This window comes from Sphingomonas sp. J315 (assembly GCF_024666595.1).
Lineage (GTDB): Bacteria > Pseudomonadota > Alphaproteobacteria > Sphingomonadales > Sphingomonadaceae > Sphingomonas.
The window spans coordinates 1,293,106-1,349,851 of the sequence record NZ_CP088296.1 but is presented as its reverse complement, the minus strand read 5'-3'; the positions used below and the strand labels follow the sequence as shown (position 1 = coordinate 1,349,851).

The following is a 56,746-nucleotide window of genomic DNA, read 5'->3' as shown; positions in this document are numbered from 1 at the left end:
AGCGCGCAGTTTCGGGTTTGAGGTCGGGGTTGCCGCCGAACAGCGTCATCACCGAAAGCACAGTTCCGTCCGTATCACGCAGTGGCGAGTATGAAATCTGTAATGGGTCGCGTAGTTCGCGGATCGCTGGTGCCCGAAACGAGGTGCCGTAGCTGGCTCGCACCGTGAGGCCAACGGCCGGCTCCCATACCATCCCCACCTTGGGATTGGTGGTCTCGCCAAAGTCGCTGTAGCGCTCGTGACGCAACGCCGCCGACAGCAGCAGACGCTTGAGGCCGGCGCGCGCATTGCCCTCGCCAAACAGGGGCACTGCGAGTTCGGCGAAACCTGCCGTCACTGAGCGGTTCGCATCAGTATGATTGAACGGCCGAGGCGCGGGATCGGAGGTGAAGTTTTCGCCGTCACGCTCGAACCGGTCGCGTCGATAGGTCGCGCCGACGGCAAGCCGGACACGGCCACCCGGCAACTCCAACAAGGTGCCGTCGCCCTTGATCGTCGCTGAGGTGACTTCGCTGTCGAGCCGTGTCGCGGTCCAGCCTTGGCCGATAAAGTCGAGCACCGCCTTGGAGTTCACAGCACCATCACCAAACGGATTGAAGAATCCGTGCGTTGCCGTGCTGAACGTGGTTCCAGGGTCGTCGGATCGGGTGCCGAGTGCTTCAGCGAGATAATAGGAGTTAACATAGTCGCTGCCGCGCAACCTGCTCCGCTCTATTGAATGTGAGCTATAGGCCTCGATCTGCCAGTCGGCGAACGCATCGACGGTGACCCCTCCTGCCGCATTCCACGCCTCGATCCGCCCCTGTTGCTGGATTGGGCCCAACTCGCGCAGGAACGAATAGCCCACCAGCGTGAACGGCATGCCCGTGGGACTGACGAAATAGGGGTTGCTTGGCAGCACCTGCATCACCGATGTGCTTGCCTGCCCATTATATTCGAAATCGCGGCGGCCATAGCGTCCTTCGGCGAACAGCCTCACCCCTGGCGTGATTTCCTGCTCGATGGTTGCATAAGCGCTATGCCGTTCCTGGCGGGGTAAGGTATCGGACTGCTCACGGAAGTTCTCTAGGTTGGCGCCGGGCAGGAAGTCGCCAGGGGTGAGATTCTGACCATTTTGTTCCGGCGGCACCGCGTAGAGGGGAACGAGCGCGCCACTAGTGCTGAAACCGAGTATCGTGCCCGGATTGGACAGGAACGAACGCCAGTCAGAGCCACCGAGCGGGCGCAGGTCGGCCGACCGCGTATAATCGCGCTCCCTCGCCCGCAGCCGTTCGCGCAGCGAATACTCATAGGCGATCAACGCATGGCCACCGCCCCAGGCAGTGCCGAGCACCTGGCCAACCTGGACTTCCGAAGCGCCGCCTTGCGTTGGAACACCCGAATAGAACCGGGTCTCGCCGCCTTTGAAGCTCTTGCGCAAGATGACGTTGATCACTCCGCCGACCGCATCCGAGCCGTAGATCGCGGATGCCCCGTCGGCGAGCACCTCGATCCGCTCGACAGCCGCCAGCGGGATCATCGAGATGTCGGTGAACTCGGCTTGGCCGCCAGCACCCGCCACGCGGCGTCCATTGATGAGCGTGAGTGTCGCATCGCTACCAAGTCCGCGCAGATTGGCGCCGCTGCCCAGCCCTTCGTTGAGCGTGGTGCGATCCGAACTGGTCAGGCTGGTGTCCTCGGTGCTCGTGCCGCCGAAATTCTGTGGGAGCGCAGCGACCGCGGCACCGACCGTCGACTGGCCGGCCCGCTCGATTTCATCGCGCGAGACCGTCACCAGCGGCGAACTGCCGCCGCCCGCACCGCGAATGTTCGTCCCCGTCAGCACAATCGTCTCCGTCTCGTTTTCGGGTGCTGGGTCGGGCGATGGCGTCCGTTGTTGGGCTCGCCGCGGCGGCCGTGGGGTTGGTGTGCGCTCAGCGCGTGACTGGCGTGACGTTGCTTCGATCAGGACAAAGGCTTTGCCCGCTCGACGCACGCGAATGCCGGTATCGGCGAGAAGCAAGGCGAGCGCTCGGTCGGCGCTGTGCCGCCCTTGTAATCCTTTCGACGTGCGGTTTGCGACGAGCGCACTCGAATAGAGCAGCTGACGACGCGTCGTCTCGGCATAAGCGGCAAGCGCGCGGTCGAGCGAACCGGCCGCAATGTTGAATTCGATTGCCGTCTCGCGCGCGGCTGCCTCCGCCGGGCTGGTGAAGATCGCGGCCGCTGTAGCCGCCAGCACCCATCGCCTTGAAAGCGTATATCGGTCGTCCACTTTGATCACATCCCGCTCCCCGCTCGGCGCCGGTGTTTCCGGCGATCCGTCGCGCCGGATATCCCGGCGTCGATGGGGAAACGGGGCTGGAGGGGGGGGGACCCTAACTACGGGCTCAACTTTTTTTCGCGTCACCTGCCGGCCGCGGTTCGAGAATGATGTCGGTGTCTTGCGTGCGGACGCTAAGATCGAAGATCGTCGTCACCGCGGCGACGAAACTCTCGCTGTCGCCGATCTCGAAATTGCCATCGACGCGCCGAGCGCCGAGCGCCTGGCTGCCAAGCACGATACGACGCGCCGAGTAGCGATTGACCTCGCTAACCGCGCTGGCAAGCGGCGTCTGCCGAAAGAGCAGCTTGCCGCGGGTCCACGCCGTTGCCGCTGCCGGATCGGTCATCCCGGGCACGATCGGCTTTCCCGGGCGTGCCACGGCCGCTCCGCCGGAGCGGGTGAGCTTCACTTCTGCCGATCCAGTGCTGTTCACCGCGACTTGGCCTTCGATCAGAACGACCCTGAGCGCATCGTCCGAACGGCGGGTCGAGAAGCTGGTGCCGAGCGCCCGCACCGACTGTGTGCCGGCTTCGACGATAAAGGGTCGGGCAGGGTCACGCTTGACCGCGAACAAAGCCTCGCCGCGCTCGAGTTCGACCACGCGTTGACCGTCGCTGAAGCTCACGCGGATCCGGCTGTCGGTGTTGAGCTGCACCTGTGTCCCATCGGCAAGCGCGAACGCGAGCCGTTCGCCGCGCACCGTCTCATGCACTTCGGCCTGACCGAACGTCCACCAAGCCGCTACGCCGGTCACCGCCACCGGTATCGCAGTCAGGCCGGCGACTAGTAGCCGGCGGCGGACGAGCCCTGCCAAGAAGCCTCGCTGCTGAGGGCGCTCGAGCGCCTCATCCACCGCCGTGGCGATCGTGGGGTCGGATTCCAGACGATGCGCCTCGCGCCAAACGCGTTCGACACGGGCATAGGCCGCGGCGTTCGCGGGGTCGCGCCGCCACGCATAAAAACGATCGAGCTCGTCGGTTGTAACTGAACGCGCGTTGAGCCGGGCCAGCCAGCGCGCGGCCGCCTCACCCTCTGCTTCGCTGCCGCGATTCATGGCGCCTTGCCTTTCAGTCACGCAGCCTGGCCGCGCATATTGCCAACGCCTTACTCATTCGCCACTCAACAGTCTTGACCGAGATGCCGAGATGGCTCGCGATCTCATCATAGGTGAGCCCGCTGAACCGACTCAAGACGAACACGTGACGAAAGCGCGGCGGCAAGGCGAGCACTGCTTGCTTGAGTTCGAGCTGATAGTGCTGGTCGGGCGCTTGGGTTCCGAGCTCGGCTTCGCCGGCTTCATCGAGGGGTATCGACAGACCGCCGCGTACCACCCGCCGGCGCAACTGGTCGCGTGCGAGATTGATCGCAATCTGGAGCAGTAGCGCGCGCGGATGGCCACGTTCCTCGACATCGCCGTAGCGCGCCGCGCGCAGATAGGTTTCCTGGACAAGATCATCGACGTCGAGAGCGCTCGCTTTGAACCGCAGCGCCAGGATTTTGCCCAACCAGCCGGCATGGCGCCGATAGAGTTGCTCCGATGGCCGCGGTTCGCGTCGCTCGTGGACCGTGATCTTCACTATTGTCTTCGGACCGGTGTCCGGCATCGCTTCGTTCCTTCCCCGGATGGGAAGGGGCGGGGAGGGAAGAACCAGCCCGGTCGGAAGCCCTGCACAGGACAAGCCCGGCGGCGCCATCAGCACCACCGCATCGGCAACGGGCAGCCGACGGCGCGTCGCCGTGGGATGCGATGTTGCGTCACGCACAGGGGTTTCCACGCCCCTGCCGCCGGTTCTTCGGCGGCGCGCCCATGCTGGAACATCATGGACTCGCGCGCAAGGGGCGGGGAATGGAGGGGCCGGGTGTTGGAAACCTCTGTGCGAGAGGCCCGCTATTTGCATTCGTCCCATGCCCTGCCGCTTGGGCGGCACCCCGGGCTTAAGGACGGATCCTATTTCACGGCACCCGGCAGACGTGTTGGTAGGAAAAGGTCGGGCCGAGGGCAACGCGTGGGCGGCCCGCCATGACGATCGCGGCGCGGCCAATCGAAAGCACTCACGCTCCGCTCTGATTCTATCCGCACGCCGCATCGCCGGTTCCAATGACATCGCCGCTGAACGTGCGCCGCTGCTCGATCCGGTGCAAATGCGGATGTGCTGGCGGCACAGTCTCCATCAATGATCGCGAATCGTTGCCGGACAGAGCTGTGAACACAGGCGTCGTGTGGGGTGGAAAGCGCCTTGCGTAACGATTGGTCCGCAAGGAACTGAGTGATTCTCGGCAAAATCTTGCGGACTATCTGCAAAAATATTGCGGAGGGTTGCGCCTGATCGAGTCGCGCCGCGGCAATTGCGGACACCCGCTCGTGCTTCTGGTCCCTTTGCCCTCGGGGGACATGGAGGCCAATGCGATGACCTTCTCGAGCGAGTGGCGTGAGCCCGACCCCTATCGTTACGTGCGCGATCTCGATCGTGCCGGCTTTGCCTGGGAGCTGCTTCGGCGCAATTCGCGCTATCGCAGCGAGGCGGCGGATGCTTCAGGCGTCAGCGTGCCGGCTGCAGGATATCTGCGGATCGAAGCCCCACCGGGCCACGGACCGAGCTGGGGCTTAAGCTTTCGCGCTTCCGGCTGAACAGCCTGCCTCGATCGCTCCGCTGTTCTGGCTGCCCGGACTCCATGACGCGGTGGTGAGCGTCGATGCAATCCCCGCCGATGCAAGGGATCCCTATGCGCTCGACATCCGCTGCACTGGTGTCGAAGCGCTGCTTCTCGGGTGCGAGAGAGGAGGCGAGGAATTGCTGTTACGTCAGGGCGGGCGGTCGATCCGCCTGCATGTGCGAAGCGGTACATTGAGCGAGGGGCCGGTCCGGTTGCGCTATGCGCTCGCGGGGTTTGCGCGGCTGGAGCCGCAACTCCTTACCCTGCGACGTCTTGCCGGCCTATGGCGGCTCGGTCGCATGCCTGCCGAGCTGTTCTCGGTCGAGCGCCGCGCGGAGCGGTGGATCATGCTGTTGCGGACGCATGACGGGCTCACCCAAGGCGCAAGCCAGCGCGAGATCGCTGCGGCCCTGTTCGGGATCGAGACTGTGGACCGCGATTGGCGCGGTCGCAGCGACTATCTGCGTCTGCGTGTCCAGCGGCTGACGGCAACAACACGCGCGTTGATCGCGGGAGGCTATAGGAATCTATTGCGAGGTTCCGGCGCGTAATAGAATTGGCTGCCGGACACCGGGCGCCGATCCCATTATCGGCCGAACGGCTTGCATCGACAGGCAAACCTGCGAATCTGATTTCAGCATGCGTACTGAGCTGAACCACCTTCCCGACCGCAAGAAGCGTGAACTCGAGCATGTCGTGCGCGTGCTCTTCGAGGAATTTGAGGACGCGCTCGCCGGGCGCAACGCGCCGCACCGCAAAGCGGGGCGCCTTCTCAAGGTGATCCTGTTCGGCTCCTATGCCCGCGGCGACTGGGTCGAGGACCCGGTCGGCGGATATTTCTCCGATTACGATCTGCTGGTCGTCGTCAACCACGACGAGCTTGCCGAGGTCGCCGATTACTGGACGGCGGCCGAGGACCGTCTCGTGCGCGACTATGTCGTGACCAAGCGGCTGGCGACGCAGGCGAGTTTCATCGTTCACAGCCTCACCGACGTGAATAAGCAGCTCAAGCACGGGCGCTATTTCTTCATCGACATCGTGCGCGACGGGATCGCGCTCTACGAAGCGCCCGATCATCCGTTCGCAACGCCAGAGCCACTAACGAAAGAAGCTGCTCGGACAGAGGCGCAGGGCTATTTCGACAAGTGGTTTCCGAGTGCGGAGGCGTTCCTACGCGGGGCGCAGTTCTATTCGAACGATGGCTCCCCGAATGAGGCCGCGTTCAACCTTCACCAGGCGGCCGAGCGCTTCTACCACTGCTTCCTCTTGGTTCAGCGCCTCTACAGCCCAAAGTCACACAAGCTGAATTTCCTGCGCAATCTGTGTGAGGAACTCGACGGCAGCCTCGCGTCCGCATGGCCGCGCGATAGCCGATTCAATCAGCGTTGCTTCGAGCTACTGCGGCGAGCCTATGTCGATGCGCGCTATTCGCCGCACTACAAGATCACGCCCGAGGAACTCGGTTGGCTGATCGAGCGGGTAGGGATTCTCCGAGACCTTATCCAAGAGGCCTGTGAAGCTTGTTTGAAATCTCGTTGAACGTCTGGAGCTGGGCCGCAAGCGGCCGATCCGCTATCGGCTTCTAGAAGGCGATAACGGACTATCGATCAGCATGGCCGATAGATCACCCCGTCAAATCCGTCGTCGGGAAAGGGGAGAACAAACCCACTGGTTAAAAGACGAAATCTTCCTCGCTCACGTTGCCGCTGTCGCTTCTCCGGCGAAGATGCGCTTCACGATCCTATCGGCAATAGGGACGCTTCGGTAGATCGCAGGAAGCAGCAATTCAGTTCGGCACGGGCGGCTTGTCGGGCCGGCCCTGTTCATCGCCATCGGCGACGATAGGGGCCGAGAGCGCCTCCTCCCAATCGCCTCGAATCCACATCGAGTGCAGCTCGAACCCGACGGTGCCGGCTTGATCGGGATCGCCGTAGACCGCCGTTTCGACATATGGGATGCCAACGTCGAAGTCGTCGTTCGAGCCCGATCCGTAGCGATGATCATAGCACGCTAGCAGGACGCCGATCGACAGCAGCTTGGACGACAGCGGCGACACGAACAGTTTGCAGCCTCCCATCGTGCTAAGCGCCCGCTTGTATTGATCCATCGCGGTGTAGATCTGCTTGTACGCCTCGAACGGGTTATACTCGCTGGCGAGCAGGATGTTGGCTGGCTCGATCAGGAAGTCGTCGAACAGCGTCTCGCGATGTTCGCCCACCACCTCATCGCCGCGCCGGGGCTTCTTGGTCGGAAATGGGATGACCGGACAGATTTCGTCCGGATCAAGCAACTCCTGAATCAGGCTGAGGCGATCTTTCTGCCCCTCGCCCAGGACTGGGAACCAGACACGTGGCCAATTCTGCGTCGTCTGCTCCTCAAGATGCCCCGAGAAGCCGCGGACAAACGATACATTGTCGCGGAGGCTGCCCTTTGCGGCGCCAACATCAGCCGACACACTCTCGGCGATCGTTACGTGGAGGTTGACGCTCGCGCCGCCGGCCTTGGCAACCTTGTCCAGCCTGTGCAGCAGAACGCTTACCGCTGTCATCGCGACCATGCGCGGCATGGCGCTGATGTCGACCACGATGTCGTCGAACTCCAACGGATCACCTGCACCTTGTAGGGCCGTCTGCGTATTCAGCGGCGTAACCGCCGCCCCCGATGGCCCGCCGATCTCGATCGGGACAACTTTCACCCGATCCTCGCCAAACAGTTCGAGGAGACCCTCGTGGTTCTCCGTCGTCTTCGCGGACCGCACGGCGCTGTCGCCTAAGCCGTTGTCGAACGCCAGCTGCCACACCCGGATGTCGGCGCCGAGCGCGTGCAAGCGACGCGCGGCCGCTAGCGTCCGGACGTCGAACCCGCGCCCGAGGATTAGCAGCAACCTGCGTCCACCGCCGTTCAGCCGGTCGCTCCAAAATGGCTCAAAGTCGGCATCGGCCGTCAGTGAGTAGGGATCCCAGCGCATCGCCACGACTCGGTCAGACAAGGGTTGCCTCCTCCACGACCGCAACCGCGTTTGCGCCCTTCTCCTGCCAGAAGAGCAAATCCCGCAGCGTCTGGGCGCGCCACCCCCCATAGCCCAGCGGCAGCCCGAAATGCACGCACAGCAGACGGTTCAGATAGAAGACCACGTACTCGCGATTGTTGTTGCGGTGGTCGAGCCGCGGCACCAGCAGGTTGTGCGCCACTAGAGACGTCATCACGTCACGCAGCCGCAGGAAATGCGCGATTTCGTCCTCATCGCTGTCGATCAGGATTTTGCGGTCCGCCATCGTGATCGCAATCCCGGTCACGCCGGGCGCGTACGGAGCGCTGGGTCGAAACGTCTGTTGGCGACAGAACTGTCCGATCGCCTCGAGCAGCCGTCGCGCCTCGATCCCGCGGGGGAGGCGACGGATGATGTCCTCCCAACGCTCCTGCGCCACGCCGCGTACGAGCGCATCCTGGCGCTCGGCCGATAGGGGCACCAGCTGATCGCGGCGGAAGCGGATCTTGGCCGAAATCTCCTCGAACAGCGCGCCCGCCACCTCGAGGTACTGATCGACATTCGAAGTTGAGACCACACTCAGTACCTCACGGCCGAAGTAGATCGGTGCCTTCACCTCGGTTCGCAGGAAGTGCTCCGCCGCCCGGTCGGTGCCGCTGCCCGAGCGGTCGTCGAACTCATCCACGGTCAGCGCGTCGAAGTCGAACGCCGACTGCGCCTTGCGCAGGTCGCGAATGACCAAGATCTGCAGCAGCCGCCATTGGATGGCGCGCTCCATAGCGTTGCCCGGCATGCCGCGCGTTGCCTCGAGCCATGCCGAGTAGCGGTTGCCCGCACCGCCGGCTCGGATGATCTCGGCCTCGATCTCGGCGCTGCGCATGACCAGCGCTTCCTCGAGCGACGACACGTCATCTGTCTCGCCTATCAGGGGGAAGAGCTCACGGCCTTGGAAGCCATCAGCGCGCGCGGCCCGCAAGTTGGCGATTGATTCGACGAACCTGGTGTAGGGCTTGATCTTTGAACCGGACCAGCGGTCCTCGAGCTGGATCACGGTATCGTAGTCGCGCTTCTTGAGCGCCCCTTCCGACAGCAAATCCTTGTGCGTCAGCGCCTCCAGCCGCTCAGCGATCCACACGCCGCACTGCTCGCGGGCGTTGGTCACGAATTCGATCAGGCTGCCGCGCTGCGCAGGCGCGAGCGTTTGCAGCTCGTCCATCAGCAGCACACGCTTCGCCTCGATCACGCCTTTGGCGCTACTGATGCGAGATTGAGCGAACCATTTGAGGCCGTCGAGGCGCGAATGGCCGCCGTCGATTGGCGTGGGGGCATCCAGCTCGTCGAGTCGATTGTAGAAGCCGCGCTCGATGCGCGAAGCCCACTCGAACAGCTCGCGGCCGTTCGCCCGCCCCGGGATCGTCGCGTCGGAATCTGGCTGCCACTCGAAGGTGAATTCGTCCAGGTTATCGGGGAACCGCCGCTCGGCGCGCTCCACCACCGACCGCAGAGTCGCCACCACAATTCGCGAGTTGAGCAGCTCACGGAACAGCGTATTGCCACGATCGAAGGCAGCCAGCTCTTTGTACTCGGTGGTGAACACCACCATCGCTCCGAGCAACTGGGGGCCATCGGCCCCCAACGCGCCCACGTCGCGGAGTGCGTCACGCGTCGCCTTAACCTGCTGATTGGTCTCGGCGATCGCATGGGTAAGCTTCAAGGGGCGCGGCGTAAGGATGCGCAGGAAGGTGGTCTTGCCCCCGCCTGGCGCGCTGCGCAGGAAGACAAGGCCGCCCCAAGGGTCGTCGAACGACTGGATTACGTCGAGCGCGCCCGCGCCGAACAGGCGCACGAACTCATCGTCGCTGGTCGAGCGCTGGGAAGCGCGAATGCGAAAAGGGTTTCTCACGGCTACTGAAGCTTCCGGTGACGGCTGACGCGCGGGAAGAGGCCGAGCACGCGCTGATCCTCCTCTGCCCAGAGCAGGTACACCGAGTTGTTCGGCGTGTTGTGAGCGAGTACCAAGGGCAACCGACATCCGGCGAAGCCAAACTGCTTGCTCGCCTTTCCGACTTTCGAGTGCTCGTCGTCGGCGTCGTCGTCGAAATACCGCTCGTCCCCGACCAAGCTCAGGATGGCCTTGTCGCGTTCATCGTCGAGCGGCGTCGACGTGCCCAGCTTATGGATGACGTGGAACGCGATCGTGCCCTTCCCGAAGGCGAGACTCGGCAATAGCTCCTCGATGTGATCGATCGCCTGATCGGCTGCGACGTAGAGCACGATGATGATCTTCACGCCCTCGTCGGCGATCGCGTCGCCCAAATTCCCCGCGGTCATGAGATTGGCGACGATCTTCGCGATCTTACCCGTCCAGCCTCCCTTGCCGTCTTCGCGGATGAAGCTGGTGCCGCTACCGGTGAAGTCGTCGAGCAGCACCACGTAGCGGAAGCGCGCCTCCTCCGCCGTGGCGTCGCGTCCCAGAATCTTGCCGAGATGCTTGCCCAGGTCCTCGACCATCCCGCCGGTCTTCGCATCCGACACGTCGTAGGCATGGAATACTTGCTCGTTCGACATTTCCTGTGGGTTGGCCCGCCGGAACCAGTCGGTGCGCGCGCCGTCACTCAGCCCTAGCACCAGCGTCTGGCGTAGTCGCTTACGATACTCCGTCTCGCGCACGATCGCCTTCACGCGGCAAGGATGGACGCCGAGCGCCTGCGCTGTGTCGGAGATCAGGATCGGGCGGACCACCGTAGGGAAGGTCAGCTCGACCAGATGGTTCATCTCGTTATTGGAGATGAACAGCAGGCGGCGACGGACGAAGTCATAGGCGGCGCGCCGGTTAGCGCCGGGGTCGAACTGGCCGAGCCATAAGGCGAGACTCTCGATGAACCGCCGGCCGGGCGAGAACTGCTGGTACTCATCATATTTGTAGCTCGCGAAGCTCTCGAGATAGGCGCGCTCCGCCGCCTTCTCATCGTCAGACCAATCCATGATCTTCGCGAGAAGGCTCTCCGCCAGATCCTTCCTCACGCCTAGTTTGCCTCCCTGCCGACCCTCCCCCGAGGTCGTGCGACATATGGGCGGGAAGTGCTGCCGCCGCCACAGGAAAATTGGGTCCGATTGGAACGTACCGAGGGCTAGCGGCGGCCGATCTCCCCCCACGGCGGCGATCACCTTCGCCAGCCGTTCAGCGCCGGCAGGAGTCTCGTCCCACGCACTGCGCACCGAGCGCTCAAGCTTCGCCCAGGCCGCATCCGTGCGGCGCGCGGCGGGCAATGCGGGCAGCGGTTCGGCGTCACCCGACCGGAGCCGCTCGCCCAGCACCGTGCAGATCCGCACGACACTGTCACTGAAGGTTGCATACTCGCCCCGGCAAATCCGTGACACCTGGCTGGCATCGACGCCTGCCCTCTCGCCCAGCGCCGCATAGGACAGGCCGAGCCGTCCGCGCGCGGCCTGCATGCGGCGAACCAATTCAGTCCTTTCCTTCCGAGTCGGCTTCATGTAGATTTGCATGACTGATATCGTGCAAATTTACAAGGAGGCGACATGGCTGACGACGAACAGGAGATCCGGTTCTACCGAGCCAGCGAGAAGCCCTACGGCGCCTTCAGCAACCTCTACCGGCGTGAGATCGAGTTCGAGGGCGACGTCTTCCCGACCAGCGAGCACGCTTACCAGGCGGGCAAGGCTCGCAAGCCCGAGGTCAAGGCGTGGCTGATGGCAGCACCGTCGCCGGCGCTGCTCGCGATGGCCGCCCATGGCCTATATTATTGGGATGTGAGCCCGGGCTGGTCGCAGACCAAGTTCGACCGGATGCGCGGCGTGCTCTACGCCAAGTTCACCCAGCATGAGGACCTGCGCAAGCTGCTGCTCTCGACCGGCTCGGCGCGCCTCATCGAGACCGCCACGGTCGATAATGAGGTCAATCGCTTGTGGGGCGAGGTCAACGGACAGGGCCGTAACATGCTCGGCACGATGCTGATGGAACTGCGCGACAGGCTGAGGGCCGAGCGCACCGACGATGTGGTGAAGCGAGCCGCCTGACAGCGGCGATCAACCGGCCAGGACCGACCTGGCGTAATCCGCACCGCGCTCGCGGAAGATGCCGCGTGCTCCGACGTAAGCACAATTCTCTGCAGCAAGCCGCTGGCCCGCCTCTATGCCGCGCACGAAGTCGCACATCGACAGGTCGGCGGTGGCCGCGTGTCGATGTGTCAGCAGCCAGTCGATCAGACCGACACTGACCATGTCTCCCGCGCCGCAGGTATCGCGCACATGCGGCGCCGGTTGCGACCGGCACCAAAACCGCTCGGCACCGCGCCGCACCTCGAGACCCGCGTCGCCATGCGTGACGATCATCACGACCGCATCGGTCAATTGTACACGACCGGCAAGCGCCGCCAGCCGATCGGCCGAGAACTTGAGCACCGCCGTCACCGCGACGGCGCGCCTGAACAGCTCCTCGTCGCCGACTTCGGACGGCTCGAAATAGATGACCGAGCCGGATTCGGCCGCAGCCTCCATAGCATCGACGATCGCCGTCGAGAGGCGGTCGGCGTAGAAGACCGAGCAGTTTGTGATCACCGGGAGCGCCCGCTCTACGTCTTCGCCGTTGATCGGCGCGTAACGCGGGAGGTCGATATCCGTCTCGGGGCATCTGAAAGCGAAGGTGTGGACCCCAGGCGCATGCAGATGCTGCGCGAGAATGGGCGATCTAACGCCGCCGTGCATGTGGATGTAGCGGGTCTCGGCACCGGCGTGATGGAAGGCCCCGACCAGACGGACTCCGACCTCGTCCTCGCCGAGTCTGAGGACAGGGGCGACATTGCGCTGGAGCATCGCGAGCGAGATGAGCACGTTCCCGCACGAGCCGCCGAGATCCTCGGCCGACACCGCCCGCGAACCGGCATATACGCGGTCGAGCACCGTGAAGCCGGTTCCCACGACGTCTACTTCGCTCATCGAGCTCTCCGAACCACAAGCCGAATCATTTCGTTCCTGTTTTGTACACACTTCTTCAACATCGGTCGAGGTCCAGCGACCCCAAATCAATCGACATCACTCCCCCGTCCACGCGCGCCGAGCGCAGAATCCGGGAAAGCGCGTCCGGACCGCGCAACCTTGAGCCGAACAACGTCCAAGTGCCCAGATGGCTGCCACAGACGCTGTCGACGCTTACGCCATGCGGCCCCGAGAGTAGCTCGCGATCGTTACCTAATGGCGAACCGCTGTCGCCTACACCCAGGACGGAAGCGCCCGGCCGGCCGGCGCGCCCGGCGAGCGCCTCGACCACCTTGAGCTTGGTCGTGCCGCGCGGCACGACGTCGAAGCTGTGATGCGAGCTCAGCACCCGCACGCTGCCGTTGGCCACTTGGGGGCATATAGCGAGCCGCTGGGCGAAGCTCGCGACGTCGACGACGTCCGAGTGGTTCACGGTCACCTGCACCTCGCGCACCTTGAGCGCGACGCCGTCGAGAAGCAGCCCGGAGTTTGCGATCCACCTCGCAACGCTCGCGACGTGCTCATCGGGCATAGGCCGGTCCTCGCTGATGTCGACGTCGAGGGGGCGGACATGTGCGCCGTTATAGTATCCCATAAGTACGAGCTGGTGGATTCTCTCCGGCAAGGCCTCGCGCAGCTTCTCACCCGCCGAACCGCCCCTCCCGGTCGCGAATCCAACCTGAACGCCATCATCCACGAGTCTGACCAGTTCGTCCATCACCTCCTTCGACGGCGGCCCAAGCCTCGCCTCTGTCGGCTGGTTCGGAACCACGGTCCCGTCATAGTCAAGTGCAAGCCCGACGAAGCTGGCGTCGCCCAGCTCGCGCAAGCGATCCCTGCCTATGGCGCACAGCGACACCTCGCCGTCATCGACCGGATCATGGAGCAGCCTCGCCGTTGCCTTGTGACGAACGGCTGGAGTCAGGTTCGTAACCAGGTCCTGTAGGGCGTCGTCGTCATAGATCGCCTCGGCAAAGTCACCCCGGCCGGGCCTGCCGGGATCGACACCCGCGATGCCGCCGAGATGACCAACGATGGCTAGGCCCCGGACGATACCCACAGCGTTGGCGAGTCGTCCGCCGTGACCGACGGCCAGTCCGCCACCGCGTACCTCCAGCGGCAGGGCGCTCCGGATGGGCTGCCAGACGGCCTCGCTCTCGCAGGTCGTCAGCGCCAGCGTGAACATCGTTGTAGGGTGCCGCGCCGCCCATACATGTCGACCGTGCGCGAAGTTGCGGAAATCGGTGCGTTGCACCGGAGCTATGCCGGTCTCCCACATGGAGGTCTCGATCAGTGTGGCGACCGCGGCGACCTGCGGATCATGCACGATCACCATCGTGTCGCCTGGCTGGAAGCTGGCGACCTCGTCGACGCCGTTGGCGACCGCCGATCGGGAGAGGTTCAAATAGATGGCGGCCAACTCCGCGCCGTGCGGTCGTTCCGTTGTCAAGTCGCTTGCGAGCAGCAGCCCAGTGACCATCGAGATCATCGAATGGGTAGCGAGGAAGCCGTCTTTGGGGTCGGCCACTGGCAGCACGAAGACTTGAGCGCGGGAATGAGCGGCGGCGGCGATTGCCGTCGCGCCGTCGGCGCGCGTCGTCACCAAGTGCGTCGCGTCCGCCGACGCAACCGCGCCCTGGAACGCTGCCGAAATGTCGGGATTGTTGGCACCGGCGCTGAAGAGCCAGACGTCGATCCCGTCCCACTCGGCCATCGATAGTGCGAGTTGCATGGGCGTCATGACAAGCGTCTGCCCGAGCCCAAGAGTTGTGCGGCAGCGGGCGAAATACTCTGCCACCACCATCGAGCCGCCAGATCCGATCGCGATCGCTAGCCGGCCGCGTCCGCTGGCGATTGCTTCCGCGATATCGCGCGCGCCGCGGTCGCCCACCAGCGAAATGGTTTCCGCTAGGCGACTCAGCTTCTCGGAGAAAATTGACATGACGGCGGACAACTAAACGAAAGGCAGCTTTTGGGAACGCTGAGATTGAAATTGTGCGGCCATAGGGCGCGGAGCGGTCCGTCCCGGCTGCCGCAGGATCTTGCCGTGAGGGAACAGGCCGCTTTGGGTAACCCGCCGGTGCCTAGACGGGTAAGCCAAATCCGAAACTGCGTTCGTGGACGTGCGGTGAGCCGACATCGGTCGCGATAGCGGGCAACATGACGCTGGCGATCTCTGGTCTAGTCCAGAATTTCCAGGCCGCGTTCGAAGCGCCGGTCTTTTGTCGCGAAGCGCTGATGTGGTGCCTGCTTATCGTCGCCCGAGTTGGCAAGGCCAGAGGCAGCGCCGATCTGTCAGGGTTCCTCTTCCACTGGACCGGAATCTACGGCCTGACCGAGGCGCATATCCTGAACGAACTCGGACTCGCGCCCTGACTATGAAGAGCCCGTTTCCACCCAGTAGCGGACGCAGGCCAGCAACTGAACGAACGACTGCTTTCAGGACCGCCCGCAGGCGGGCTGAACGTCCGGAATTGGGGCGCATTGCCGACCAACAGGTTTCGCTGGGAGCCGCCTAGCGGCTAATCGGCCGTTTGCTCTGTCAGCGTTCAGTCTGAAACTGGACAAAGCCGATATCGCGCTGCGGATAGACCGAGTTCCCCGTACCATGGGCGAGGGCCTCAAGAGGCTTCGTCAACCGCTTGAACGTCCTGTGTTGATCTACGTGGCTCGGATTGCTGCTGTCGGCGATTGATGCAACGATGAACGTGTTTTCGGAGATCGAGTCATGGCGGACGGCAAACCAAGATATTCGCCATATCATCACCCGGCGGGCGGCTGGGGCGCCGCAGCTGCAACAGCGAAGGTGCTGATCGAGCAGAGCGTCGTCACCAAGGGTTCGCGCGCGCTGCTGTCGATGAATCAGCCCGGCGGCTTCAAATGCCCCAGCTGCGCTTTCCCGGACGCTGATTGCACGAAGAAGCTCGAATTCTGTGAGAACGGCGTCAAGGCACTCGCGCACGAGGCGACCAAGTTCCGCGTGACGCGGGACTTCTTTGCACAGCACACGGTCACCGCGTTGAACGAACAGTCGGATTACTGGCTGGAGATGCAGGGCCGCCTGACCGAGCCGATGCGCTACGACGCCGCCAGCGACAAATATGTGCCGACAAGCTGGGAAGGTGCCTTCACCACGATCAGCCGTCATCTGCGCGCGCTGGACAGCCCCAATGAGGCGGAATTCTACACTTCCGGCCGCACGCCCAACGAAGCGGCGTTCCTCTATTCGATCTTCGTCCGCGAGTTCGGGACCAACAACTTCCCCGATTGCTCGAACATGTGCCACGAGCCCACCAGCCGCGGCCTTCCGCCCTCGATCGGTATCGGCAAGGGCACCGTGGTGCTGGACGATTTCGAGCATGCCGAGGCGATCTTCGTCATCGGGCAAAATCCCGGAACCAATTCGCCCCGGATGATGACTAACCTGGTCGAGGCGCGGAAGCGCGGCGTGCCGATCGTCGCGGTCAACCCCATGCCCGAACGCTCCCTGATCCGCTTCACCGAACCGCAGGACGTGGTGCAGATGGCGACGTTCGGCTCGACGCCGATCGCCAGCGAGTTCGTCCATATCCGCATCGGCGGCGACCTCGCGCTCATCAAGGGCATGATGAAGGCGATCTTCGAGCGCGACGCCGCGGGCGAAAACGTGCTCGACCACGACTTTCTGCGCGACCACACCGCCGGGATCGAAGCGATCCGCGCCGAGATCGAGGGGATCGAATGGGCGGATATTGTCCACGTTTCCGGCATCGACGAGGCACAGATCCGGCGCTGCGCTGAAATCTATGTGCGATCGAACGCGACGATCATCTGCTACGGCATGGGCATTACCCAACATCAGCAGGGTTCGCGGTTGGTTCAGCAGATCGCCAACCTCCTTCTGCTGCGCGGCAATTTCGGCAAGCCGGGCGCCGGCATCGCGCCGATCCGCGGCCATTCCAACGTGCAGGGCGACCGCACCGTCGGCATCGACGAGAAACCGTCGCAGGCCTATCTCGACCGCGTCCGCGACGTGTTCGGGTTCGAGCCGCCGCGCGCGCACGGCCACCATGCCGTCGAGGCGGTGGAGGCGATGGAGAATGGCAGCGCGAAGGTGTTCATCGGGATGGGTGGCAATTTCGTCCGCGCGATCCCCGACACCGATCGCTCCTATGCTGCGATGCGCAAGCTGAACCTGACCGTCGCGATCACCACCAAGCTCAATCGCGGGCATCTGATCCACGGCAAAGAGGCGCTGTTGCTGCCCGTGGTCGCGCGTTCGGAGCGGATCGAGACGGCGGCGGGCGAACAGTTCGTCACGATCGAGGATGCGATGTCCAACGTCACCGCATCGCGCGGCGTGCTGACCCCCGCCAGCGCCGACCTCATGCCCGAGGTCGAGATCGTCTGCCGCATGGCGATGGCCACCCTGCCCGAAAGCAAGGTGTCCTGGGCGCGCTATATCGAGGACTATGGCCTGATCCGCGACAAGATCGCCGAGGTCTATCCCGCGATCTATACCGAGTTCTCCGCGCGGATCGCGAACCCCACGGGCTTCCACCTCGACGTGCCGCCGCGCCGCCGCGTGTGGAACACGCCAAACGGCAAGGCCAACTTCCTGCCGCTCCCCGGACTGGAGGTGAACGACATCGTCGACGATCCTGCGATGCTGCGGCTGGCGACGGTGCGCTCTCACGATCAGTTCAACACCACCATCTACAGCTATAATGATCGCTATCGCGGCGTGTACAATGACCGAATGGTCCTGTTCATGAACGCCGAGGATCGCGCCGAACGCGGGCTGGCGGCGGGCGCGACCGTCGCGGTGGAAACGATCGCGCGCGACGGCGTGGAGCGCCGGGTCGGAGGCCTGACCGTGATCGACTATCCGATGGCTCGCGGAGCAGTTGCGGGCTATTATCCTGAACTCAACCCACTGCTGCCATTGGATTATTACGACCGGACTAGCGGCACCCCCGCCGCCAAATCGATCCCGGTCAGGGTGCTGGCGGGATGACCGTGAAGGGGAGGGGGCATGCAGTGGAACCGCACGAACAGGGGAGCGGAGATCCGCGCGGGATGACCGGGCAGACCTGGGAGCGCGTTCCGATCGATGCCCAGAGTATCGCGGCCCCGCTGTCGAGTTCGGCGGTGTTCCTGGTGGTCGAGGTGGCAGCTGGCGAGGCCGCGCTGGCCAAGGTGCGCGGTCAGCTCGCGGCGATTGACGACCTGATCAAGACGGTCGGATTCCGCGATCTTTCCGGGCGTTTGTCCTGCATCGTCGGTATCGGCCACAACCTGTGGAAGCGGCTCGGCGCCTCATCGCTGCCCGCCGAGCTCCATCCGTTCAAGCCGGTGCAAGGCCCGGTGCATGCGGCGCCAGCGACCCCGGGCGACATCCTGTTCCACATCCGCGCCGAACGGGCTGATCTGTGCTTTGAGTTCGAACGGCTGCTGCTCGCGGCGCTGGGCGATGCCGTACGCGTCGTCGATGAGGTATCGGGATTCCGCTATTTCGACGCGCGCGATCTGCTCGGCTTCGTCGACGGCACCGCCAACCCCGCCGGCCACGATATCCCGACCGCCGCATTGGTCGGGGAAGAAGATCCCGATTTCGCGGGGGGCAGCTATGTCGTCGTGCAGAAATATCTGCACGACCTTGCCGCATGGAATGCGGTGCCGACGGGCGAGCAGGAAGCGATCGTCGGCCGTACCAAGATCGACAATGTCGAGATCGACGATGACGACGCCCCGCGCAAGTCGCACAAGTCGCTCGCGACGATCGAGGACGAGAATGGCGAGGAGCTCGACATCCTGCGCGACAACATGCCGTTCGGCAGCCCCGGGCGCGGTGAGTTCGGCACCTATTTCATCGGCTACTCCCAGCGCCTGTGGGTGATCGAGAAGATGCTGGAACGAATGTTCGTCGGCGATCCGCCGGGTAGCTACGACCGCCTGCTCGATTTCTCGACGGCGAAGACGGGCACCGTGTTCTTCGCGCCGTCGCGCCGCGTGCTGACCGGGCTATGCGGCGGCTAGGCAACTGCCCGGCGCTGCATCAGTCGCCACCGGCCAGCAAGTCCAGGTCTTCGCGCGCGTTGATATTCAGTGGCGGCGCGCGGTCCAGCAGGGTCGCGCCGATGGTGTGCGCCCAGCACCGGATCGAAAGATTGGTGGCTTGGTCTAGATAGGCGTCGAGCTGGTCAGCCAGCGCGCTCGGCCAGCACCCCAGCACGGGGAGGGACGACAAATAAACAGGCGCCGGCGCGGCAAGCAGGGCGGTAAGCAAGTCTTTGCTGATGCGCGGCGTATCACAGGGCGCCGTCAGCACTTTTGCGAAGCCATTGTCCGCGGCGTAACGGAGTGCCGCGTTGATGCCGCCAAGGGGGCCTAAAGAAGAGTGGGGCCGGTCCGGCACGTTGATCAGGCCCGAATAAGCCCGTCCGCAGACGATCGCGCCATCGACCTCTCGCGACAATGCGAGGGCAACATGATCGATCAGCGTGCGTCCATCGAGCACCGCCATCGCCTTGTCGCTCCCAAAGCGTGAGGCCTGGCCTCCGGCAAGGATCGCGCCGAGGATCATGCGCGGACCGCCAGCAGGGCGTCGGGGCGGACCAGCACGTACAGCGCCAGGCCCGCTTGCTGTGCCCGTTGGAGCGCGAGATCGGTCGGTGCGGAGATCGTCGCCAGCAGCGGACAACCGGAGATCGCGGCCTTCTCGACCAGCTCGTATGAGCAGCGCGATGACAACAGCGCAAACCCGCCATCCCATTCCGCGCCCTCGCGCAGCATCGCTCCGATGAGCTTGTCGAAGGCATTGTGTCGGCCGACATCCTCCCGCACCGCGAGGATCGTGCCGTCGGACGCGCACCGCGCCGCTGCGTGGACGCTTCCCGTGGCCCGGTTGAGCGGCTGATGCCCATCGAGCAGCGCCGCTGCCGTGAAGATCGCATCGGACGATCCGTTCCAGCGCTGTGCGATCTGCGGCAGTGGCCGCATCACCTGTTCGATATTCTCGATTCCGCAAAGGCCACAGGACGAATCCGTCGTGCGGTGGCGTACCCGTTCGAAGACGCGATCGGACAAGTGTGCGGCAAGCGACGCGCGGACGATGAAACCGGCTTCGACCGGATGGATTTCCACATCGTCAATATCGCCGGCGCGATCGATCAGGCGCTCGCTCAGCGCGAAGCCTCGGGCTAGGTCTTCCAGATCCGCCGGCGTCGCCATGAGGGTGGCATAGCCGATACCGTTGAATTCGAGCGCGACCGGCACTTCGCGGGCGAGCGGACGATCCACCGCCTCACGCTTGCCGGTCGGATCGACGCGTTCGAACCGCCAAGCATGTGTGGTCACTTCCATATAGTCCTGCTCCCCACAGTTTCGGTTCCTGCAACGCAAGACCAGAAGCCTAGCGGTTGCGAGCAAGGCGAGCAAAAACCGAGCAATGGCTTTTGGTACTTTGGACGGTTGTCCTAAAGAGCCACTTCGGCATCGCACCGCTTCAATCAACGACCCCGTTTAGCATTTCCAGCACTACGGATGGTTTCCTGAACGACCGCGACTAGGCGCATAACGGCGCCAACGATTGAAATAGGGCGATCAATCTGGAGCGATTGATCGCCCTTATCATCGAGCAATCAGCGAGCACGCAAACCGGAGAGTTGCCTGCTCATGCCTGCGCCTCCAGAACGATCCAGCCATTGTCGATCTGACGACCCAGCATGCGAACCACACGCTCGATCTGTCGATCCGCACTCCAACGTCGGCGAATGTCGAAATAGGCACGGCACGCCTGCCTGCATGCTGCTACTTCATCCGCGTTTCCTTCCAGCATCGCGCGAGGAATGCCGCCCCCTTCGCCAAGATGGCCCTGCGGATCGAGCAGGATACGTCCTTCAAATTTCAGGAAATCACGGATAGCGGCCGTCGTTTGGCGCGGATTGGATGGGCGATCGTCCGTGAACCAGCCTTCCCTGCGTAACTGACGAATCAAATAGCTTCGTCGCTGCTCATCTCGATCGAAATGTTCGAAGAGAAAATGTATCCAGCGCGACCGATGGCGAATTTGAGAATCGCACCGGCTGCCGACCATCAGGCATTCGGTACCGTCGCGCTCGATAGCGACCGACACGTTGACGCCGATCGTGTCGAGCAGCGCGCGAAACCGCTCTGTGTATCCAACTACGTCCTCGTCGCGCACAAAGTGCTCGAGTTCGTCGAGCATGTTGGGGATGGACGGGGCGTGGCGCATATCGGGCCCTTCGGAACGATGGCCATGCAGCGCAGGAATCGGCTCGCCGCTGGCGGCGACATGAAGAGGGAGCGGCCCCATGATCAACACTCCCCCGCGAAGGCGACCGGCGCATAGATGCCGACCACCGGCCCTAACAGCAGCGTGTTGAGCGCCCAAAGATAGATGGGACCCTCCGGCCGCGCATACCGCCGAGCACCGTTCACCACCTGAGAATGGAGCGCGACATATTCCCACGCGCTGCCGGTCTCGATCTTGCCAGGTCCGGAATAAGGTCTGGCGTAAACCACCTCACGCGAAATCAAACGCGGGCTGTCGGGCAAACGGGAGTCCGCAACAGGACGTTGGTGCTCGAGGCAATACAGACCCGCCACCAGTTCGTAGGGGCGCTCCTCCTTGTAGACCGCAACCTCTCCGGGTTGGAGCAGAACCGCACCAGCTTCGAGTACGGGAACCACCCCGTATCCTCGTTCAATGTTGCTGATGATACGAAGCCTTGTCCCAAGTGCGGTGAGTTCCGCCTCGATACTCTCGGATCGAGTACTCTTCTCGGTTTGCGCCGGAATCAGGGTCGTCATGTGGAACCTCCTTCACCAGAAGGCTGCCGTTGACACCATGTCGAACAGCGAACCGCCGTCTGATGCACACAGAGGCTATCATCGATGACACGGCGGACGAGGATGAATACGGGCGTTTACAGCCGGGCTGAACTGGCGGCAGTCTTCCAGCTTGAACCGTCTGGCTCAAAGGGCCGCAACGAGGCGCAAAGCTGTCGCGTGCAATCTGAAGCCTTACTTCGCGGTCATTGCCGCTTCCAATACCCAGCGCCGGTTCGCATGTAGCTTGCATTCTGAGATGGCGCCGGTTTGCTCGGGATCGGGCTTGTCGCCCGCATATGCTCGGAGATCGATCCGGCACTTGGCTGAATGCCACGGCAGCTGCTTACGATTTTCCTCCCAGCGCGCCGCGCAAACGCTGCACCTGATCGTTGAGGGCGATCATCTCCTCAACCTTCAATCCGGAGTTTTCGAGCAGCGCATCGGTGAGGCACGAGGCCTCGCGGCGCAGGGCCTTGCCCTTGGCGGTGAGGAACACCTGCACCTGGCGTTCGTCGTTCGGGTTGCGCTGACGCGAGACGAAGCCTGCGGCCTCGAGCCGCTTCATCAGCGGCGTGATCGTGCTTGGCTCGAGCGCCAGCCGGTCGGCAATCGCCGAGATCGTCTGGCCGTCCTTCTCCCACAAGGTGCTCAGCACCAGATATTGGGGGTAGGTCACGCCGAGCGAATCGAGCATCGGCTTGTAGAGCCGGTTGATCGCGATCGTCGTCGAATAGAGCGAAAAACAGAGCTGCGCGTCGAGCGGCAGCGGTTCGCTGGTGGTCTGGGTCATCAAATCCTCACTTCCGAATCAATCTCTTATCACAAAAATACATATCGCGATAATTTTCTGCTGGACAAGGCCGCGATGTGAAGAGTAGTAAACATTTATCGCGATAAATAATATCGCAGCAAATTAAGGAAGGAGACTGATCATGACCAAGTCGAACAAGCTTCTCGCTGCCGCTGCCTCGCTCGCTCTGGGTGCGGCTCCCGCCATCGCCCAGGACAAGGCCGGTGAGCCGGTCAAGTCGGTGGTTCTCGTCCATGGCGGCTTCGTCGATGGCTCGGGCTGGATGGACGTCTACAAGATCCTCAAGAAGGACGGCTACAAGGTGACCATCGTCCAGAACCCGACCCTCTCGCTCGAGGATGACGTCGCGGTCACCAAGCGTGCGATCGCCGCCGCCGAGGGCAAGGTGATCCTGGTCGGCCACAGCTATGGCGGGGTGGTCGTCTCCGAAGCGGGCACCGACCCCAAGGTCGCCGGCGTCGTCTACATCGCCGCCTTCGCGCCGGACAAAGGCGAGTCGGTGTCGAGCCTGATCGCCAACCCCGTGCCGGGTGCGCCTGTGCCGCCGATCCTGCCGCCCAAGGACGGCTTCCTGTTCCTCGACAAGGTCAGGTTCGCGGCCTCATTCGCCGCCGATGTCCGCCCCGATCTCGCGGCGTTCATGGCGGACTCGCAGGTTCCCTGGGGCGTCGCCGCGCTGGACGGCAAGGTGACCACCCCCGCATGGCGGGTGAAGCCGAGCTGGTATCTGGTGGCGAGCGAGGACAAGATGATCCCGCCCGCGGCACAGCGCCAGATGGCTGCCCGCGCCGGCGCCAAGGTCGAGGAGGTCGCGGCCAGCCACGCGCTCTATGTCTCGAAACCGGCCGCCGTCGCCGCCATAATCGAGAAGGCGGCGAAGGGCTCTGAATAGACCGTCATCTGATCATATGTACTGGCGTCGGCTCCCGGGGGCCGGCGCCAGTTGCATTAAAGGACCGCTTTCGGATCTCGTAAACCATTAATTCTATGGTGAAAGTGGGGGGCGCATTTCAGCTGGGCGGGTAATCCTCAACACTATGCCCGTTCGAGCGGCCCGATCTCGCGCAAGGCACCATCCGCTATGCGTTGGTAATGCTCCGCCAGCATCTGATGCGTCCGGCGGGCGCAGCTATCATTCGCTGCCTCCGCCATGGCCCGCTCCTGCTTCGCACGGGCCGCATAATATTCGGCGTCTTGCCGGGGCATTTCTCGTCCCTCCGTTTCCAAAATCCCCGCTCGAAACGAGAATAGGAAATCGACTCGTTGAGGTTCAAGAGGGCGCGCGTTTGTGGGGGACGGCGGCAATCGCACTTGTGGCGTCAACCGAGGATCCGAGAGGCCGGAGGCAAGGCGCGTCTCGGCTTTGGCCAAGGGATCCTTGATACTTGGCCAATGAATGCCCGGGCACCGGCACGAGGGTACTTCGGATCGCCAGTCCCCCTCATGTGAAGGGCGGAGCTACGATCCTAGCCGGCCAACTCCTTCAACGCTGTCTCCGCGTCGACGAGCTTCACCGGATCGATTGTGAGCCGCTCGACCACCAGCTTGCGGCCCTGGACATAGTCCTTGGTCGCGTTGACGCAGTCGAGGGCGATGACGTGGCCGTCCTTCAGGTAGATGACCGAGAAGCTGCGCGTTGCCGGATCGCCGCGCACCACGCTGGCGTCATGGCCGGTCGAAAGGCCGACGGTCTGGAGCTTCAAGTCGTACTGGTTCGACCAGAACCACGGCACCGCATCATAATGCGCCTCGACCCCGGCGATGGTCTTGGCGGCGACGGTCGCCTGGTCGTTGGCGTTCTGGACCGATTCCAGCCGCACTGGCATGTCGTCGGCATAATGATTGGCGTGGAGCGCGCAGTCGCCGATTGCGAGGACATCGGGCAGCGAGGTGCGGCAATGTCCGTCCACCGCGACGCCGTTGCCGCCCTCGGCCCCGGCATCGATCAGCGGCTGAACCGCCGGGATGATGCCGATGCCGACGATCACCATTTCCGCCGGGATCACTTCGCCGTCCTTGAGGTGCACACCGGTCGCCTTGCCGTCAACGGTCTCGATGCAGTCGACCGCGACGCCCAGCCGCACGTCAACGCCATGTGCGCGATGCTCGCCCTCGAAGAAGCGCGACAGCGGTTCGCCCGCGACGCGCGCCAGCACCCGGTCGAGCGCTTCGAGCAGCACGACCTTCTTGCCAGCCTTGGCAAGCACCGCCGCAGCCTCAAGCCCGATATAGCCGCCGCCGATCACGACCGCCTGGGTCACGTCGGGCAGTTCGGCGACCATCCGGTCGGCATCGGCGCGGGTGCGGACCGTGTGGACGCCCATGGCGTCGCCGCCGCCACAGCCGAGCCGGCGCGGCGAGCCGCCCGCCGCCCAGATCAGATGGCCATAGCCGATCGTCGCGCCATCAGCGGTGGTGACGCTGTGGCCCTCGGGGTCGATGCTGGCGACGCGGCGGCCGAGCAGCATTTCGACCTTGCGCTCTTCCCAGAAGGCAGCGGGGCGGATCAGGATGCGCTCGAACGCCTTCTCGCCCGAGAAATACTCCTTCGACAGCGGCGGGCGCTCATAGGGCAGCTCGGGCTCGTCGCCGATGACCGCGATGCTCCCCTCGAACTTGGCCTGGCGCAGCGCGATCGCCGCCTGCGCGCCGCCATGTCCGGCCCCCACGATCACCACATCATAGCCGATCGTCATCTGTCCTGTTCCCAAGCTTGAGTTGGTGGCGCGCGAGGAAGCGTCGCGACCGTCGCGGCGGGTTCGGACCCTGCTGGAGCGCGCAGCGGCGGCGCCGTCACTGGCGATACCCTGACCGTCCCAACAGGCCTGGCCTTTGCCGTTGCGGCCTGACCTCATCCATTGCCACTACGCGCACATTGATTTGCCATACGGCCTTGTTGGCCAGGTTGACCAATATCTTGTCCACATCGGCCGAAGCATCAGCCTTATGCTGAATACGCCGTTTCGCGGTCCCTGGCTTTCGAGCTGCGGCCGGGCGGGATAGATTCGATGCGGACCATGAAGGTGAGGTGCATGAATTTCATAGCGCAGTTGCGAGCCTCGCTGAACGGCGCGCCGGCTCATAACCTGTTTGAATATCGCCGGCGCGATTACCCACGCGGCGAGATCAACGCGCTTGCCGAACGGACGATCTCGCTCCTCGATGCGGCGCAGGTTCCGCACGATGCTCGAATCGGTGTCGTCGTGCGCAATCGGCCGCTTCACGCGGCGGCAATGCTCGGACTCATTGCCTATGGGAGGGCACTGACCACCATCTACGCAATCCAGTCGCCCGAAGCGATGGCGGCAGAAGTCGAGGAAACGCGGTTCGGCGCGGTAATCGCGGACATGCGGGACTGGACACCGGCGCTCGAAGCGGCGGTTCGTGCAACGGGCGCCGCCGCGATCCTGCTCGACCACGATGCGATCGCGATCGAGGCGGCGGCGGGTTTTGAACGGATGGAACCCGGGCCCCGTCCCTTGATCGAAGGGGAACGCGGGATCGAGATCCTGTCGAGCGGCACGACCGGGAAGCCGAAACGTATCCTGTTTCCCTTCCGCATGCTGACGCGTGCCGTGGAGAGTGTCGCCGCAGCGCGGACGGGCATCGATCCCGAGCCGGATATTCTGACCTGGCCCTATGGCGGCATTGGCGGGATGTGCAATCTGGTGGCCGGGGTCATGCTCGAACGTCACACGACCTTGCTCGACAAGTTCAACGTGCCCGAGTGGATCGAGGCGGTTCGCAAGCATCGCCCCAAATTCCTGAGCGGCCCGCCGACGGTTGCGCGAATGGCGCTCGACGCGGGCGTGACGCGGGAGGACATGGCGAGCGTTCAATATTTCTTTGGCGGCGGCGCGGCCTTTTCGCCCGAGCTTCAGGATGAGTTCGAAGCCGCCTATGACGTCAAGGTCATCTGGGCTTATGGCGCGACCGAGTTTTGCGGGACGATCATCAGCTGGACCCCGGCGCTCTATGAAGCCTATCGCGACACCAAGCGCGGCGCGATTGGAAAGGCGCTCCCCGGCATCGAACTGCGTGTCACCGATCCCGAGACGGGCGAACCCGTGGCTGCCGGCGAGGTCGGATATCTCGAAGCGATCGTGCCGGTGGTGAAGGAGGGCTGGATCCGCACCACCGACCTGGTGACGATCGATGTGGATGGCTTCGTCTTTCACCGCGGACGCGGTGACGGTGCGATCGTCCGGGGCGGGTTCAAGGTGCTGCCTGAAAAGATCGTTTCGGCATTGCAGGAGCATCCTTCGGTCCTCGACGCGGCCGTTGTCGGCCTGCCCGACGCGCGGCTGGGCGAGGTTCCTGTCGCAGCGGTCGAGCTACGCGACGGCGCACCGCGCGTCGGCGAGGAAGCGCTGCGCGACTACGCCAAGAAGATGCTGGTCGTGCACCATGTGCCGGCCCGCATCCTCATCCTTGACCAGCTGCCGCGCACGACGTCGCTCAAGGCCGATCTGGGTGCGATCCGGCGCTTGTTCGCCGAAACTGAGCCGGCCTGAACCCCGCCTCCCATCGGTAATGAAAAGGGGAGCCGGTCGAAACCGGCTCCCCTTTTCTGTTCGACGCCTATCCCTTCAGAAGTCGAACCGGACCTCGAAGCCATAGGTGCGTGGCGCACCGACAAACCCTGCGGTGTAGCCAAGGCCCGTATTGGCCAGCTCGGTGCCGCTCGCGATATATTCGGCGTTCAGCAGATTCTTCGCCCATAGGCTGGCGCTGATGCGGCTGCCGCCGATATCGCGCAGGTCGACCCGCGCATTCACCAGCGTATAGTCACGCATGATCGACGTCGGCGACACGCGCTGTTGCGCCGCGACCCAGTTATTGTCGGACATGTTGGTCTTTGTCTGATGGTAGAGATCGACCCGCGGCGCGAGCTCTCCGGCATTGCCAAGCGGTATACGCAGCCCGAAATTGGCGCCGATCGTCCATTCCGGCGTTCCGGCAAATTGTGAGCCGGAAAGATCGACGCCGTTGGCAATCCAGCTGCGATAGGCTGCATCGACATGGGCGATGTTGACGCCGAAATCGATGAAATCGACCGGTTGAAGCTGCAGCTCGACCTCGAAGCCCTTGATCGTCGCTTCCGCCGCATTGACGATCGTCTGGGTGAAGACCCCGTTGATGAGCGACCCCTGGTTGCGCTGGATGTTGCGATAGTCCTGGGTATAGGCGGCGATGTTCAACCGTCCCTTGCCGTTACCCATGCGGAAATCGGTTTTCACGCCGATTTCATAGTCGGTCACGTCCTCGGGCAGGAACGGCGTGAACTGGGCCGGCGTCGTCGCGGAAATGTTGAAGCCACCCGTGCGGTAGCCGGTACGATGGGCGAGATAGACCAGCACACCGCGGGCGATCTTATAGTCCGCGGTGAGCGAATAGGTGAACTTGTCATAGCTCTTCGAATAGGAGGTCATGCACGGGTTCAGCGGCACGCCGGCGCCGTCGACCAGGCGGCAGCTGCCATTGCTGACGATGTTGCGCGTGGTGAGCTGGCGAAGATCATGGGTCTGGCGTCCACCTGCGGTGAATGAAAGCCCGGGCGCGAAGGCCGGGCGCCAGGTGAACTGGGCAAAGGCCGAATAGCTCTGATTGCGGACCGGGTCAGCGAAGGTGACGCGGTCGCCCTGATAAATCCCGCCGGCGGAGACACCGCCCTGGCCGCCGGTCTGCTGGCGGTCGCTGCCGCGCTCAAGGAAATAGAAGCCGCCCAGAATATAGTCGAGGCTGCCGTCGAAGATCGTGCCAAGCAGCTGAAGCTCGTCGCTATATTGCCGCACCGTCATGTCTTCACGTGACGGGAAGTAGGGAATGATGCTGCCGGCTGCATCGGTGAATGTCAGGCTGGACCCGTCGAGATCGAACGGGATGCTGGAACTTACGAAGCGATAGCCTGCGATATTCTTGAGCGTGACCCCCTGGGCGATGTCGATTTCGGTCACGTTGGAGACCGAGAAGGTTTTGATCTTCGTCTCGAGGACAAGGTCGCTGGTCGTGCTGTGAAACGGGAGCGCGTTCACCCGGTCGAGTTCTGCGACCACGTTGGGGGCGGAGCCAAAGCCGATCCCCGGAAGCCGGCCGAGCAGCTTATAGCCGATGCCGTTTTCGTCGGCGCGGAACCCGCTGACAACCGTCCGGTTCTCGATGCCATCCGCCGGCGACAGGGTCAGCGACACCCGCCAATTGTCCTTGTGCTCGTCATCGAGCTTTTGGCCGGTGGTGACATTGTTGGTGAACCCGTCGCGACGCTGGAGCGATCCGGCGACGCGCAGCTTGGCCCAGTCTGCCAGAGGGACGTTCACTGCGCCTTCGAGCCGCCAGGCATCATAGTTACCGTAGCCGCCGACGACATAGCCCTCGAACCGGTCGGTCGGCGCCTGCGGCGTGATCAGCATCGCGCCGCCGGTGGTGTTGCGGCCGAACAGCGTACCCTGCGGCCCCTTTAGCACCTGAACCGATGCCACGTCGAAAAAGGCAGAGTTCAGTCCCTGCGGACGGTTCTGCACGACATCGGCAAAATATACCGCCACCGCCGGATCCTTGGTAATATAGGGATCGAACTGGCGCTGGCCGCGGATCGCGACCTGAAGCACGTTTGAGCCGAATGCCGAGGGCTGGATCGTGAGGCCCGGCACCTTCTGGGGCAGATCCGCGACCGAGACGATGTTCGCTTCGACCAGCGAGTCCGAGGTGAGCGCGGTCACCGCGAGCGGCACGTCCTGCAGCCGTTCTTCGCGACGTCGCGCAGTGACGACGATTTCCTGCGTGCCACGCTCGAGCTGCGGATCGACCTGGGCGTCAGGCGCGCTGGTCTGGGCAAATGCAGGTGCCGTGCCCGCGGCGATGCCCATGACGAGCGGTGCCAACAGGATTCGTGTGAAGCGGGTCATGCGACGTTCCTCCCCATGATGTTTTGCTTTGTTTTGCTGTCCGTCCGGCTGAGCCAATTACCGAACCCGCCGGACGTCCCGGCATCCTGCCGCGCGGTTCAATGTGACGAAACGTCAATTCCTTCCTGGAACCGAACGATCACGGATATGCTGCGGTCGCTGGCTCAGCCCGGCGGGGCGAGCGATGCGAGATAGGCGGTCATCGCCGCCGAAGCCCGTTTGCGAGACGGGTTGTAGAAGGGCGACAGCACGGTGAGCATCTGTTTCAGGTCGCGCTTGCGGGTCATCTTGCGGTGGCTCGCGACCCTGATCTTCGACTTCTCCCGCTGCGCTTCCGACATGCTTTCCCGGTCGATCGCGATCAGATAATCGGCCACGCCGTCCATGAAGCGGGTCAGGTGGCGATAGGCGTAGAGATAGCCCCAGCAGCGATAGAGCCAGGCAAGCGGGCCGCGCCCGTAAAGCGTGTGATAGACGTCGAAACAGACGTGCCGGTGCTCGAACTCTTCGGCCAGATGCCATTTCCAGAGCTCGAGTGCAGCCGGGTCGGCGCTGCGCTCGAGCAGCGGAAGGACCTGAAAGAAGGTTTCCGCATTGCTCGATCCGATCGCCTCAAAGCCTTCCGAATAAGCAAGGTTGAAGCGCAGGGACCGGTTCTCGAGCCAGTCCCGATATTCTGCGGCGATCCGCTTCTCGAAATCGATCAGGCCGGGATAACCCTTTTCGCGCAGCATCTTGTTGAAAGCGTTGTGGCGCTTGCAATGCTCGACTTCCTGCTTGTTGAAGACCTCGATGTCGCGGGAGAGCTGCGGGTTGTGACTTGCCACGCTGGGCTGCGCCTTGAGCATCACCCGGACCAGATAGGGCTCGATGTGCGAGGGTACGATCGACGCCGCATTGTAATGCTGCGCCAGCTCGCTGTTGCGCGACCAGTGCGGATCGACCGAGCCGAATTCCATCTTGGGATATCGTGGGGTCATGGTGGCGGGATAGGCCAGCCTTGCCCGCGCGCCCATATCGTCGCGTCATTCAGCATATGGGTGATGGAGCGGCCTTGGCTCTTGTTCCTGTACGAGATGCGGCAAAGGGTGGCGCAAAGCCGGAGAGGAATTCATGAGCAAAGCGACGCTGCCGCATCTCGCGCACCACGCGAAGGAGACGCCCGACCGGCCTGCGGTGATCATGGCTGGTGCGGGCACGCTGCTGACCTATGCCGAACTCGAGGCGCGTTCGCATGCGCTGGCCGGCCAGCTTGCGGCACATGGCATCAAGGCCGAGGACCATGTCGCGATCCTGATGGAAAATCGCGCGGACTTCATGGTCGCGGCCTGGGCCGCGCAGCGCGCCGGCCTCTATTATACACCGGTCAACTGGCATCTGACCGCCGACGAGGTCAGCTATATCGTGCAGGACTGCGGTGCACGCGCGATCCTGTCGAGCGAGGCAAGGCGCGACGTGCTGGCAGGGGTGGCCGAGACCTGTGCCGATGTGGCGATCTGGTTGTGCGATCGCGGCGGCCCCTCCGGGTTTGCGCCCGAAAACGGCGACCCGCCAGCGGCGGCAGACTATGCGTCGCTCGAAGGTTCCTCGATGATCTATTCGTCCGGCACATCCGGGCGACCCAAGGGAATCAAGCGCCGCATCACGGGCGCGGCGTTCGGCCAGCTTGGCGCGGGCGACCAGATGCTTCGCGGCCTCTATGCCTGGGACGCGGAGACGATCTGCCTCAACCCCTCGCCATTATACCATGCCGGGCCGCTCAATTTCGCGATGTCGACCCACCGGTCGGGCGGAACGGTCGTGCTGATGCGCGACTTTGATCCGCTCGAGGCGCTCGAGGCGATCGGGAAATACCGGGTGAACAAGGCCTGGCTGGTGCCGACGATGATGATCCGCATGCTCAAGGCGCCGGATCGCGACCGCTATGACATCAGCAGCATCACGCATGCGGTCCACACCGCGGCGCCCTGTCCGCAGGATACCAAGCGGGCAATGATCGACTGGTGGGGGCCGGTGCTCTACGAATTCTACGCCGCGACCGAAGGCAACGGCCTGACCGCGATCACGCCGCAGGAATGGCTGGCACATCCCGGTTCGGTGGGGCGCTCGCCCGATGTCCGGATCGTCGGGGAGGATGGCGCGGTGCTGCCGGCCGGCGAGGTGGGCGTGATCTATTTCGCGTCGGACTGGACGGTGTTCGAATATCATAATGATCCGGCCAAGACCGCCGAAGCGCATGACCGCAACGGTTGGACCACGATCGGCGACATGGGATATCTGGACGAGGAGGGCTATCTCTACCTCACCGACCGCAAGACCAACATGATCATCGCCGGCGGGGTAAACATCTACCCGCAAGAGGCGGAGAATGTGCTCGCCGTCCATCCGGCGATCGAGGATGTCGCGGTGATCGGTGTGCCCCATCCCGAATATGGCGAAGAGGTGAAGGCCGTGGTGCAGCTGGCGGCCGGACAGTCGGCGTCGGCTGAACTGGCCGCCGAACTGGTGGCGCACTGCCAGTCGAAGCTGGCCAAATACAAATGCCCACGCAGCGTCGATTTTGTCGAGGCGCTGCCGCGCATGCCCAACGGCAAGCTGCTCAAGCGCGACTTGCGCGCGCGCTACTGGAACGATGCGAAGATCCGCATCTGATCAGTGGAAGGTGCGGCCGCCATCGACTGCCAGCACCGTGCCGGTGACATAGGAGGACGCTTCGCTGCTCAGGAACAGGATCGCCTCGGCCAGCTCGGACGGGCGCGCGACCCGCTTCATGGCATATTGCTGGACGAATGGCGCGTCGTCCGGGCTGGCATAGCCACCGAGCACGCCCTGGACCATCGGCGTATCGACGATACCCGGGGCGACGACATTGGCGCGGATCCGGGGTGCGAGCTCCGCGCCCAGTGCCTTGGTGAAGGCGACAAGCCCCGCCTTGGTCGCAGCATAGGCGGCGATGCCCGGCGCGTTGGGCAACAGCGCCTGTCCCGAGGCGATGTTGACGATCGTCGCGTTCCCGGTGACCTGCAAATGGGGCAAGGCCGCGCGACAGATCAGATAGGGCGCGGTCAGGTTGATCGCGACGAACCGGTCCCAGCTTTCGCGGTCGAGCGCGTCGAGCGGCTGCGATCCGGCGATGCCCGCACCGTTCACGATGCCATCGATTCCGCCCATCGCCTGGGCCGCCTTCGCTACGGCCGCGAGCAATTGAGCTTCGTCCGCCAGATCGGCGAGCACCGCCGTTCCACCGCTTGCCTGGGCCGCCGATCGCAAGAGGTCGTCGCTGCGATCCAGCAGCGCCAGCGCCGCGCCTTCGCGAGCGAATAATTCGGCCGTCGCGCGACCGATGCCGGAGGCCGCGCCGGTGATCAGGATCCGTCGCCCGGCCAGCTTCATGCCACGGCCTCCGCCGCCCGCCGCGCAGGTGCCAGCGCCAGCCGGAACAGGGCGGCTGCACAGAGACCTACAACCACATACATGATCGTCAGCGACCAATGGACCTGCATCGGATCGTGAAGCACGAAGGTTGTGATGAACGCGACCGAGGGCGGTCCAAGGCACATGCCCATCAGGTTGAACACCAGCACGAACAACGCGGAAATGCGCCCGCGATATTCGTTGGGCGTCACGATCTGGAGGTGCGCGACGGCCGGGCCGGTGAATGGTTGCAGAAAATGGAGCAGCGCATAGGCCGGGATGAACAGCCAGAGGATGCCATCGGCAAGCTGGAAGGCGATGATCGCCATCGCGACGCCGATCAGGCAGGCATAGACGAAGTATCGCAGATGCGCGTCGCGCTGGCCGCGCGCGAACCAGCGATCGACGAACCAGCCACCGAAGATGAAACCGGGAATGCCGCTGAGCGCGCCGACGGTGCCGAGAATGATGCCGACCTCCGCAACACCGAGGCCGTAGCGGCGCATCAGCATCGCCGGTGCCCAGGCCGCAGTGCCGTAGGCCATGACCGCGACCAGCCCGAAGCCGAGGAAATGACAGATGAAATAGCGGCGGTTGGCGAGGAGGAAGTGCATCACGCCCCGATCGGGAGCGTCAAGGTCGAGCTTGCGGTGCCGGCGAACCGGCTCGGGAACGAGGAACATCAGGGCGGCGATGCCGACGCCGGGCAGCCCGGTGACGAGGAAGACCAGCTGCCACGGCTCCAGCACGCCGACACCGGGCAATGCCATGGCACCCATCGCCTCGAACTTCGCGATCAGCGCGCCCCCCTGCCATATAGGCGAGCGCGCCGCCGATCGACGATCCCGTCGCGAATACGCCCAGCGCCAGCGCCAGGCGTCTGGGCGGAAACAGGTCGGCGATCATCGAATAGGCAGCGGGCGATAGCGACGCCTCCCCGACACCTACGCCGAAACGGGCCAGAAGCAAATGGGTGTAGGTGGAAGCGAGCCCGCAAGCACCGGCCGCCAGCGACCACAGAGTCATACCGAAATAGATGATCTTGCGCCGCGAATAGCGATCGACCAGCCATCCGATCGGCAAGCCGAACACGGCATAGAACAGGCCGAACGCCACGCCCTGGAGCAGTCCGATCTCAAAATCGCTGACGCCGAGGCTGGCCTTGATCGGTTCGACCATCAGCGAGATGATCTGCCGGTCGAGATACGACATGATCGCGACGAGCAGCAGGATCGTCACGCTGAACCAGGCGATGCGCGGCGAAACCGCCGATTGGACGTCGGTTTCCGCAGCAACCGTGTCGACTGTCCTCATCCCTGGCCTCATTTCCTTGTTTCCGGGCATGATGGGTCAAGCCCAGACGCCGGTCACGCCTGCGCGCCGATTGCGCACATCTATGCTCGATCAGCGCGGAAGCTGTTCTTCGATCGCTGCGAGGATCGCCGGGTCGGCGGGCAGCGTATCGGGCGCGAACCGGGCGGTGACGCTGCCGTCCGGAGCGACCACGAACTTCTCGAAATTCCATTGCACTTCGGGTGCCGGGTTCACCGCGATGCCGTGGCTCTCCAGCCTGGCACGCATCGCGCCGCCGCTGGTGCTGACGGCGGCAGGCTGCGCCTCGGTCAGGGCAGCGTAGAGCGGGTGCTTGTCCGGGCCCGCCACGACCATCTTGGCGAACATCGGGAAATCCACGGCGTAGGCGGACTGGCAGAAGTCGGCGATCTCGGCATCCGTTCCCGGCTCCTGCCCGCGGAAATCGTTGGAGGGAAACCCCAGCACTTCGAACCCCCGGTCGCGATAGGCGCGGTACAGCGCCTCAAGTCCTTCATATTGCGGGGTCAGGCCGCATTTGGAGGCGGTGTTGACGATCAGCAGCGCCTTGCCGGCATGTTCGGAGAGCCGCGTCTCGCGGCCATCGATCGTTCTTACCGGAATGTCCTGAAGCTTCGTCATGGCGATGCAATTCCTTTGCCGTTTGTTGGCGGATGTGACCGGTGCTGGTTCCAATCCAGCCAGCGCAGGATTGCGCCGCCCATGACCTGATCGCGCGCCTGTCCTTTGAGCCAGGGCAGCTCCTCGTGGAAGAAGCGCACCAGCATCGGATAGGGGCAGGGCAGGCGGCTGAGGTCCGATCCCCAGAAGGTCCGTTCGGCGCCAAAAGCGTCGAACAGCCGCCGCAGATAGGGGGTGACGTCGGGCCAGGGATGGCCCGCCGCGCTGTAGCCGGGCAGGCAGGTCGCCTTGATCGCGACATTGGGCAGCGCGGCCATCGCGATCACCTCCTCAACCTGCGCGAACGCCGTTGCGCCAGTCTTGTGAACCCGCGCACCCATATGATCGATGATCAGCCGCAGCGCGGGATATTCACGCGCGATGCGGGCGAGCAGCGGCACTTTGCCGGCAGGGGCGATCATGAGCGGGACATTCTGCGCCTGCGCTTCCGCCCAAAGCCAGTGATCGACAGTCTCGGCACCCAGGATGATCCGGGCGCCCAACATGCCGGGCTGATGCCGCCACCGGGCCAGCGAACGCAGATCGGGCGGGAGGCGCCCCATCACCGCGAAGCGGTCCGGGTGCGCCGCGGCGGCGGCGAGGACGAGGTCGTTGCGCTCCCCTTCCCAGGAAGGCGGGACAAGGATTGCGCGGGTGACGCATGCTGCGTCCATCGCCGACAGTGCCTCGACCGCGGTCATCGGATTGTCGCGCTGGGCCCGAGCGGTCCGGCCATCCGTGCCGGCGCGCGGCCATGGACGCTGGGGACAATCCGCTCCCCAGACATGGATCTGCGCATCGACGATCATGTGCCGACGATAGCATCGCAGCAGCGATCCGGCCCATCACCTGTGTGATCAAACGCCCGGTTGCTTGATCCGGGAAGATGGACGGAGAATCGTCACCGGCGAAGGAGAGAGTGCATGACCGGCCGCCTGCTCAGTCCCATCGGCACGAACAGCGTCGAGCGCCATCCCATCGCCCCGCGGCTCGATACGCTGAACGGCAAGAGGATCGGCCTGCTCGACAACACCAAGAAGAATGCGGCGCTGCTGCTCAAGGCGGCAGGCGAGATCCTGCAGCGCGACTATGGCGTCGCGGACGTGCATTTCTACCGCAAGATCAGCTCGTCGCCCGGCGCTCCCGCGGCGATGCTGGACGCACTGGCGGCGTGCGATGCGGTGATCAACGCTTATGGCGACTGCGGCTCGTGCACGTCCTGGTGCATCCATGACGGCGTGACGCTGGAGAAGCGCGGCGTGCCGACCGCGACCGTCAACAGCGACGCTTTCGTGGTGCTCGGGCAGCAGGAGGCGATCGCACTGGGCCTGCCCGGACTTCCAATCGTGATGGTGCCCCACCCGATGGGCGACGTCGCAGCAGAAATCGTTATCGAACGTGCGCACGGGATGATCGAACAGGTGGTGCGGGTCCTGACCGGCAGCGCGGCGCAGCTCGAGAGCGACTATACCGACCGCTATATCGGCGAGAGCAACAATTTCGCGCGTAGCAACATGTTCTGCGAGATCTGATCCATGACCGACGACCGATTTCTCGACCTGGCCGACGATCTCGATTTCGAGGCGGCGAACGAGGCGCTCTATCAGCTGGGCGTGACCGACGGGCTGCCCGTGATCCCGCCGACTGAAGCGCGGGTGGCGCGGATGCTGGCCGGGACACGCCGCGATGCTGGCCAGTCGCTTGGCGCGATGGGGCCGGGTTACGGCAAGGCGACGATCGAGAAGATCGCGGTCAACGCAGTCATGGCAGGTTGCCGTCCCGAATATCTGCCCGTGCTGATTGCCGCGTGCGAGGCGATGCTGGAGGACGAATTCAATCTCTATGGCATCAACGCCACCACCCATCCCGTCACGCCGATGCTGGTCGTCAATGGTCCCGCGGTCGAGCGGCTGCGCATCAACTCGGGCTATAACTGCATGGGGCCGGGCTGGCGTGCCAATGCGACCATCGGACGGGCGATCCGCCTGATCCTCATCAATATCGCCGGAGGATCACCGGGAAATGGCGACCGCGCAACGCATGGCACGCCCGCCAAATTCTCCTTCTGCATGGGCGAAAACGAGATGGCATCGCCCTGGGAGCCGCTGCACGTCCGCCGAGGGTTCGACCCCGGAGTAAGTACCGTCACTGTTCACGGCTCCGAAGCGCCCCATGAGATTAATAATCATACCAGCGAGGATGGAGCGGGCATCCTCAAGACCTTCGTCAGCACGATCTCGACGCTGGGCCATAACAACAGTTATCTCGGGCATGGCGAGGTCGCGATCTGCATCGGCCCCGAACATGCCGACACGATCGCGCGCGACGGCATCGGTCTGCGCGAGGTTCAGGAATATCTGTTCGCGAACGCGGGCAACACGCTGTCCCGACTGGTCGGGATCACCCGTGACAATTACGACGCCATGGCGCCGTTCAACCGTGACTCTGTGAGTGATCCGTTCGTGCCGCTGGTGTCGCGCCCGGAGGATTATCTCCTCTATGTGGCAGGCGGCGTCGGCAAGCACAGCATGGCGATGCCGAGCTTTGGCCTGACCAAATCGGTGACCAGGGCGATCGAACTGGATTGACCGGTCAGGGCTGCGCCGAAGCGCCCCGCCGCAGCCTTTCGATCACATCGTCGAGGTCGCGCTGGCCTTCATAGCGGCCGCCCATGTCGAGGATCAGCGCGGGGTCGACCGGCGCGTTCAGCACATGATCGACAACGAAGCTGCGATGCGCGATCCGCCAGCCGTCGTCGCGCCGAGCGAAGCTGTCGCCATAGCGGACACGGTAGATGCGATCGACCGCCGGGGTACCCCTATGCTGCTCGACGGCGAGGCACCAGCTTTCGACGAATGCGGTGTCGGCCGCGGTGAATTCGATCAGGTGATTGGCCACCATATGCGACGCACGGGGAACGCCGGGGTGGCGCGCCGCGACCGTCGCGATGAAATCCGCCACCGGCACCGCACCATCGCCCTTGTCGATGATTGCGTCGGGGTGGAATACGCTCGCGAGCAGAGCCATGTCGATCCGGTCGATCGCGCGGCAATAGAGATAGAGCTGCTCCTCGATCTGCAACCGGTCGACGATGCGTTCGGGCGACCAGTCGCGCATTCTAGGCTGCGCGCCGGTTGCCGGCATCGGCGATCGCCGGCCAGAATTCCTCGCGGCTGCAGGTCACGAACCCGCCGGCGAGGCGGCGGCGCCAGAACTGGACGCTGCCGAAATCGTCCCGCCAGGCCATCAGCCGGCGCGTGCGGTGGTTGAGCGCATATTCCTTGCTGAACCCCATCGCGCCATGAACCTGATGGCCGATGCCGATCGCGGCGTCGGCGGCATCGCCCAGCCGCGAGCGAGCGGCAGCGATGAGCGTTTCGCTGGCCGCGTCCGCCGCTGCTTCGGCAATACCGGCGGATGCGAGCATATGCGCGGCGAGCTCGGCCAGCATCTGCTGGATCACCTGGAATTTCGAGATTTCACGGCCGAACTGCTTGCGCTCGCCCGCGTAATCGATGCTGCGTGCCAGCGTCCATTCGATCGCGCCCAACATCTGCCCCGCGCGCAGAATGGCGGCGGTGCGCAACGCGGCGGACGTGTCGAGCGCGACGATCGCGCCGAGTGAGCCTCTCAGCGTGTCGCGCGGCTCGTCCGCCGCATCGAGCGCAGGTTCGATGTCCCAATTGGCCGAGGCGCTCAGCGAAATGCCGGACGGGGTGACCGCCAGTACATGATCGACGCCGCCGCCCCAGGGCACCGCATGCAGCATGGCCGCGCCATCGTCGGCAAAGGCAAGCGCGATCAACCCGTCTGCGGGGTCAAGTCCGGCCTCGGCCAGCAGCTTGTTGCCCAGCATCGTTTCGACAATCGGTCCGGGTGCAGCAGCGGCACCCATGGCGCGCAGGATCGCAAAGGAATCGCCGATATCCGCGCCGATCCCGCCCTGGCCCTCGGGTACCAGCATTCGGGTGACGCCATTCTCCTCCAGGGCTTCGTAGAGCGCCGCCGGTAGCGTGCGCTGTTCGCTCGCCTCGATCCGGCTCTGGTCGAGCGTGTCGGCAAGGATCTGTTCGACCGTTTCGCGGAAGAATGCGCGGTTCTCGCTCATCTCAGGCCAATCCCCCGCGCGATGATCCCGCGCAAAATCTCGTTGGTACCGCCACGAATGGTGAAGGCGGGTGCATAGACCTGCGCATGGCTCAGCAGGCGCCCCAGCCGCGCATTGCGGCCATTGGCAGTCAGATCTTCGGAGGCGACGAGGTTGCGCACGACGCGCACCGCCTCCTGCTCGAATTTGGTACCGAGGTCCTTGACGATCGAGGCCTCGAGATTGGGTGACAATCCGCGCTGGATCATGCTGGCTACCGACATTGAAAGCTGGCGCAGCGATAGGAGATGCGAGAGCAGCCGCCCGAGTTCCTCAAGGCTCGCCGGCTGGGCGTCCGGGCCGAGAATGTCGATCAGTTCGGAGACCAGCCGGAAGCTCGACAGCCACCGTTCGGGTCCGGATCGTTCATAAGCGAGTTCGGCCGAGACCTGGTTCCAGCCATTGCCTTCCTGCCCGATCAACGCGTCGTCCGGGACGAACACGTCCTCGAGCAGCACCTCGTTGAAGTCATGTTCGCCGGCCATCGAGATGATCGGACTGATGGTGACGCCCGGCGTCTTGAGATCGACGATCAGCTGGCTGAGACCGGCATGGCGCGAACCCTCGACCGTCGAGGTCCGAACGAGCGTGATCATGTAGTGAACGCGGTGTGCATTGGTGGTCCAGATCTTGCGCCCGTTGATGCGCCAGCCGCCCGCGACCTTTTCCGCGCGCGCCTTGAGCGAGGCGAGGTCGGACCCCGATTCCGGCTCGCTCATCCCGATGCAGAAATAGCAGTCACCCGCAGCGATCCGGGGCAGGTAGAAGTCTTTCTGCGCGTCGTTTCCGAACTTGAGCAGAACCGGACCACTCTGCCGGTCCGCTACCCAATGTGCGCCGACAGGGAGTGCGGCGGCGAGCAGCTCCTCGTTCATCACATAGCGCTCGAGCGCGGTTCGCTCGCCGCCGCCATATTGCCTGGGCCAGGTCAGGCCGATCCATCCCTGTGCCGCGATCCGCTTGGTGGTTTCGATATCGAAGCCGAGGCCGATCTTTTCCGGCGGCGGCAAATGCCCTTCCGCGCGTTCGCGTGCGACGAAAGCGCGGACCTTCGCACGCAGCGTCTCGGCGGCTTCGGGGAGTTCGGGCAGGTCCAGATGAAGGGCGGTTGCGGACATAGGCTCAGGCCGTGATGTGCGAACCGCCATTCACCGACAGATGCTGTCCGGTGATGAAGGCGGCGGCGGGAGACAGCAGGAAGGCGATGGAATTGGCCGCCTCCTCCTTGGTCAGGAACCGGCCGAGCGGAATATTGGCGAGATAGCGATCGCGGAATTTTTCGCTGCGCACCGTCTCGGTCATGTCCGTCTCGACGATACCATAGGCGACCGAGTTGGTGCGGATCCCGTAGCGGCCCCATTCGCGTGCGGCCGACATGGTCAGGCCCAGTACGCCGGACTTGGCCGCGCCATAGTTGATCTGGCCGATCGTGCCCTTGCGGCCCGCATCCGACGAGATGTTGACGATGGCCCCGGGATCGCTCTCGCCGCTCTTGGCGCGAGCGATCATGTCCATGCCGACCGCCTGAAGCATGTTGAACGCGCCGGTCAGGTTGACGTCGATCACCGCCTGCCAGTCATCGGCGGTCATCTTGTCGATCATCGCAGTGCGGGTGATGCCCGCATTGTTCACCAGGCCATGGATACCGCCGAAGCGCGCAGCGGCCTCCGCCACAGCCTGTTTCACGAACGCGCGATCCGTGACGCTGCCGGCGATCTTCATCGCCTTGCCCGAATCGAACGATGCCAGCGCCGCGTCGAGTTGTTCTTCGCTGCGATCGAGCAGGATGACATTGGCGTCGAGCGCAGCGCAAAGCTGTGCGGTCGCCAGCCCGATCCCCTGTGCAGCTCCCGTGATCAGGATGGTGCGGCCTGACAGGTTCATTGGATTGGTCACGAAATTATTCCCCGAAATCGAAGTCTCCCGATCCGGTATGACGCGGCGCGCTCAGGGGGCAACCAGCGCAAGGCAAGCATCACGGGGATGCTGAAACAGCGTCAAGAACGCCTATCCGGGCATGGTCGCGCCGCCATTCACCCGCAGGATCTGACCGGTGACATAGCGGCTGGCATCGGAGGCGAGATAGAGCATGGCATGGGCGATGTCGGCAGGCTCGCCGGTTGCGCCGATCGGCGAACGGGCAGCGTTGCGGCGGAGCGTTTCCTCAAGCTTGTCCGCCGTCATTCGCGCCTGACCGGTCATCCCGGTCAGGACGAAGCCCGGCGCGACGGCATTGACGCGTATCTGCTTCGGCCCAAGCTCGACCGCCAGGCTGCGCGTCAGCATGTTCACCGCGGCCTTGGTCATCGCATAGACCGACAGGCCCGCCATCGGTTGGTCCGCGGCATTGGACGACACGTTGATGATCGTGCCCCCTCGCGTCCCCATCGCGCGTGCGGCGGCGGCGCAGCCCCAATAGGTGCCGTCCATGTTGATCCGCGCGATGCGCGCATAGGCCTCCGGTTCAGCATCGACCAGATCGAACAGGCCCGCTGTGCCAGCGACATTCGCCCAGATATCGATCGGGGCAATGGACGCGGCGAACCGGGCCAGCCGTTCGAGCGCCTGGGGGGCGGACAGATCGGCTGCGAAGGCATGCGCGGACTTGCCGATCTCGGCTGCGCGTGCGGCCAGCATCTTTCCGTCGATATCGGCCATCACGACCGTTGCGCCCATCGCGACATAGAAGCGTGCCGTTTCGAGCCCGATGCCGGATGCGGCCCCGGTAACGACAGCGAGCCGGTCATCCAGCCGATATACCGCGAGCGGATCCATCACTTGCCCTTATAGGCGGGCGGGCGCTTTTCCACCGCAGCCGCGACCGCCTCATGCTGATCGTCAGTCTGTTGGACGACGGCCTGCATCGCCGATGCGATCTCCAGTGCGGCGGACAGATCGAGCCGCGCCGATTCGCGCAGCAATCGCGTATTGAGCCGGATCGAATGGGCGGGATGCCGGGCGATCCGCTTCGCGAGTGCCTTGGCTTCATCGAGCAGCGTGGCGTGCGGCACCACGCCACTGACAAGCCCGATCTCGAGCGCACGTGCAGCATCGATCGTGTCACCGGTAAGCGCCAGTTCCGCCGCAGCCGATGCGCCGATCGCGCGATTGAGGAACCATGCGCCGCCGGCCGCCGAAGTCAGACCGAGCTTGATGAAGCTCTCCGCGAACTTTGCCCGTTCCGACGCGATGCGCATGGTGCACATCGTGGCGAAGTCCATCCCCGCGCCCATCGCTGCGCCATTGACCGCCGCGATCGAGGGGACTTCGAGGTCATACAGCGCGCGCGCGATCGTCTGCACGCCGGCCTGATAGGTCCGGCGGATTTCCGCCGCATTGCCTGCGAAGTGATTTGCGCGGGCATACATGTCCTTGATGTTGCCGCCCGCGCAGAACACGTCGCCTGCACCCGTCAAGATCACACAGCTGACGCTCATGTCCGAATTGGCTTCGGCGCAGGCGGCAACCAGCGCGCGCGTCAGCTCGGGGCTCAGCGCATTGCGCGTCGCGGGATCATCGATCGTCAGGATCAGGATCGGCCCCTCACGCTCGGCCTTGAGGACGGGGCCGCTCATGCAGAAGCCCTTTCGCGTGCCGTTTCGGGTTTGCCGATCTGGTCGCGTGATTCCAGCCTCAGGATCGGTCCGGCGAAGGTTTCGGGATCTTCGATGATCGCGCAGACATGCTCACCGACCTCGGTGTCCATCACCCAATGCGGTTCGGCGATGTCGCGCTTGCGCTCGCCATTGATCATGCTGATCAGCATGAGCTCGCGTATCTGCGCACCGTCGCGATATTCTCTGGCGAAGCCGCGGTACATCATCCGTTGTGCCGCCTGGAGCATCGAAAGCTGAGCCATTTTGGGGAGGATGAAGTCCGCTGTGCCGCCGCCGATCCCGATCAGCATCCCGTCTCGTGGCAGCCGTGGGAGCATCGCCTTGATCGCATGGAAATGGGTCAGCAAATTGGACGCATAGACCTCCGCCATTTCGGCGCTCGACCATTCGAGCAGGGGCTTTGCCGCATTGGGTGCATTGACCGCGATGGCGACTGCATCGATGCCCCCAAACGGCACCTGCGCTGCCTCCCACAATGCGATCGCGGCCTCGACCGAGCCGAGATCGCCGACCACGGTGGCGATGCCTGAGCCGTCATCATAGCGAACAAGGCGCTCGGCGTTTCGGTCCCCGGCGACAAGCCGGAAGCCCTGTGCGTGCGCGCCGCGGACGATGCCCTGTCCGATGTCCCCGCAAGCGCCGAGGACGAGAAGCCGTTTGGCTGCCATTTTGCTGTTCCTTCCGGGCACGATCCTAGACGCGGTGCCGCGCGCTGACACCGTGGCGCCGACGATCAACACATCCGTGCTGGGATGGCCCGGGACAGCCTAGGCTGTCCCGGCAGCCGGCTTGCGGGCGTAGCGATCGAGGACTTCCTGTAGGCCGCGCGGCGGCAACCGGTCGGCGGGCTTGTAGAAAGGCGACAGGATGCGCTTGAGATGCGCCTTGGCGTGCCGACCGGTGACCTGCTGGACATGCTGCTGCCGCGCGATCGAAGCGGCGCGTTCCTCCGCGCTCATGCCCTCGCGGTCCTTATCGAGCAGATAGGTCTGCACTTTGCGCACATGGCCGCGGATATGCTTTACCGCGTAGAAGAACGCCCAGATACGATAGAGATATGCGATCGGTCCGCGACCGAACAATGCGTGATAGACGTCGTGCGCCACCTCGCGATGCTCATATTCCTCGGCCAGATGCCATTTCCACATTTCGACCGCTTCGGTATCGGCGCCATCGAGGAATGGCGCGAAATCCTCGAAGAAATTGTCGACCGCGACGGAACTGACCGCCTCGAATCCCTCCGAATAGGCGACGTTGAAGCGCAGCGATTTGGTCTTCAGGAAGCGATCGTAATCCGCCTCATATTCCTTCTCGATCGCCAGCATGCCTTCATAACCGTCAGCGCGCAGCGCCTTGTTGAACAGCAGATGCTGCCGGCAATGCTGCATCTCCTGCTTGATGAAGATCGCCAGATCCTTGTGAAGTTTCTCATATCGGGCGGGCAGCGCAGCCTGCGCTTGCAGCATCACCTTGACCAGATAGGGTTCGATATAAGCCGGGACGGTCGATGCCGCGTTCTGCATCTGCGCGAATTCGCGATGCGGCGCCCAATGCGCCCGGACTTTCGAGAAATCCCATTTGGGAAAGCGTACCTGCATCATGCCTCTCCGGATGCGGCGGTTCTACGATCCGCCATGGCCAGAAAATAACATATTGTCGGCTTTTCGGGGAGGAGGGTGGAGCATATCACATATGTGATCCGTCTGCTATGGACAGCACGGATGTGATTGAGGCAGCTTGCGGTTGCCGATGGATCGCAAGCGCTCGTCAGCAGCGCCGAAATTAGGAGAGAACCGATGGCACGTCGCCGTTCGGCCCCGTCGCGAGACCGTATTCTGGTTCGCGCGCCGATTGAGAACAAGACCGTCAAATCTGCCGGTCGAGTGCTTGAAATCCTTGAATATTTTGACGATTTGCAACGTCAGTCGACGGTGATGGAGATCGCCGATGCGCTTGGCTATCCCCAGTCCAGCACCTCCGCGCTCCTTCGCAGTCTGGTGAGCTTGGGTTACCTCAACTATGATCCAATGGCGCGCACCTACATCACTTCGAGTCGCGTTGCGCTCCTTGGCAGCTGGGTCAACTCGCAGTTTTTTGCAGAGGGCGCCATCATCTCCATGATGAAGGAGCTAAACGAGCAGACGGGCGACACCATCGTCCTTGCCGTGCGCAACGGTCTGCATATCCAGTACATCCATGTGATCCAGGCGACCAGTCCGGCGCGACTGCACATGACGCTTGGGACCGTGCGCCCGCTCGCCGCATCGGGCGCGGGCTATGCGCTGCTCAGCACCATGACCGATTCGGAGATCACCCGGCTGGTGATGCGGATCAATGCCGAAGCGCAGGATGGCGAAGCTCTGGTCAAGATCCGCGACCTGCTCGAGGAGATCGCCGTGATCCGGCGCAAGGGCTATGCGTTCACCTGCGACATGGTGACCCGCGGCGGCGGCATCATCGCCGCGCCGCTGCCCCGGATCAGCGGGCAGCAGCGCATGATCGTCGGCATCGGCGGCATCAGCGAAGTGATGCGCGGGCGCGAGGAGGAACTGTCCAAGGCGCTGATGGAACAGATCGACGCGCGCTTTGGCCGCGGCAGCCGCAACGTCGTGCAGATGCCCAACCGGGAGCCGTCGCGCATCGTCATGCCGAGCCTGCAAACCGCGTGATGCGCTGCCTGCCAATCTGACCAATCGGGGGATCGAATGACGAACATGAACAAGGGTGCGGCACCCCTTGCCGGGCGCCGTGTCCTTGACTTGTCGCGTGTGCTGGCCGGCCCCTGGTGCACGATGGTGCTCGCGGACCTGGGTGCCGAGGTCACCAAGGTCGAGCATCCGCGCGGTGGTGACGACACGCGCCATTGGGGCCCGCCCTATACCGGTGGCGAGTCGGCCTATTATCTGTGCGCCAACCGCAACAAGCGCAGCATCGCGCTCGATATCTCGAAGCCCGAAGGACAGCGCATCGTGCGCGACCTGGCGGCGCAGGCCGATGTGCTGGTCGAGAATTACAAGCTTGGCGGGCTGGAGAAGTTCGGCCTCGGCTATTCATCGATCGCCGCGATCAACCCGCGCATCGTCTATTGTTCGATCTCGGGCTATGGGCGGCGCTCGCCCATCGCGGAGCGGCCCGGCTATGACTATGTGATCCAGGCCGAGGGGGGCTGATGTCGGTCACCGGCCCGGTCGATGGCGAGCCAATGAAGGTCGGGGTGGCTGTTGCCGATCTTTTCACCGGCATGGCGGCGGCGCAGGCGATCCTGGCGGCGCTGATCGCCGCCGATCGCGACGGGGCCGGGCAGCATCTCGACATGGCGCTCTATGATTGCCAGCTTGCGATGCTGGCCAATGTCGGCAGCGCCGCGCTTGTCGCCGGCACCGAGCCGCGCCGCTATGGGAACGGCCATCCGACGGTCGTGCCCTATCAATTGTTCGATACCCGCGACGGACAGGTAGTGGTCGCGGTCGGCAATGATGCGCAGTTCGCGGCCTTCGCAACCCGTCTGCTCGACCGGCCCGATCTCGCGACGGATGAACGGTTCGCGAAGAATGGTTCGCGCGTCGCCAATCGCGATGCGCTGCTGGCGGAGATCATGCCGCTGATGCGCGAGCACACGACCGAATGGTGGTTGGCGGGTCTGCGATCGGTCGGCGTACCGACCGGCGCGGTGCGTCAGGTTGGGGAAGCGCTCGCCGCGCCGGAAGCGACTGCGCGCGATATGGTCGCTAAGGTCGCGCATCCGAGCGCAGGCGAGCTGAAGCTCGTTGCTTCCCCGCTCAAGCTTGGCCGTACGCCGGTTGTCTCGCCGGTCGCCCCGCCGATGCTAGGCCAGCACAGCCGGACCGTGCTGGCAGAGCTCGGCTATCGAGCGGACGAGATCGAGGCGCTCCTCGAGACGGGCGTTATCGCCTGAACGCGGTCACGTATGTGATGAAACAGACAGTTGCACACGCAGCTTTGGAAAGCTGACATGATGTCAGCTATGCCGCGGACAGGAGAAGGATGAACATGACGGGAATCGACGTCGTCATCACTGGCATCGGACAGTCTGCGGTCGGGCGAAAGCTGCCGCAGTCGGGCCTCGAGCTGACCGTGGACGCGGCGCTTGAGGCGATCGCCGACGCCGGGCTGACTGTCGCCGACATCGACGGCATGTCGACCTTTCCGGGCCGCCGGCCCGATGCGATCCCGTTCTCCCCAGTCGGCACGATGGATCTCAAGGAAGCGCTCGATTTCAAACTGAACTGGTTTGCCGGGGCGATGGAAGGGTCGGCGCAGCTTGGTTCCATCATCAATGCCTATGCTGCGATCAAGGCGGGGTTGGCGCGGCACGTCCTGTGTTTCCGTACCGTCAAGGAAGGGTCGGGCGGGGCGTCGTGGAAGGAGAATGCCGAAGTCCGCACGCAACGCGTTCGGCTCGACGGCGAATTTCAGTATATTTTCCCCTATGACGCGATCTCGGCGACCAACTGGTTGTCGCAATATGCGCAGCGCCATTTTCATCTGTACGGGACCCGGCGCGAGCATCTTGGCGCGATCGCACTCAACGCGCGGCGCGGCGCGATGGACAATCCCAAGGCGCTGTTCCGCGAACCGATGACGATGGACGATTATCTGTCGGCGCGGATGATCAGCACGCCGTTCGGTCTGCTCGATTGCGATGCACCGACCGATGCCTCGACCGTGATCCTGCTCTCCGCCGCGGATGCGGTGGCAGACCGCAGCAAGCCGGTCGTGCGCATCGACTCGGTGGGTGGTGGCATCCATGGCCGGGCCGCCTGGGACCAGGCGGACATGCCGCGCATGGCGGCACATGATGCGGCACGGATGCTGTGGTCGCGAACCGATTTGAAGCCTGCGGACGTCGATGTCGCGCTGCTCTATGATGGGTTCAGTTTCCTCGCATTGACCTGGCTCGAGGCGATGGGGTTTTGCGGGATCGGCGAGGGCGGCGCGTTTGTCGAAGGCGGCAGCCGAATCGCGCGTGACGGCGCGCTGCCGCTCAATCCGCATGGCGGGCAATTGTCCGGTGGGCGCACCCATGGCTTCGGTTTCATTCACGAAGCTGTGGTCCAGCTTCGCGGGCAGGGCGGAGCACGGCAGGTTGCCGGAGATCCCAAGGTTGCAGCGGTCACCAATGGCGGCGGTCCGATGGCGGGCGCGATGCTGCTGGTACGCGACTGAACAAGATGAGAGGACGATCATGACGAACCCCAACTGGTCTCCCGGCACGCAGACGACCACGGTCGAAGTGCTGCGGAGCGCCCTGGCGAAGCGCGGCCCCAACTGGGAGTTCGTGGATTATTCGGGCGAGAAGTACACGCTTGGCTTCCTCGACGCGCAGAGCACGAGCCTTGCCCATGCCTTGCGGGCATCGGGCGCGCGTCCCGGCGAATGCGTGATATCGATCCTCGACAACTGCGTCGAACAGCTGCTGCTGCTGTTCGCCTGCGCAAAGATCGGCGCGGTCCATGTCCCGCTCAATACCGCCTATAAGGGCGAGTATCTGCGCCACCAGGTCGCGGACTCGCGGGCCGCCGTGCTGGTCGCCGAAAAGGAATATGTCGAGCGGCTGATCGCGATCGAGGGTGGCCTGCCCGACGCCCGGGTGCTGCTGATCAAGGGCGAGCTGCCGGAAGGCATGGCGGCGAACAAGCTCGAGATGCGCATGCTCGCCGATGTGCTGGTCCCGACCGAGGAGCCCACGGGCCATGAGAGCAAGCCCGGCGATCTTGCGATGCTGGTCTACACCGCCGGCACCACCGGCCCCTCCAAGGGCTGCATGATCAGTCAGAACTATCTGTGCAACCAGGCACGACAGCTTGCGACCTGCCTTCATTATGACGGGGATGATGTCGTGTGGACGCCGTTGCCCGGCTTCCACATGAACCAATATTCCGCGACCGTCCTGTCGTCGATGATGGTTGGCGGGAAATGCGCGATCTATCCGCGCTTCTCGGTGTCGCGTTTTTGGGACGAGCTGGAGCGGGTCGGCGCGACCGTCACTCATATCCTCTCGTCGATGGTGCGGTTTGTGGCCGAGGCGCCCGACAACCCCGCCTCGTTGCGTTACAAGGGCAAGCTGCGCGTGGCAGGGGGCGCGCCGTTTCCTGAAGAGCTGCAGACGATCTGGCGCGAACGCTTTGCGCCCAAACATGTCCATGCGCCCGTAGGCTACGGCCTGACCGAATGCGCGATCGTCACGAGCGTCGACATGACCGTGCCGCGCCCCACCGCAAGCTCGGGCACCCACAATGACGATTTCGAGGTGATGATCGTCGACGATGACGACGCTGAGGTTCCGGCCGACACGCCAGGCGAAATCCTGGTCCGCCCGAAAAAGCCCCATGTGATGTTCGAGGGCTATTGGGGCCGGCCCGCCGAAACGATGAAGGTGCTCAAGAACTTCTGGTTCCACACCGGCGACATCGGCAAGTTCGACGCTGACGGCTGGTTCTACTTCCTCGACCGGAAGAAGGACTATCTGCGCCGCCGCGGCGAGAATATCTCCTCGATGGAAGTGGAGGGGGTGTTCAGCCTGCATCCCGCCATCCAGGAAGTCGCCGTCCATGCCGTGCTCGCCGATCTGGAGGACGATGTGAAGGCGACGATCGTCCTCGTCGAGGGGGGCGGGGTTGACCGAGGAAGAACTGTGCCGCTGGTCGGTTGAGAACCTGCCCTATTTCGCGGTGCCGCGCTTTATCGAATTCCGCGCGGCGTTGCCCAAGAACCCCGTCGGACGTGTGCTCAAATATGAGCTGCGCGATCAGGGGATCACTGAGGCGACCTGGGACCGCGACACCTCGTCGGTCGAACTGGTCAAGCGCTGAGCTGAACCGCCTTTACGCAGGGTGCGGATTGTTGTAGTCAGAAAACCAACAATATGTCAGTTTTAGGAAGAGGATCGATGCCATGAAGGTTGAGGATCTCATTATCGTCAGCGTCGACGACCATATCGTCGAGCCGCCCACCATGTACGATCAGCATCTTTCGGTGCAGCACAAAGCGATCAAGCCGGAGCTGCGCAAGGATGCGAACGGCGCAGATTTCTGGCTGTACGAGGGCAAGCGTACCGGCTCGATCGGGCTGAATGCCGTCGTCGGCCGGATGAAAGAGGAATATGGCTGCGAGCCGGTTTCCTTCGAGCAGATGCGCAAGGGCGCGTGGGACATCGATTCACGCATCGAGGACATGAACGCCAACGGGATCCTGGCTTCGCTCAACTTTCCCAGCGTGGTCCGATCTCGACGGCGCGCTGTTCCACGAGTTCGACAACAAGGCGAACGCGCTGACGCTGTTGCGGGCCTATAATGACTGGCATATCGACGAATGGTGCGGCAGCCATCCGGGCCGCAACATTCCGCTGGCGCTGGTGCCCTATTGGGACATCGATGCGACGGTCGAGGAGATCAAGCGCGTGTCCGCAAAGGGCTGCCACGCGATCACCTTCAGCGACAATCCCTCGCTCAAGGGACAGCCGAGCATCCACAACGAGCATTGGGAACCGCTCTGGAAGGCGTGCGCCGACCACGACATCGTGATCAATATTCATATCGGATCGGGCGCGCAGGCCCCGCATGCATCGATGGAATCGCCGATCGATGCCTGGATCACGACCATGCCGATCTCGATCGTCAATTCGGCGGCGGACTGGCTGCACCTTAAGGCATTGCAGCGCTATCCGCTTCAGGTCTCGCTGTCCGAAGGCGGGATCGGCTGGATTCCCTATTTCCTCGAACGTGCCGACTTCGTCCATGAGCATCACAAGGCCTGGACCCACGCCGATTTCGGAAAGAAGAAGCCGAGCGATGTGTTCCGCGAGCATTTCCTGACCTGCTTCATCGACGACGCCTTCGGCCTCGAGAATCTCGACAAGATCGGCGAGAACAATGTCGCCTATGAATGCGATTATCCGCACTCCGATACGGTGTGGCCGGAATCGGCCGACCGCCTGAGGGCGACGCTGAGCGGGATTTCCGACACGGCGATCGAGAAGATCACCCATGGCAACGCGTTGCGCCTGTTCAACTTCGACGCTTTTGGAATGATGGGCGGCCGGGAGAACTGCACCGTCGGCAGGTTGCGCAAGGCAGCCGAGCATATCGACACCGCGCCCCGAAGCTATGGTGGCCCCGCACCGCTCGCCGAGGGCGAGGTCGCGCGCCGGGTGACCTCGGGCGACATCACCAAAATGTTCATGGACGTCGCCAAGCAGGACGGCGAACTCGAAGCGGCCGAGTGAGATGGGTGCCGGTTATCAGCGGATGCTGCCCAGGCTCGACGATCTGAACCGCTTCTATTGGACAAGCGGCGAAGACGGCGTGCTGCGCATGCTGCGATGCCAGGATTGCAGCTTCTGGGTGCATCCGCCCCAACCGGTCTGTCCGAAATGCCTGACCAAGCATCTCGCCCCCGAGCCGCTGTCCGGACGAGGCACGGTGTTCAGCTATACGGTGAACGAGAAGGCGTGGGGTCCGGGCCTTGAGGTGCCCTATGTCATCGGCGTCGTTCGGCTGGACGAGCAGGATGGGCTTCAGCTCACCACCAACATACGCGGCATCGCATCCGATCAGGTCCACATCGGCATGCGTGTCAGAGTCACGTTCGATCACGATGAGGATATCTGGCTTCCGATGTTCGAACCCGAAGCAATACGCAACGCGGCCTGATACGGCTGCGGCGATCAAGGAGAGAGATTGTGGCTGTAACGGCTGTACTTGAACGCGAACCCGAAACCCGCATTTTGCCCTATGCGGTCTATGACGGCGATGGACATCTCTATGAGACGATGGACACGTTCCGCCGCCATCTGCCCAAGCAGTTTCACAAGGATTTCCAGTATGTGCAGGTCGAGGGCCGCACCAAGCTGGCGATCAACGGGCATATCAGCGAATATATACCCAACCCGACCTTCGAGGTCGTCGCTGCGCCGGGCAGCCATGAAATCTGGTATCGCGGCGAGAATGCCGAGGGCAAGACGCTGCGCGAGCTCACCGGCGATCCGCTGGCCTATCAGCCCGAGTTCGGCAATCCCGAAGCCCGGCTGAAGCTGCTCGACGAGCAGGGCGTGCACGCCCAGCTCATCTTCCCGACCCTGGCCTCGATCATCGAGGGGCATATGGGCAACAATGTCGAGCTGATGGCGGCGCTGGTTCATTCGCTCAACGCCTGGGTGCTCGACGAATGGACCTTCAACTACAAGGACCGGCTCTATCCCTGCGCCTATATCTCGCTGGCCGATGCCGAGAAGGCCGAACAGGAACTGGATTGGGCGCTGAAGAATGGCGCACGCCATATCCTGATCCGTCCGGCGCCGGTGCCCGGACTGTTCGGCCCGCGTTCCCCTGGCCTCCGCGAGTTCGACCGTTTCTGGGGCAAGGTCAACGAATCGAACATCTTCGTCGTACTGCATGTGTCCGACAGCGGTTACGATCAGATCTATCGCTGGTGGGGTAGCGGCGCCAGCGAGATGGTCGCGTTCGACCGTTCGGATCCGTTGAAGGCTTGCATGGATACGCAGGGGCGCTCGATCGCCGACACCATCGCGGCGCTGATCGCGCATGGCGTGATGGATCGCTTCCCGAACATTCGCTGGATGTCGGCCGAGAACGGCTCGATCTGGGTTCCGCATCTGATGAAGATGTTCAAGCGCGCCCATGGCCAGATGCCGCAGGCGTTCAAGCGCCATCCGATCGATACGTTCCGAGAGAGCGTGTTCGTCGAGCCATATTACGAGGAGGACCTGAACGAGCTGCGCGAATTCGTCCCGGTCGAGCGCCTGGTGTTCGGCAGCGACTGGCCGCATGCCGAAGGGCTCGCGATGCCGCTCGACTTCCTCCACGAGGTGAAGGATTTCACGCCGGCAGAACAGGAGATGTTCATGAGCAGCAACTTGAAGGGCCTGCTCGACGGCAAGCGCTGAACATCGCGATAGGCAAGCTATGCCGCCCGGACCCTGGGTCCGGGCGGCTTCTTTATGCCTGGTGGCGAAACGAGGCGAGTGCGCGATCTGCGGGCGAACCCTTGACGGTCGGCGTGAACAGCAATGTCAGGATGTCGATCTCGGCCTGTTTCAGGTCATCCGGCGCGACGATCGCAGGATTCTGTCGCATCGTTGCGGGACGCGCTGCCATGCGCTCGATCGCCGAATAGATGATCACGCTGCGCGCCAGTGCCGATTTCGGATCGACGTCATCGGGGTGCGCCGCGAGGATGCGTTCGGCGATCGCGTGGATCAGCGGCATTGCCGCTTCCTGGCGGACGGCGAGGAACGCGGGATGCGCGCTGTCCGACAAATAGTTGCGGACCGTGAGGATCGTTCGATGCCGGTCCCAATAGGCGCTGAAGGCGTCGATGAAGCGCGTCGCATGTTCTGCAGGCGTGGCCGATGTCCAGTCGCCGCGTAGCGCCTCCTGGACCTCATCCATGTCTGCCCCGGCCTCATGGCTGAGGGCCAGAAGGATTTCGTCGATATCCTTGAAGTACAAATAGAATGTTTGCGAAGCCAGTGTCGCAGCGCGGGCAATGGCACTGGCCGTCAACTTGTGCGCCGGCTCGACCGCGATCAGCTGACGGGCCGCATCGAGCAACCGCCGCCGGCTTTCGGCGCCCTTGCGGCCGATCGACTGTCCATGCTTGTTCGTCTCGTCCATCCCGCTGTGGAACGCCGCGAGGCGCTCCCTGTCAAGCGTGGGCGGATTCAGCTTCGCGATTTGGGCATGCCCAGCGACTTCTCGGCGATCAGGCTGCGGTGCACTTCGCTGGTGCCGCCATAGACGGTCATGGCGATGGCCCGCCGCATCGTTGTCTCGACATAGTCCATGTCGGGATCGACACCGCGCACCAGCGAACCGGGCGCGCCGGCCTCGACGATCGCGCTGGCATCCCGGTACATGGTTTCGGTCGTGAACATCTTCGCCATCGGACCATAGCTGATGTCGTGGATGCCTTCGACATCCGCCCACACCTGGCGCCGGCAGAGCACGTCCGCCACTTCGTCGTTGATTGCGGCACGAGCCAGCACGCGACGAAGAAACGGGTTGTCGATCGGCGCCGCGCCATTGCCGCTGGGCTTGCGCGCCCAGGTAAGGGCTCGGCGCATCATCGCGGTCTGCGCCGCGTGATAGCCTGATCCACCATGTTCGAAGCCGAGCGCCGATGCCATGACGCGCGCGCCGTCGCCGACCTCACCGATGCGGTAGCGATCCGAAATGCGGACATCCGTGAAGTAGGTGATGTTCGTCTTCTCGTCCTGCAGCGTATAGACCGGGTGCAGTTCGATGCCGGGCAGCTTCATCGGCATGATGAACATCGTCAGGCCCTGGTGCTTCTTGCCGCTATTGTCGGTGCGGGTCAGCATCAGGATATAGTCGGCCTGGTGGCCGTTGGTGGTGAACATTTTCTGCCCGTTCAGCACCCATTCGTCACCATCGCGTACGGCACTGAACTTTGTCCCGAACACGTCCGAGCCCGATTGCGGCTCGGAGAAGCCGAGCGCGCCCAATGCTTCGCCGCGGGCGATGGCGCCGACGATCTCTTCCTTTGTTTCCGGCTGCGACCAGAGCTGCGCCATCTTGGCGACGAACTCGGTGACAGCGATCGGCGTGCGGGTCCAACCGATATCTTCCCACATCGGCGCAGCGGCCATCACTTCGTAGCGGCTGCGGACCTTCTGGCCGTCGGCGCCGAGGTCGGGATAGGCATGGCCAGCCTCGGCCAGCTTCTTGTGGAATCCGGGATGGTGGCCCGCGGTGGAATGATGCTTCTTCGCCTCGATATCGGGGGTCATCTGCCCTTCGACGAAGCTGCGCAACTCGGCGGCATAGGCGTCGGCCTCCGCGCCCCATTCGAAATCGATCTCCACCTCCCCGGCGCGGGGCAGGGCTACGGTCTCGCCGTCCCAAAGGCGCGCGGCGATGCGGTCGAGCTCGGCATTGGGGTCGCCCGCGATCAGCGACAGCAGCTTGGCGCGGCGGAAATAGAGCTGGACGTCATATTCGAGGCTGAGGCCATAGCCACCAAAGGTACGCACCGAATGTTGCACCGCCTGGTCTACGCTATGGGCCGCCCACCAATAGGCCATGGCGGCGCGCGCGCCTCCCTTGGCATCGCCCGCTGCAATCGAGGCAATGGCGCGCCATGCCAGCAGCTTTGCCCCGTCCATATGCGTCGCCGCGTCGGCCATCGGATGCGCAATGCCCTGATAGGCGCCGATCGGCGAGCCATAGGCATGGCGTTCGACCGAATAGGCGGCGGCGAGCTCGAGCGCCCGGCGGCCAAGACCGGCCAGATAGGCAGCGGTGAGGACCTTCCATTCCTCGCACGCGGCGGCGAACTGCGATACCGCAATGTCGCCGGTCGCCAGCACGAACCGCTCGCCCGCGCCGTCCGACAGATCGAGATTGGCGACCGCGGCGGCGGCGATATTGGACGCTTTCGCGGCATTCAACCCGGTCAGGGCGACGAGGTCGTTTCCGTCAAGCGCGAGCACGACATGGGCGCGCGACCCGCCGAGCACCGGTTGGGCCACGCCCGGCACGACCGGGTTGAGCGCAAGCGTTGCGATCGCCCCGCTATCGACCGCGGACAACAGCGCGGCGGGGGCATCCAGCCGGTGGAGCAGCGCGATCGCAACGATCGCTTCGATCAGCGGCACGGGCGCGACATGGCGGCCTGCTTCCTCGGCAACGATGGCCGCGTCCATCAGCGTCATCCCGCCATCCTGCGGCTCGATCGCCCGGATACCGACAATGCCCAGCTCAACCAGCTTGTCCCATAGTGCCTGATCGACCCCTGTATCCTCGGCGGCGCGCAGCCGCTCCGGCGTCGCCTCGTCCGCGAACAGGCGGGCGACGGTGTCCTTCAGCATCGACTGGCTTTCGGAGAGGGCAAGCTTCATTGGACGGGATCCTTCAGGCCTTCTTGTTGGCTGCAGTCATTTCTTCGAGATTGGCGAGCGTGACCCGGCCTTCGGCGGCCCAGGCATTGGCATGGCCCAGAGAATGGGTATCGAAGCACGCCTGGATCGCGGCATATTGTCCCATGATGTCCATCGTCTGATTGACCGCGCGCTTGGCCATGAGCAGGCCGTGCGGATGCTTGGTCGCGATGTCGTTCGCCAATGCCAGCGTGGCCTCATGCAGCTGCTCAAGCGGGACGACGCGATTGATCATGCCGACCTTCTCGGCCTCTTCGGCATTCATCCAGCGGCCGGTGAACAGCATTTCCTTGGCCTTGCGGGGGCCGAACTCCCAGGTGTGGCCGTGATATTCGACGCCGCCGATCGCCATGTTGATCACGGGATCGGAAAAGCGCGAATTGTCGGCCGCGACGATCAGATCCATCGGCCAGATCAGCATCAGCCCGGCCGCGACACAGGCCCCCTGAACCGCGGCGATGGTGGGCTTGGGGAGGTTGCGCCACTTGTTCGAATAGCCGAGGAAATGCTTGCTTTCCCAGCGGTACATCCGAAGCAGGCCGTTCGCGCTGACATCGTCGAACATCGACAGCCAGGGTTCGTGCTTCACCACCTCCGCCGAGATGTCATGGCCGGCCGAGAAATGCTTGCCGCTGGCATTCAGCACGATGACCCGGACATTGTCGTCGGCGACCGCCTTGTCGAACGCAGCGTCCAGTTCGGCGAGCAGAGGCGGGTGCTGCGCGTTGTTCGCCTCGGGCCGATTGAGTGTGACGATCGCAACGCGGTCGCGAACTTCGTACAGGATAAAGCTCATCTTGCTGCTCCTCAGCGCATCGGCATGCGGATGGCGCCATCGAGACGCACGGTCTCGCCGTTGAAATAGCCGTTTCGTACCATTTCCAGCACCAGGCTGGCATATTCAGCCGGCGCCCCGAAGCGTTTCGGAAAGGGGACCGATGCCTCCAGTACGCTGCGCACATTGTCCGGCACGCCCAGCATCGGCGGCGTCGCGAAAATGCCCGGCATGATCGTGTTGATGCGGATCGCCGAACCGGAGAGATCGCGCGCGATCGGGAGCGTCATGCCGACCACGGCTGCCTTCGACGCTGAATAGGCCGCCTGACCCATCTGCCCGTCCTGGGCTGCAGCGGATGCG

Annotated in this window: 54 protein-coding genes and 1 pseudogene (2 of these 55 running past the window's edge); 21 read left to right on the top strand and 34 right to left on the bottom strand. The window is 63.8% G+C overall.

Features of this window, described 5'->3' with window-relative positions:
* The 3 genes from LRS08_RS06940 to LRS08_RS06930 all read right to left on the bottom strand — a co-directional run.
* Positions 1–2,263, bottom strand: partial view of a TonB-dependent receptor domain-containing protein gene (locus tag LRS08_RS06940; protein WP_260481494.1) — the 5' portion only. It extends 782 nt beyond the left edge of the window; only the first 2,263 of its 3,045 coding nucleotides appear in the window; it begins with the start codon at positions 2,261–2,263; its stop codon lies off the left edge, out of view.
* Positions 2,264–2,369: 106 nt separating this feature from the next.
* A complete protein-coding gene (locus LRS08_RS06935) occupies positions 2,370–3,359 on the bottom strand; it encodes a FecR family protein (RefSeq protein ID WP_260481493.1) in 990 nt (329 codons plus the stop codon).
* Positions 3,360–3,372: 13 nt separating this feature from the next.
* Positions 3,373–4,068, bottom strand: a complete 696-nt coding sequence (locus LRS08_RS06930) for an RNA polymerase sigma factor (RefSeq protein ID WP_257844362.1) — start codon at positions 4,066–4,068, stop codon at positions 3,373–3,375.
* Positions 4,069–4,667: 599 nt separating this feature from the next.
* On the opposite strand from LRS08_RS06930, the gene LRS08_RS06925 reads away from it, so the two are divergent.
* The 3 genes from LRS08_RS06925 to LRS08_RS06915 all read left to right on the top strand — a co-directional run bounded on the left by LRS08_RS06925 (position 4,668) and on the right by LRS08_RS06915 (position 6,499).
* Entirely contained in the window at positions 4,668–4,934 is a 267-nt protein-coding gene (locus LRS08_RS06925; protein ID WP_257844363.1) for a transcriptional regulator domain-containing protein, read from the top strand.
* 55 nt (positions 4,935–4,989) lie between these two features.
* Positions 4,990–5,511 carry a DUF2285 domain-containing protein gene (locus LRS08_RS06920; RefSeq protein ID WP_257844364.1) on the top strand — a complete coding sequence of 174 codons (522 nt, stop codon included), beginning with the start codon at positions 4,990–4,992 and terminating at the stop codon, positions 5,509–5,511.
* A gap of 88 nt (positions 5,512–5,599) precedes the next feature.
* Positions 5,600–6,499 carry a HEPN domain-containing protein gene (locus tag LRS08_RS06915; RefSeq protein WP_257844365.1) on the top strand — a complete coding sequence of 300 codons (900 nt, stop codon included), beginning with the start codon at positions 5,600–5,602 and terminating at the stop codon, positions 6,497–6,499.
* Between the two features lie 247 nt (positions 6,500–6,746).
* Here LRS08_RS06915 and LRS08_RS06910 read toward each other — a convergent pair whose 3' ends face one another.
* Genes LRS08_RS06910 through LRS08_RS06900 form a run of 3 tightly spaced genes read right to left on the bottom strand, consistent with a single transcriptional unit; the run spans position 6,747 to position 11,459 of the window.
* Positions 6,747–7,949: a hypothetical protein gene (locus LRS08_RS06910; RefSeq protein ID WP_260481492.1), complete on the bottom strand. Its 1,203-nt coding sequence runs from the start codon at positions 7,947–7,949 to the stop codon at positions 6,747–6,749.
* Positions 7,942–9,795: a hypothetical protein gene (locus LRS08_RS06905; protein ID WP_260481491.1), complete on the bottom strand. Its 1,854-nt coding sequence runs from the start codon at positions 9,793–9,795 to the stop codon at positions 7,942–7,944. The genes LRS08_RS06910 and LRS08_RS06905 overlap by 8 nt, the downstream gene beginning before the upstream one ends.
* A 59-nt stretch (positions 9,796–9,854) precedes the next feature.
* A complete protein-coding gene (locus LRS08_RS06900; RefSeq protein ID WP_260481490.1) occupies positions 9,855–11,459 on the bottom strand; it encodes a helix-turn-helix domain-containing protein in 1,605 nt (534 codons plus the stop codon).
* 33 nt (positions 11,460–11,492) lie between these two features.
* Here LRS08_RS06900 and LRS08_RS06895 point away from each other — a divergent pair, with 33 nt between their 5' ends.
* The gene (locus LRS08_RS06895; protein ID WP_257844370.1) at positions 11,493–11,990 is read left to right on the top strand and encodes an NADAR family protein; all 498 of its coding nucleotides are present in this window, start codon (positions 11,493–11,495) and stop codon (positions 11,988–11,990) included.
* A 9-nt stretch (positions 11,991–11,999) separates the two neighbouring features.
* Here LRS08_RS06895 and LRS08_RS06890 read toward each other — a convergent pair whose 3' ends face one another.
* Together LRS08_RS06890 and LRS08_RS06885 are read right to left on the bottom strand one after the other, a co-directional pair.
* Positions 12,000–12,890: a PfkB family carbohydrate kinase gene (locus LRS08_RS06890; protein WP_257844371.1), complete on the bottom strand. Its 891-nt coding sequence runs from the start codon at positions 12,888–12,890 to the stop codon at positions 12,000–12,002.
* 73 nt (positions 12,891–12,963) lie between these two features.
* Positions 12,964–14,889: an HAD family hydrolase gene (locus LRS08_RS06885; RefSeq protein WP_257844372.1), complete on the bottom strand. Its 1,926-nt coding sequence runs from the start codon at positions 14,887–14,889 to the stop codon at positions 12,964–12,966.
* 218 nt (positions 14,890–15,107) lie between these two features.
* On the opposite strand from LRS08_RS06885, the gene LRS08_RS06880 reads away from it, so the two are divergent.
* The 3 genes from LRS08_RS06880 to LRS08_RS06870 all read left to right on the top strand — a co-directional run bounded on the left by LRS08_RS06880 (position 15,108) and on the right by LRS08_RS06870 (position 18,965).
* Positions 15,108–15,323, top strand: a complete 216-nt coding sequence (locus LRS08_RS06880; protein WP_257844373.1) for a hypothetical protein — start codon at positions 15,108–15,110, stop codon at positions 15,321–15,323.
* 352 nt (positions 15,324–15,675) lie between these two features.
* Positions 15,676–17,943, top strand: a complete 2,268-nt coding sequence (locus tag LRS08_RS06875; protein ID WP_257844374.1) for an FdhF/YdeP family oxidoreductase — start codon at positions 15,676–15,678, stop codon at positions 17,941–17,943.
* A 62-nt stretch (positions 17,944–18,005) separates the two neighbouring features.
* Positions 18,006–18,965 (top strand): Dyp-type peroxidase, encoded by a 960-nt coding sequence (locus LRS08_RS06870; RefSeq protein WP_260481489.1) that lies wholly within the window; start codon positions 18,006–18,008, stop codon positions 18,963–18,965.
* Between the two features lie 19 nt (positions 18,966–18,984).
* On the opposite strand, the gene LRS08_RS06865 is transcribed toward LRS08_RS06870, so the two are convergent.
* From LRS08_RS06865 to LRS08_RS06845, 5 genes are all read right to left on the bottom strand, one after another.
* On the bottom strand, positions 18,985–19,512 hold the full coding sequence (locus LRS08_RS06865; protein WP_257844377.1) for a molybdenum cofactor guanylyltransferase: 528 nt from the start codon (positions 19,510–19,512) through the stop codon (positions 18,985–18,987).
* On the bottom strand, positions 19,509–20,285 hold the full coding sequence (gene fdhD / locus LRS08_RS06860) for a formate dehydrogenase accessory sulfurtransferase FdhD (protein ID WP_257844378.1): 777 nt from the start codon (positions 20,283–20,285) through the stop codon (positions 19,509–19,511). The genes LRS08_RS06865 and fdhD overlap by 4 nt, the downstream gene beginning before the upstream one ends.
* A gap of 316 nt (positions 20,286–20,601) precedes the next feature.
* Positions 20,602–21,264: a hypothetical protein gene (locus LRS08_RS06855; protein WP_260481488.1), complete on the bottom strand. Its 663-nt coding sequence runs from the start codon at positions 21,262–21,264 to the stop codon at positions 20,602–20,604.
* A gap of 2 nt (positions 21,265–21,266) precedes the next feature.
* On the bottom strand, positions 21,267–21,761 hold the full coding sequence (locus LRS08_RS06850) for a hypothetical protein (RefSeq protein ID WP_257844380.1): 495 nt from the start codon (positions 21,759–21,761) through the stop codon (positions 21,267–21,269).
* Between the two features lie 364 nt (positions 21,762–22,125).
* A complete protein-coding gene (locus LRS08_RS06845) occupies positions 22,126–22,572 on the bottom strand; it encodes a MarR family winged helix-turn-helix transcriptional regulator (RefSeq protein WP_260481487.1) in 447 nt (148 codons plus the stop codon).
* Positions 22,573–22,714: 142 nt separating this feature from the next.
* On the opposite strand from LRS08_RS06845, the gene LRS08_RS06840 reads away from it, so the two are divergent.
* Complete coding sequence (locus LRS08_RS06840; protein WP_257844381.1) at positions 22,715–23,485, top strand: alpha/beta hydrolase; 771 nt, start codon at positions 22,715–22,717, stop codon at positions 23,483–23,485.
* A gap of 143 nt (positions 23,486–23,628) precedes the next feature.
* Here the strand turns inward: LRS08_RS06840 and LRS08_RS06835 are convergent, their stop codons facing one another.
* Together LRS08_RS06835 and LRS08_RS06830 are read right to left on the bottom strand one after the other, a co-directional pair.
* A complete protein-coding gene (locus LRS08_RS06835) occupies positions 23,629–23,799 on the bottom strand; it encodes a hypothetical protein (RefSeq protein WP_257844382.1) in 171 nt (56 codons plus the stop codon).
* A gap of 260 nt (positions 23,800–24,059) precedes the next feature.
* Entirely contained in the window at positions 24,060–25,289 is a 1,230-nt protein-coding gene (locus tag LRS08_RS06830) for an NAD(P)/FAD-dependent oxidoreductase (RefSeq protein ID WP_257844383.1), read from the bottom strand.
* 336 nt (positions 25,290–25,625) lie between these two features.
* On the opposite strand from LRS08_RS06830, the gene LRS08_RS06825 reads away from it, so the two are divergent.
* On the top strand, positions 25,626–27,107 hold the full coding sequence (locus LRS08_RS06825) for a class I adenylate-forming enzyme family protein (protein ID WP_257844384.1): 1,482 nt from the start codon (positions 25,626–25,628) through the stop codon (positions 27,105–27,107).
* 75 nt (positions 27,108–27,182) lie between these two features.
* On the opposite strand, the gene LRS08_RS06820 is transcribed toward LRS08_RS06825, so the two are convergent.
* Both LRS08_RS06820 and LRS08_RS06815 read right to left on the bottom strand, forming a co-directional pair.
* Positions 27,183–29,498, bottom strand: a complete 2,316-nt coding sequence (locus LRS08_RS06820) for a TonB-dependent receptor (protein ID WP_260481486.1) — start codon at positions 29,496–29,498, stop codon at positions 27,183–27,185.
* 164 nt (positions 29,499–29,662) lie between these two features.
* Complete coding sequence (locus tag LRS08_RS06815) at positions 29,663–30,478, bottom strand: metal-dependent hydrolase (protein WP_257844386.1); 816 nt, start codon at positions 30,476–30,478, stop codon at positions 29,663–29,665.
* A 133-nt stretch (positions 30,479–30,611) separates the two neighbouring features.
* Here LRS08_RS06815 and LRS08_RS06810 point away from each other — a divergent pair, with 133 nt between their 5' ends.
* On the top strand, positions 30,612–32,150 hold the full coding sequence (locus LRS08_RS06810) for an acyl-CoA synthetase (protein WP_257844387.1): 1,539 nt from the start codon (positions 30,612–30,614) through the stop codon (positions 32,148–32,150).
* Here LRS08_RS06810 and LRS08_RS06805 read toward each other — a convergent pair whose 3' ends face one another.
* From LRS08_RS06805 to LRS08_RS06785, 5 genes are all read right to left on the bottom strand, one after another.
* On the bottom strand, positions 32,151–32,891 hold the full coding sequence (locus tag LRS08_RS06805) for an SDR family NAD(P)-dependent oxidoreductase (protein WP_257844388.1): 741 nt from the start codon (positions 32,889–32,891) through the stop codon (positions 32,151–32,153).
* Positions 32,888–33,661, bottom strand: coding sequence for an MFS transporter (locus LRS08_RS06800; RefSeq protein ID WP_409456294.1), 774 nt, complete (start codon positions 33,659–33,661; stop codon positions 32,888–32,890). Before LRS08_RS06800 ends, LRS08_RS06805 begins: the two co-directional genes overlap by 4 nt.
* Complete coding sequence (locus LRS08_RS06795; protein WP_409456278.1) at positions 33,546–34,226, bottom strand: MFS transporter; 681 nt, start codon at positions 34,224–34,226, stop codon at positions 33,546–33,548. Before LRS08_RS06795 ends, LRS08_RS06800 begins: the two co-directional genes overlap by 116 nt.
* Before the next feature lie 90 nt (positions 34,227–34,316).
* Positions 34,317–34,865 (bottom strand): glutathione peroxidase, encoded by a 549-nt coding sequence (locus tag LRS08_RS06790; protein WP_257844390.1) that lies wholly within the window; start codon positions 34,863–34,865, stop codon positions 34,317–34,319.
* A complete protein-coding gene (locus LRS08_RS06785; protein ID WP_257844391.1) occupies positions 34,862–35,713 on the bottom strand; it encodes an amidohydrolase family protein in 852 nt (283 codons plus the stop codon). Before LRS08_RS06785 ends, LRS08_RS06790 begins: the two co-directional genes overlap by 4 nt.
* Before the next feature lie 114 nt (positions 35,714–35,827).
* Here LRS08_RS06785 and LRS08_RS06780 point away from each other — a divergent pair, with 114 nt between their 5' ends.
* The gene (locus tag LRS08_RS06780; RefSeq protein WP_257844392.1) at positions 35,828–36,436 is read left to right on the top strand and encodes a UGSC family (seleno)protein; all 609 of its coding nucleotides are present in this window, start codon (positions 35,828–35,830) and stop codon (positions 36,434–36,436) included.
* A 3-nt stretch (positions 36,437–36,439) separates the two neighbouring features.
* Positions 36,440–37,492, top strand: a complete 1,053-nt coding sequence (locus LRS08_RS06775; protein ID WP_257844393.1) for a hypothetical protein — start codon at positions 36,440–36,442, stop codon at positions 37,490–37,492.
* Positions 37,493–37,496: 4 nt separating this feature from the next.
* Here the strand turns inward: LRS08_RS06775 and LRS08_RS06770 are convergent, their stop codons facing one another.
* From LRS08_RS06770 to LRS08_RS06735, 8 genes are all read right to left on the bottom strand, one after another.
* Complete coding sequence (locus LRS08_RS06770) at positions 37,497–38,021, bottom strand: nuclear transport factor 2 family protein (protein ID WP_257844394.1); 525 nt, start codon at positions 38,019–38,021, stop codon at positions 37,497–37,499.
* A gap of 1 nt (position 38,022) precedes the next feature.
* Entirely contained in the window at positions 38,023–39,012 is a 990-nt protein-coding gene (locus LRS08_RS06765) for an acyl-CoA dehydrogenase (protein ID WP_066580654.1), read from the bottom strand.
* Positions 39,009–40,169 (bottom strand): acyl-CoA dehydrogenase family protein, encoded by a 1,161-nt coding sequence (locus tag LRS08_RS06760; protein WP_066580656.1) that lies wholly within the window; start codon positions 40,167–40,169, stop codon positions 39,009–39,011. Before LRS08_RS06760 ends, LRS08_RS06765 begins: the two co-directional genes overlap by 4 nt.
* A gap of 4 nt (positions 40,170–40,173) precedes the next feature.
* Positions 40,174–40,947: an SDR family NAD(P)-dependent oxidoreductase gene (locus LRS08_RS06755; RefSeq protein WP_257844395.1), complete on the bottom strand. Its 774-nt coding sequence runs from the start codon at positions 40,945–40,947 to the stop codon at positions 40,174–40,176.
* Positions 40,948–41,058: 111 nt separating this feature from the next.
* Positions 41,059–41,826 carry an SDR family NAD(P)-dependent oxidoreductase gene (locus tag LRS08_RS06750; RefSeq protein WP_257844396.1) on the bottom strand — a complete coding sequence of 256 codons (768 nt, stop codon included), beginning with the start codon at positions 41,824–41,826 and terminating at the stop codon, positions 41,059–41,061.
* Entirely contained in the window at positions 41,826–42,626 is an 801-nt protein-coding gene (locus LRS08_RS06745; RefSeq protein ID WP_260481484.1) for an enoyl-CoA hydratase-related protein, read from the bottom strand. The genes LRS08_RS06750 and LRS08_RS06745 overlap by 1 nt, the downstream gene beginning before the upstream one ends.
* A complete protein-coding gene (locus LRS08_RS06740; protein ID WP_257844398.1) occupies positions 42,623–43,336 on the bottom strand; it encodes an SDR family oxidoreductase in 714 nt (237 codons plus the stop codon). The genes LRS08_RS06745 and LRS08_RS06740 overlap by 4 nt, the downstream gene beginning before the upstream one ends.
* 99 nt (positions 43,337–43,435) lie before the next feature.
* The gene (locus LRS08_RS06735) at positions 43,436–44,269 is read right to left on the bottom strand and encodes a metal-dependent hydrolase (protein WP_260481483.1); all 834 of its coding nucleotides are present in this window, start codon (positions 44,267–44,269) and stop codon (positions 43,436–43,438) included.
* 195 nt (positions 44,270–44,464) lie between these two features.
* Here LRS08_RS06735 and LRS08_RS06730 point away from each other — a divergent pair, with 195 nt between their 5' ends.
* The 9 genes and pseudogenes from LRS08_RS06730 to LRS08_RS06685 all read left to right on the top strand — a co-directional run bounded on the left by LRS08_RS06730 (position 44,465) and on the right by LRS08_RS06685 (position 52,593).
* Complete coding sequence (locus tag LRS08_RS06730; protein WP_126003401.1) at positions 44,465–45,337, top strand: IclR family transcriptional regulator; 873 nt, start codon at positions 44,465–44,467, stop codon at positions 45,335–45,337.
* 36 nt (positions 45,338–45,373) lie between these two features.
* Positions 45,374–46,584: pseudogene (locus LRS08_RS20240) on the top strand (CaiB/BaiF CoA transferase family protein).
* 95 nt (positions 46,585–46,679) lie between these two features.
* A complete protein-coding gene (locus LRS08_RS06715) occupies positions 46,680–47,855 on the top strand; it encodes a thiolase family protein (protein ID WP_257844400.1) in 1,176 nt (391 codons plus the stop codon).
* A gap of 19 nt (positions 47,856–47,874) precedes the next feature.
* Positions 47,875–49,341 carry an AMP-binding protein gene (locus LRS08_RS06710; RefSeq protein ID WP_257844401.1) on the top strand — a complete coding sequence of 489 codons (1,467 nt, stop codon included), beginning with the start codon at positions 47,875–47,877 and terminating at the stop codon, positions 49,339–49,341.
* Entirely contained in the window at positions 49,307–49,501 is a 195-nt protein-coding gene (locus LRS08_RS06705) for a hypothetical protein (protein WP_257844402.1), read from the top strand. Before LRS08_RS06710 ends, LRS08_RS06705 begins: the two co-directional genes overlap by 35 nt.
* 82 nt (positions 49,502–49,583) lie before the next feature.
* Complete coding sequence (locus tag LRS08_RS06700) at positions 49,584–49,982, top strand: hypothetical protein (RefSeq protein WP_260481479.1); 399 nt, start codon at positions 49,584–49,586, stop codon at positions 49,980–49,982.
* A complete protein-coding gene (locus tag LRS08_RS06695; protein WP_260481478.1) occupies positions 49,969–50,913 on the top strand; it encodes an amidohydrolase family protein in 945 nt (314 codons plus the stop codon). The genes LRS08_RS06700 and LRS08_RS06695 overlap by 14 nt, the downstream gene beginning before the upstream one ends.
* Before the next feature lies 1 nt (position 50,914).
* Positions 50,915–51,340, top strand: coding sequence for a Zn-ribbon domain-containing OB-fold protein (locus LRS08_RS06690; RefSeq protein ID WP_257844403.1), 426 nt, complete (start codon positions 50,915–50,917; stop codon positions 51,338–51,340).
* A gap of 29 nt (positions 51,341–51,369) precedes the next feature.
* The gene (locus tag LRS08_RS06685) at positions 51,370–52,593 is read left to right on the top strand and encodes an amidohydrolase family protein (protein WP_260481477.1); all 1,224 of its coding nucleotides are present in this window, start codon (positions 51,370–51,372) and stop codon (positions 52,591–52,593) included.
* Positions 52,594–52,645: 52 nt separating this feature from the next.
* Here LRS08_RS06685 and LRS08_RS06680 read toward each other — a convergent pair whose 3' ends face one another.
* The 4 genes in view from LRS08_RS06680 to LRS08_RS06665 are tightly spaced (at most 47 nt apart) and all read right to left on the bottom strand, a layout consistent with a single transcriptional unit that may run on beyond the window.
* On the bottom strand, positions 52,646–53,323 hold the full coding sequence (locus LRS08_RS06680; RefSeq protein ID WP_257844405.1) for a TetR/AcrR family transcriptional regulator: 678 nt from the start codon (positions 53,321–53,323) through the stop codon (positions 52,646–52,648).
* A 47-nt stretch (positions 53,324–53,370) separates the two neighbouring features.
* The gene (locus LRS08_RS06675) at positions 53,371–55,569 is read right to left on the bottom strand and encodes an acyl-CoA dehydrogenase family protein (RefSeq protein ID WP_260481476.1); all 2,199 of its coding nucleotides are present in this window, start codon (positions 55,567–55,569) and stop codon (positions 53,371–53,373) included.
* A 13-nt stretch (positions 55,570–55,582) separates the two neighbouring features.
* Positions 55,583–56,404, bottom strand: a complete 822-nt coding sequence (locus LRS08_RS06670) for an enoyl-CoA hydratase (protein WP_257844408.1) — start codon at positions 56,402–56,404, stop codon at positions 55,583–55,585.
* A gap of 11 nt (positions 56,405–56,415) precedes the next feature.
* On the bottom strand, positions 56,416–56,746 hold the 3' end of the coding sequence (locus LRS08_RS06665) for an SDR family NAD(P)-dependent oxidoreductase (protein WP_066580682.1). Its footprint extends 449 nt past the window's final position; only the last 331 of its 780 coding nucleotides appear in the window; the start codon falls outside the window, past its right edge — the gene reads right to left on this strand; its stop codon occupies positions 56,416–56,418.

What these genes read in the sequence shown, in the direction of transcription:
- LRS08_RS06935 (WP_260481493.1), bottom strand. Translation starts at nt 3,359, where the DNA reads ATGAATCGCGGCAGCGAAGCAGAGGGTGAGGCGGCCGCGCGCTGGCTG.
- LRS08_RS06915 (WP_257844365.1), top strand. Translation starts at nt 5,600, where the DNA reads ATGCGTACTGAGCTGAACCACCTTCCCGACCGCAAGAAGCGTGAACTC.
- LRS08_RS06900 (WP_260481490.1), bottom strand. Translation starts at nt 11,459, where the DNA reads ATGCAAATCTACATGAAGCCGACTCGGAAGGAAAGGACTGAATTGGTT.
- LRS08_RS06895 (WP_257844370.1), top strand. Translation starts at nt 11,493, where the DNA reads ATGGCTGACGACGAACAGGAGATCCGGTTCTACCGAGCCAGCGAGAAG.
- LRS08_RS06885 (WP_257844372.1), bottom strand. Translation starts at nt 14,889, where the DNA reads ATGTCAATTTTCTCCGAGAAGCTGAGTCGCCTAGCGGAAACCATTTCG.
- LRS08_RS06880 (WP_257844373.1), top strand. Translation starts at nt 15,108, where the DNA reads ATGACGCTGGCGATCTCTGGTCTAGTCCAGAATTTCCAGGCCGCGTTC.
- LRS08_RS06875 (WP_257844374.1), top strand. Translation starts at nt 15,676, where the DNA reads ATGGCGGACGGCAAACCAAGATATTCGCCATATCATCACCCGGCGGGC.
- LRS08_RS06870 (WP_260481489.1), top strand. Translation starts at nt 18,006, where the DNA reads ATGACCGGGCAGACCTGGGAGCGCGTTCCGATCGATGCCCAGAGTATC.
- LRS08_RS06865 (WP_257844377.1), bottom strand. Translation starts at nt 19,512, where the DNA reads ATGATCCTCGGCGCGATCCTTGCCGGAGGCCAGGCCTCACGCTTTGGG.
- LRS08_RS06855 (WP_260481488.1), bottom strand. Translation starts at nt 21,264, where the DNA reads ATGGGGCCGCTCCCTCTTCATGTCGCCGCCAGCGGCGAGCCGATTCCT.
- LRS08_RS06850 (WP_257844380.1), bottom strand. Translation starts at nt 21,761, where the DNA reads ATGACGACCCTGATTCCGGCGCAAACCGAGAAGAGTACTCGATCCGAG.
- LRS08_RS06845 (WP_260481487.1), bottom strand. Translation starts at nt 22,572, where the DNA reads ATGACCCAGACCACCAGCGAACCGCTGCCGCTCGACGCGCAGCTCTGT.
- LRS08_RS06840 (WP_257844381.1), top strand. Translation starts at nt 22,715, where the DNA reads ATGACCAAGTCGAACAAGCTTCTCGCTGCCGCTGCCTCGCTCGCTCTG.
- LRS08_RS06835 (WP_257844382.1), bottom strand. Translation starts at nt 23,799, where the DNA reads ATGCCCCGGCAAGACGCCGAATATTATGCGGCCCGTGCGAAGCAGGAG.
- LRS08_RS06830 (WP_257844383.1), bottom strand. Translation starts at nt 25,289, where the DNA reads ATGACGATCGGCTATGATGTGGTGATCGTGGGGGCCGGACATGGCGGC.
- LRS08_RS06825 (WP_257844384.1), top strand. Translation starts at nt 25,626, where the DNA reads ATGAATTTCATAGCGCAGTTGCGAGCCTCGCTGAACGGCGCGCCGGCT.
- LRS08_RS06820 (WP_260481486.1), bottom strand. Translation starts at nt 29,498, where the DNA reads ATGACCCGCTTCACACGAATCCTGTTGGCACCGCTCGTCATGGGCATC.
- LRS08_RS06815 (WP_257844386.1), bottom strand. Translation starts at nt 30,478, where the DNA reads ATGACCCCACGATATCCCAAGATGGAATTCGGCTCGGTCGATCCGCAC.
- LRS08_RS06810 (WP_257844387.1), top strand. Translation starts at nt 30,612, where the DNA reads ATGAGCAAAGCGACGCTGCCGCATCTCGCGCACCACGCGAAGGAGACG.
- LRS08_RS06805 (WP_257844388.1), bottom strand. Translation starts at nt 32,891, where the DNA reads ATGAAGCTGGCCGGGCGACGGATCCTGATCACCGGCGCGGCCTCCGGC.
- LRS08_RS06795 (WP_409456278.1), bottom strand. Translation starts at nt 34,226, where the DNA reads ATGAGGACAGTCGACACGGTTGCTGCGGAAACCGACGTCCAATCGGCG.
- LRS08_RS06790 (WP_257844390.1), bottom strand. Translation starts at nt 34,865, where the DNA reads ATGACGAAGCTTCAGGACATTCCGGTAAGAACGATCGATGGCCGCGAG.
- LRS08_RS06785 (WP_257844391.1), bottom strand. Translation starts at nt 35,713, where the DNA reads ATGATCGTCGATGCGCAGATCCATGTCTGGGGAGCGGATTGTCCCCAG.
- LRS08_RS06780 (WP_257844392.1), top strand. Translation starts at nt 35,828, where the DNA reads ATGACCGGCCGCCTGCTCAGTCCCATCGGCACGAACAGCGTCGAGCGC.
- LRS08_RS06775 (WP_257844393.1), top strand. Translation starts at nt 36,440, where the DNA reads ATGACCGACGACCGATTTCTCGACCTGGCCGACGATCTCGATTTCGAG.
- LRS08_RS06770 (WP_257844394.1), bottom strand. Translation starts at nt 38,021, where the DNA reads ATGCGCGACTGGTCGCCCGAACGCATCGTCGACCGGTTGCAGATCGAG.
- LRS08_RS06765 (WP_066580654.1), bottom strand. Translation starts at nt 39,012, where the DNA reads ATGAGCGAGAACCGCGCATTCTTCCGCGAAACGGTCGAACAGATCCTT.
- LRS08_RS06760 (WP_066580656.1), bottom strand. Translation starts at nt 40,169, where the DNA reads ATGTCCGCAACCGCCCTTCATCTGGACCTGCCCGAACTCCCCGAAGCC.
- LRS08_RS06750 (WP_257844396.1), bottom strand. Translation starts at nt 41,826, where the DNA reads ATGGATCCGCTCGCGGTATATCGGCTGGATGACCGGCTCGCTGTCGTT.
- LRS08_RS06745 (WP_260481484.1), bottom strand. Translation starts at nt 42,626, where the DNA reads ATGAGCGGCCCCGTCCTCAAGGCCGAGCGTGAGGGGCCGATCCTGATC.
- LRS08_RS06740 (WP_257844398.1), bottom strand. Translation starts at nt 43,336, where the DNA reads ATGGCAGCCAAACGGCTTCTCGTCCTCGGCGCTTGCGGGGACATCGGA.
- LRS08_RS06735 (WP_260481483.1), bottom strand. Translation starts at nt 44,269, where the DNA reads ATGATGCAGGTACGCTTTCCCAAATGGGATTTCTCGAAAGTCCGGGCG.
- LRS08_RS06730 (WP_126003401.1), top strand. Translation starts at nt 44,465, where the DNA reads ATGGCACGTCGCCGTTCGGCCCCGTCGCGAGACCGTATTCTGGTTCGC.
- LRS08_RS06715 (WP_257844400.1), top strand. Translation starts at nt 46,680, where the DNA reads ATGACGGGAATCGACGTCGTCATCACTGGCATCGGACAGTCTGCGGTC.
- LRS08_RS06710 (WP_257844401.1), top strand. Translation starts at nt 47,875, where the DNA reads ATGACGAACCCCAACTGGTCTCCCGGCACGCAGACGACCACGGTCGAA.
- LRS08_RS06700 (WP_260481479.1), top strand. Translation starts at nt 49,584, where the DNA reads ATGAAGGTTGAGGATCTCATTATCGTCAGCGTCGACGACCATATCGTC.
- LRS08_RS06690 (WP_257844403.1), top strand. Translation starts at nt 50,915, where the DNA reads ATGGGTGCCGGTTATCAGCGGATGCTGCCCAGGCTCGACGATCTGAAC.
- LRS08_RS06680 (WP_257844405.1), bottom strand. Translation starts at nt 53,323, where the DNA reads ATGGACGAGACGAACAAGCATGGACAGTCGATCGGCCGCAAGGGCGCC.
- LRS08_RS06675 (WP_260481476.1), bottom strand. Translation starts at nt 55,569, where the DNA reads ATGAAGCTTGCCCTCTCCGAAAGCCAGTCGATGCTGAAGGACACCGTC.
- LRS08_RS06670 (WP_257844408.1), bottom strand. Translation starts at nt 56,404, where the DNA reads ATGAGCTTTATCCTGTACGAAGTTCGCGACCGCGTTGCGATCGTCACA.